Source organism: Bacillus manliponensis (genome assembly GCF_000712595.1).
In the GTDB taxonomy this organism is placed as follows: Bacteria; Bacillota; Bacilli; order Bacillales; family Bacillaceae_G; genus Bacillus_A; species Bacillus_A manliponensis.
Map to the genome: position 1 here is coordinate 1 of NZ_JOTN01000012.1, position 57,671 is coordinate 57,671.

A 57,671-nucleotide genomic window follows, 5' to 3' on the forward strand; every position below is an offset into this window, starting at 1 on the left:
GATGTTGACCCATAAGTATTCCTCCCTTACTCATATTCAATATGTAATAAGACTTACTTTAATATATATCATATACTATGAATGGAGAAATTTGGAGTCCGTATAGCAATGAAACCAAATCATGTATCCAATATTAGCGACCATTATTTATACATATAGGGGCCCTATCCAACGCTACCAACAAGGAATCCCGAACATTCGCGTTCAATATTTAGGTGGAGCGTCTGGCAATCAAGGACAAGGCGAGAAATGCTTCATCCCAAGTCATACGGCTTTTATGTTTCGTATGGACTGTTTCGTTTTCCTTGTCAGTCAGTCTATAGGCTTGCAAAAAAGCTTCGCATCCGTTAGACGATATAGTGAAAGAATCAAGCAAAATTAAAAACGCAAATGCCGATAATAAAATAAGAGAAGGGAAAAAATTGAGAACTGCTTAAAGTTGATTTTTACGTAAAGATGTTGAAGCTAGAAAACGTGAATTAGAAGTAAGAAAATAGGAAGTAGATAAGAAGAAATAACGGACTTATAGAAGTTCCGCTAACTAAATGACATAAAATCCATGTGATTCATCGAATAATTCAAAAGATAGCAGATACAAGTGTAAATGTAGAGTTGAAAAACTTAAAGGTTTAGTGGGTGCTATCCTAATAAGTTAATGGAATCCATCTTCTATAAATAAAAAAAGAAGCCTTGCTATGACTTTTCTAGAAAGAAATCGATATATTTTATTGAATTTATAAAAAATTCAAACTTTTTTATAAAAAATTCCTGGTTATTTCTCAAGTTATAAGGTAGATAATATTTTTGAAATATAAATTGGATATAACTTTTCTTCTTTTTAACTACATAAAGTAAAGAAGAATTTATTGTTTAGTTATTTTGGTATATAAATAACTTGAGAAAATAATTGTAAAGAGGATATTTAGGCGATTGAAGGCAATCTAACAGCTCTATTGACAACAAAAAATAACTCAAGTAGAATCCATTTTGTAAAAGTTTTTGCTGGTAAATAATAGTTTGATTAACTTAAATTTACCATTTTAGATAAAATAGCAAATTAATTCTAAATTGGAGGTGGATCTGAAAAGTAGTATATTTCCTTTTGTTGTTCATAAACTTAACTTTGGGCCTAAATTATTAATTTGAGAGGGGAATTTTTAAAATGGCAGATGATACTTTGTATAAATTATCTTACTTGAATAAGTTAGGAGAATTAAAAGAAAAGTCTCCACAAGTAGCACAAAAGTTTATGCAGTTTGAACACGAAGTGTTTAATAATGGTCAAATTCCAACTAAAACAAAAGAGTTAATTGCTATAGCTGTTGCTCATACTACAGGTTGTCCTTATTGTATTGAAGCTCACGTTGCTAAATATAAAAAGTTAGGTGGAACAATAGAGGAAGTTATAGAAGCAATTGCTGTTGCAGCTGCTCTTAAAGCCGGTGCTGCAATTAGCCATAGTGTAAATGCTATGAATGCATTTGAAAGAAATTAATAATATTTGAGGGGAATGAAGAAATGCTTCAAACCAGTTTAGATAAAACTCTTAAATACTACTCTTTAATAGATTTATTGAATAGTAATGCAGCAAAGAATCCAGATAAAGTAGCTTTTAATTATTTAATTGGAGATGAAGATGAAATTTCCATTTCGTTTGAGCAATTAGTTATGGATTCAAAAAGAATTGCAGCTTATTTGCAGAATGAAGGATTATCTGGGAAACAAGCTTTAATTATGTATCCTCCAGGTTTGGAATATATTAAAGCATTTCTGGGATGTCTTTACGCAGGTGTTATTGCAGTGCCAGTATATCCTCCTACGCTTAGTAGGAACATGGATAGAATTAGAAGTATTTTGATAGATGCTTCAACAAACATTATTTTTACTACTTCACAGTTACACTCAAAAATAGCAAAACATTTTTCTGAAGAAATATCCGCAATGGATATAAAATGGATTTGCATTGACGAGTCACTCCTTCCACAAGCAGATCAATGGACACAGCCAGACATTAATGGGGAATCCATTGCTTTTCTACAATATACATCCGGGTCTACATCAGCACCAAAAGGTGTAATGGTCTCACATCAGAACATTCTTTACAACGAAAAAATGATTCAAAAAGCATTTAATAATGATGAAAACACAATAGTATTTGGTTGGCTTCCTTTATACCATGATATGGGTTTAATTGGAAACGTCCTTCAACCACTGTTTTTAGGTGGAACGAGTATTCTTATGTCACCAATTGATTTCTTAAAAAAACCATTTAGATGGTTACAAGCAATATCAAAGTATAAAGCAACTGTAAGTGGAGCACCAAATTTTGCTTATGATTTATGTGTAAAAAAGGTAACCGAGGAACAGAAAACTTTAATTGATTTGAGTTCTTGGAAAGTAGCATATAATGGTGCCGAACCTGTAAGATATGAGACTTTAAAAAAGTTTTCTGCAGAATTTGAAAATTGTGGATTTAAAGAAGAAAGCTTTTATCCATGCTATGGAATGGCGGAGGCCACTCTGTTTATCTCAGGCGGAGTAACTAATAAAAAATCTATTATTAAATATTTTGACTCAAAAGCTTTAAGAGATAATAAAGTACAAGAGACTAGAGAATGCAATGAATCAATTGCACTAGTTAGTTGTGGAACGACTCATTTAGAACAGAAAATCAAGATTGTTAACCCAGATACATATAATACCTGTTCAAAAAATGAAATAGGGGAAATATGGGTCAATGGTGTAAATGTGGCAAATGGCTATTTTGGTACAGGAGATAATGCAAACTTTAGAGGACGAATATCTGGTGAGAATTCCGCAAAATATTTAAAAACTGGCGATTTAGGATTCATTAATGATGGACAGTTATATATTACAGGACGATTGAAAGATTTAATTATTTTAAGAGGAAAAAATTATTACCCACAAGATATTGAATTAACTACCGAAAAAGCTCATATAGGAATCAAAGATGGTTGCAGCGCTGCCTTTTCTATAACTGAAGAGAATGAAGAAAGACTAGTAATAGTTGCTGAAATTGAAAGAGCTTTTAGACCTAGAGAGTCCGGTTATCCAAATGATAAGTTAGATGCTAAAAATGTCTTAACTCATATTCGTCAAAAAGTGATGGAAGAACATGGGGCTCAACCATATTGTATTTGTTTAATAAAAACAGGTACCATTCCTAAAACTTCTAGTGGGAAAATTCAAAGAAATGCCTGTAAACAGGAATATTTAAATAACGAATTAGTCATTTGGCATATCGATAAAAAAGAATAGAAAAGATTTTTGAAAGGATATGTTTCTGTGATAAACCGATATAACACAATAATAGTTGGAGCAGGGCAAGCAGGTTTGGCTATGGGGTATTATCTCCGAGATATTACAAGTTCATTTCTACTAATTGAAAGTCATGCTAGATTAGGAGATTCTTGGCGACTCCGTTATGATTCTTTAATATTGTTCACGCCTCGATCACATAGTGCATTACCAGGTATGTCATTACCCGGCAATCAGAATGGTTATCCAACAAAAGATGAACTTGCGGATTACTTGGAAGAGTACTCGGAAAAATTCCATCTACCCGTAAAATTAAATACAAAAATTACAAAAGTCTTTAAAGAAAAAGGTAATTTTCATATTATCACAAACTCTGGTGAAGAATTTTCAACTAAGAACTTAATTATTGCTACAGGTCCATTTCAACAGCCGTATATACCGGATTTTAGTGATGAAATACCAAATGATATTTTTCAAATACACTCTGCATACTATAAAAATCCTTCTCAGCTAAAAGAAGGAACAACTTTAGTTGTTGGTGGAGGTAACTCAGGAATGCAAATTGCCACTGAGTTATCTTCTACAAGAGAAGTATATATATCATTAGGAAAAAAACCTAAATTTTTACCATATCAGGTTCTTAACAAAAGTATTTTTTGGTGGTTCGGTGTACTTGGACTATCTAGACTAACTGTAGATTCAAAGCTAGGACAAGCCCTTAAAAAGAATGATCCCATCATTGGGAAAGAAATAATACCTTTAGTCAAGGAAGGGAAAGTTAAGATGCTTCCTAGAACTACTGGTTTCATTGATCAAAAAGTTAAATTTGAAAATGGCAATCAAGTACAACCAGAAAATATTATTTGGGCTACAGGATTTAAACCTGATTATAATTGGTTAGATATATCAAATATTTTTGATAAGAAAGGTCTTCCAATTCATGAAAGAGGAGTAACAAAAGAGCCAGGATTGTTTTTTATAGGATTATCTTGGCAATATCGAAGAGGCTCTGCTTTATTATTAGGCGTTGGAGAAGATGCTGAATTCTTGGTAGGGAAATTGCAAACCGATTAATATTGGAGGATAAACATGGAGAAACAAGAAATGTTGAAAGTTATCCAGAGTTCTATAACTTCTTTTACTTCATTAAAAGCTGAAAAAATTAATTTTAATAGTGATATGTCAGGAGATCTTGCTCTTGATTCTACAGACCGTGTAGAACTGGTTTTGGATTTAGAAGAGAAATTTAAAATTTCTATACCTCAAGATGATTATAGCTGGTGCAAAACAATTGATGATGTGATTACTTTAATTGGTAAAATTCAAAATTCCCAGGAGGTAAGTCAATGAATATAGCTAAACAGTTACGAGATTTAGGACTAAATCCACTTAATACTTTAGTAGGCAGCTCACACGATTTATATAAACTACCTTTTGACCAAGTAAATGAGTATAAAGGAAGCGTGATTGCTGAGGCTTTTAAGCACCATTATGAGAATAATGAGTTTTATAGAGATGTATGTAATAAAAAACAGGTGACTCCAGAAAATATAAAAGGTTTTGAAGATTTAGTTAACATACCGCTAATACCAGTACAGACTTTTAAACAGTGTGATTCACATCTTTTAATGACATCAAAATTGAATGAAGTTGAATATGAAATGCGTAGTACGGGTACAAGTGGGATTCCTAGTGTCTCTAGACGTGATAAAATTACTGTTAATAATGCTTTTGAAAGTGTTGTATCAACTTACAGAGAATTCCTTCAAATTTCTCGTGGAATGGGATTGTTTCTTTTTCCTCCTACTGAAGAGATGCCGGAAATGGGTATGGTTAAAGCGTTAAATATATTAGCAGGCTTACTGGATGGCTCTCACAATGTTGTAAAACGAGTTACATTTAATCCAGAAAAAGCAGTAGAACTACTTAATTCATGGGAAGGAAAACATACTCGTCATTTAGTTGGACCTCCTTTTCTTATCTATAAGCTAATCAAATACTGTATGGAAAATAATATTAAGTTAAACTTGGAAAAGAAAAGCCATATTATCACACTAGGTGGTTGGAAAAGATTCACTGGTGAAGAGATTCCAAGAGAAGAATTTAACCGTCTTTGTAATGAATATCTAGGGATAGAAATGAATAATGTTCGCGATATGTATGGACTGGTAGAAGCAAATATGTTAGCAGTAGAATGTGAGTATCAAGAAAAGCATGTTCCACCATGGGTTCACTTATCACTAAGAAATCCTCGTAATGTTTTAGAAGAAGTAGAGTATGGCGAGCGTGGGGTCATTGCTATCTATGATCCAACTTGTACTTCCTATCCTGGTTTTGTACTGACAGAAGATGTTGGATATTTACGAAAAGATACAACATGTGAATGTGGACGAAATGGGCAAAAATTAGTTTATATTTCGCGTATGCCAGGTGTAGAAGTAGGTTGTTGTGCAATTAACTTAGAAAAGTTTATTGAAGAAAAAGAAAATCAAATGATGACGGTGCCGGGAGGCGAGTAAATGTTTAATGATACTATCTGCGAGCATTTTATGAATCCAAGAAATATTGGTGAATTGGAAAATCCCGATTATGTAGTTGAAATTGGGAATCCTATATGTGGCGACACGGTTCATATGTTTTTAAAAGTTCAGGAACGAAAAATTACTGATGTTTCTTATCGAGCATATGGATGTTCAACTTCTATTGCAACAGCAAGTATCGTTTCTGAAGTTATTAAAGGAAAAACATTTGATGATCTTAAATTAATTACTCGCGATGAGGTTACAGAATGGTTGGATGAACTTGAACCGGCTCAATATCATTGTATTGACATTGGTCTAAGTATATTAAAGCAATGTTCAAGTCCAACTCAGAAAAGCCTTAAGAAAAAAGATTTCTTAGTAGAAGGCGAAGGTGCATCCCAGTGATAAATAAGGAGACTATTTATCTTGATTACAATGCTACTACTCCACTAGATCAAGATGTATATCAGGCTATGATTCCTTATTTGAAAAATTCTTTTGGTAATCCTTCTAGTAAATATTTTCTTGGCAAAGAAGCTAAAGTTGCCATAGATGAATCAAGAAGAAATGTGGCCGACCTCATAAATGCTAATGAAAACGAGATTGTTTTTACGAGTGGTGCTTCCGAATCGAACTCCACCATATTGATGGGGATTGCGCTTAAGAACTTAAATAAAAAACATATCATTACTAGCTCTATTGAACATCCAGCAATTTTAGAAGCTTGCAGGCATCTTAAGGAGTACTATGGTTTTAGAATTACAGAGCTTCCTGTAGACTCTAATGGTGTTGTTGATACAAAAGAATTATTAAGTGCTATTAATCCTCAAACTTGTCTAGTAACAATAATGATGGTTAATAATGAAGTAGGTTCAGTTCAACCTATTGAGAAAATTAGTAAGATATGCAACGAAAAGGGGATCCATTTTCATTGCGATGCTGTACAAGGAATGGGAAAATTAAATATTGATGTGAAAGAAATGAGTATTGATAGTCTTTCAATTTCAGCGCATAAAATATATGGACCTAAAGGTGTTGGGTGCTTGTATTTAAGAGAAGGAATTAATATATCATCACTTATATTTGGTGGATCACAAGAAATGGGTATCCGTTCAGGGACTGAAAATGTGCCAGGAATCATTGGGTTTGGAGTTGCAGCAAAAATTGCAAAACAGAATGTAAGACTCAATTTTCAACAAATGCAAGAGTTAAGAGGAATGTTTTTAGAAGAATTAAAAAATCTAAATGACTGGTCCTTAAATGGAAGTTTGAATTCTTCTGTACCGTCTACATTAAATATACAGTTTTTAGGGATTAGAGGAGAGGCGTTAGCAGCTGCATTAAATCAATTCGGGGTATGTGTGTCAATTGCATCTGCATGTAGTTCGTCTTCTGCAAAGTTATCTTATGTTTTAAAAGCAATGGGAAAGTCTGATGATGAAATTAGAAGTTCGGTAAGAATTAGTTTTGGGAAATTTACAACTCAATTAGAAATTATTGAAAGTGTAAGGTTAATTTCAAAAGTAGTATCTCAGTTAAGAACAATCTCAAGTAAATATTCTCCTAAAATAGAGGAAAGTGTTCAAATAGGATAATATTCAAAAAGAAAAACTCTCGTGTATTTTTTGAAGTGAACTCTAAAAGTAGGACGCATATTAAAGCACCTAAACCACTTGTTCTCTATATTTTTAGGGGACAAGTGGTTTAATTTTTCTTACGACGTGAGAGAAGTGAAACGCCACCCTTTCCATAGTGCGTTCCGTCTGTGACGAAGGCTTCGTTTTCTTACAAATGATCTCGTCAAAGATAAGGAATTTTAGTTCATCCGTTTATTTAACCAAACATGTGACTTGATGGAGGGTCTGTCAGTATGCCAGAGAACTCTTTATGCATGATACCATCTATCATGTGTACGATAGGGTACATGTTTTTTATTTGAATTTATTAGAAGATTTTTTCTTGAGTATAGTCACAGATTTATTAATTGAAAATAATTAGTTAGAATTATTGAGTTCAATTTGTTGCTCTTTTTTACTTTGTTTTTTGAAAATAGAAAGCATCAGTAGAATTAAAGAACCTATTCCAATATAAGTCATTATATTCAATTGATAACTAACACCATTATTATCAAAGAAGAATATTCCTCTGAGACCTTCAACACTAAATTTCAATGGAATCCAAGAATATAACCAATCTTTAGTTATATCTGGTAAAAACTCGACTGGTAAGTTCAATACTGGGATAGAGAATAAAAACATTAATAAAATAAAAGGCGCTGCAATTATTCCAATCCAATTGAATAAAGCATTTTGTAACAAAAAGAATATAAAGCCACTGAAAAGTAGGAATAGGAAGGTGTTTTCTTTATTAGGGATATTTACATCTAAGACATAATTTGCAAATAGCATAATAGATGTAACAATAACTAAAAGAAATACAACACCGCCAATTAACTGACTTGCAATAGAAGCTAAACTTATTTGTGAATTTGTCGTTTTCTTTAAAGTAATGAAAAGTATTAGGGAACAAATAAAAACAGAGAGCCAAAGAATTTGTGTAAATAAAACTGGAGTATTTCCATTAGCAGTATGGCTATCTACATCATTAATTATCTGTTTTTCAATTTTTAAGGGGTTTATTGCCTGTTTCAATTTATCAGGCGGAAGTGATACAGATTGAGCTTCTAATTGACTAAAAATTAAATTTTGAACTTGAGTATTCATTTCCAAACTTATTTGGTTAGCAATTTGTCCTATTGTATTTGCAACAGTATAGTTCATTCCTTCATTTATTATTATTTCTACTTTAGGCTGCCCAGAGCTTGATTGGAGCATAGTAGCAATATTTTGGGAAGTATTTTCTGGAATGATAATTGCTGCGTAGTAGGATCTATCATTCATTTCGTTAATTGCCTCGTCTTTGTCTTTTAAGACACTCCATTTAAAAGGTATATCTTTATTAGTTGTTAAAGTCTTTTTAATTGTTTCCCCAAAATTTAATGTGTTATTAGGCATTTTAAAACCTTTATCTTCTACTACTAAGGCAACTGGTATATCTTTTGGTTTAGGGTTAACTATTGAGCCCATAACACCAATAATAAATATACTAACAACTAGAATAATTGCTAACAATCCACCCCAAAACAATTTTTGAGAAAAGAATTTCTTCATCATACACAAAATGATCAGCTCCTTAAATAATAATAAACAATTTGTTGTATAAGTAACTAAATATTTTATAATTTAATTATAGTTCTAAATTTTCGATAATCAATAATCAATATCTTTGGGTTTATTAGATATACGACAAATAAACATGAAATGTCTAGAAAGTCACAAATTTTTAAGATTGGTGGAATTTTATGACAACAAAAACTGATTTGCGAATTGTTCGAACCCGTAAACTAATTAAAGAAGCATTTCTAGATTTAATTCAAACTAAAGGATACGAATCTATAACTATTCAAAATATTGCCGATAGTGCATTGATAAATCGTGCTACTTTTTATTTGCATTATAAAGATAAACAGGATTTATTAGATACACTTCTTAATGAAATATTTAATGAATTAGCAGACGCAATTAAGCCATGTAGCTATGTTCAAAATAAAATGATTAAAATATCGAATTTTCAAATATTAATAGAAACAATTTTTAATAAAATTGCTGTCAATAAAAAGTTTTTTAAAGTGATGTTAATTGAAAACGGTGTTAATGGATTTCATACCAAGATGCAAGATGTTATTAAAGAAAAATTTAATGAAGAGTTTTTAACACATGGACTTGATGAGGAAATTCTGTCAATTCAACCTGAATTATTAACTACTTTCATTTCTTCTGCTTTAATTGGAACTGTATGTTGGTGGTTAAAGGGAAATTTACAGTATTCTCCTAGTCAATTAGCTAGGCAAACTGTAAAACTATATTCTTCAGGTCCTTTAAAAACAGCAGGATTTCAAATGATTGATTGAATACCGTTTATGTTAACTTCTTAGCGTACGGTAAAAGCAAGTTCTAACTTGAAAATTCTTTAAGCTAGAGAATATAAAGGAAACACTATATATTCACCAATCAAATCTAAACGGAGTTCGTAATAAATGTACCAAAGGTTTGTTTAATCTTATTCTAGATGATGAAAGAAGAATATTTAAAAAATTGACTGAAGTGTATCCTAATTTAAGAATCAAAGTATCGACTGTAATAGATCTCAATTAACTGTGATCATCGCTATTGAAAGAGAATCGTGGATGATACTCGTTAGCCTTGTTATAATTTCACCTAATGTTATCATAAAGTTAATATATGAATTTGGATAGATTATGTATGTAACTTTAATTTTACCTATTTCACAAGTTTCATTACTAATTAAATTCTTTAAAAAAGAACGTGGACTTGATAGATAAAACCCGAGCTATGATAGTAAATAGATTGCTTTGAGAAAGTCAGTTCTTTTGATAAATCAACATGAATAGAGGAAGGAGAAATGGATTGAAACTTGCTTATTTTCAACTTGCATTGGCGATGATTTTAGTCGGAATGAATGTTGCTGTTGGGAAAGTTATCGTTGAGAAAGTACCTATTTTTCTTTTTTCAGAGATTCGGTTTTTAATCGCGTTATTGTTTCTTATTCCGATGGCATTTTTTCATGAAAGATCAACTATAAAAATAGAAAAACAACAGTTTAAACTATTATTTTTACAATCTTTTTTTGGTGTGTTTTTGTTTAGTATATGTATGTTATACGGTGTTCGTTATACATCAGCAACAGCAGCTGGTATTATAACGAGTACAGTTCCAGCTGCAATTGCGTTATTATCCTTTTTCTTTCTTAAAGAAAGATTATCTACCTCGCAAGTTGTTTCTGTCTGCTTAGCAGTTCTTGGTATACTCATTATTACACTTCAAACTTCTACCATACATTCACAAAACCAGTCATTATTGTTTGGAAATATCCTCATTTTTGGCGCTGTTGTATCGGAAGCATTATTTACAATTTACGCTAAGAAGCTCGCTGGTGTACTATCTCCAATCCATATAGCCGCGGCTATTAATCTCATTGGCTTTCTACTATTTTTACCATTTGCGATTTATGAAGGGCTCTCCTTTCAACTTGCCAATATTACTATGTTTATATGGATTCTTATTATGTATTATGCAATTACAGCAAGTGTTCTTTCGTTTGTACTTTGGTATCAAGGGATTGCAAAAGTAAAGGCTAGCATTGCAGGTATTTTCACAGGGTTTATTCCTGTTACAGCAGCGGTGACAGGGATTTTTATACTAGATGAACCGTTTGGATGGAATCAATTTTTCGGTATCTTATTTGTATTAGCAGCGATTTTTGTTGGAACAAGAAAGATAGAAAAAGGTGTATCATCGAAATCGTTGTAAATCAGTTACATTATGATAAATACAGCTATTAATTGTCAGTTATGGCTGTATTTTTTTGTTTACATTTTCCTGTTACTCGGAGTAATATGTTTTTATCCCGCTATTTGCGGGCTATAAAACTCCCACTCAAAAACTTGAGAAAAACGAAGAAGTTTAGATGGGAGCTTAACGGCCTGTAAATGCCCGATTGGTTCAACTAACATTCAGTGGGGGGGATGGAGAACTTCCCACTGAGTGAAGTTTCACTTTATGTTAAAAATATTGAAGATAGCCGAAAGGAATGGCGACTAATGAGGAAATTGGATGTATTGTTAATGATACTTAGCTTCCTGTTCCCAATTGTAGGTATTTTAGGACAAATTTCGTTACAATTATCATTGTTTATAGGTGGCTTGTTGTTTTGTACAAGTTTAGGAAGTTATTACACAAAGAAAACAAATTCACGCATATTTAGCTGGATTACGTATACGATATTTATCACATTTTTACTTATGATTCGGGATCAATATGCAACAACTAGCTCTTTACTAGCACATGCGAAGATTGCGGCATGTGTGGCAATCATTCCACTTGTATTTCGTTTTCGCACGTATGCGATTACGGTTGGACTGCTTAGCTTATGGGGAATGTTACTATGGGATATAAAAGAAATTCAATCATTGACAGTTTTACAGCGAATGATGAATTTATTTTCAACAGAAAAGTTATATCTTCTGATCTTAGTAGGAGGCTTTTTACTAGGAGGCTTGCTTGGTAGTACACGAAATCGTGAAAATGGTAATGGGAAGCAAAAGAGCCCGAGTGGATTCGAGCAAAAAAAGAAACGAATGCGTCCTACGTTTAAGATTCGTTTACCACGTTTACCAAAACTCAAATTAAAAATGTTAAAGCGTAGGGGAAATTCTTCTGAAGTGAAAGAAACTCGTCCTTATGAACAAAGTCACAAAGAAATTGCATCGACATATGAAAATGAAAAACAAGAAGCAACATCTGGACAAGGTAAAACGAGAATAGAACGAAGAAGAAATCGTTATAAGAGATAAAAAATTTAAATTTTAGTATAGGTAGTTTGAAAGTTTCAAAGATTATGTTATGATAATAAAGTAATGGAAAAATTACCAACCAACTATTTATCTACTAGGGGAGCCTTTAGAAAGGCTGAGATTAAAGTGTAACTTTGAGACCCTTTGTACCTGATCTGGTTCGTACCAGCGTAGGAAAGTGGAATTTTATGACTGTCATATCAATTTAATGACTTCTAATCACTTTCTTTACGCATGTAAAGAAAGTTTTTTTATTTTTATAGGATAAAAAACTTTCTTTATTATATACATGGAGTCTTATAGAAATTCACATGGGGAGGAATTAGAATGTCATTTTCACAGTTCATACGTAAAGAAGCAGATGCAATTTGGGAGGCAAGTTTTCAACATCCATTTGTAACAAAACTAGGGGATGGAAGTTTAGATATAGAAAGTTTTCGTTATTATGTGTTGCAAGACTCCTATTATTTAAGTCATTTTGCAAGAGTACAAGCACTAGGCGCAGCAAAAGCAGCGGATCTTGGCGTAACAGCTCGCATGGCACATCATGCTCAAAATACATATCAAGCAGAATTATCGTTACATGAAAAGTTCATGGGAAAATTAGGGGTTACAAAAGAAGAGATTGCGGCATTTGTTCCAGCGCCAACAGCATATGCGTACACATCACATATGTACCGCGCAGCATATGAAGGTCATTTAGGAGATGTGATTGCTGCAATCTTACCTTGCTATTGGTTATATTATGAAATTGGTGAACGTCTAAAAAATTGTAAACCAGAAGAACCAATATATCAAGAATGGATTGGTGCATACGGATCTGACTGGTTCCGTACATTAGTAGAAGAACAAATTGCAAGATTAGATGAAATTACAGAAACAGTAACAGAAGCAGATCGTAAAAGAATGAAGCAACATTTCATCATCAGTAGTCAATATGAATATGCATTTTGGGATATGGCATATAAATTGGAAGAATGGCCAGTGACTGAAAAAGCAAACGTATGATATTAGAAAGAAAAACCGCGAATTTATTACTTAAATTCGCGGTTTTTATATAAGATGAATACTATTTATCATGAAAATAAATAGGTATAAACAGTATTTTTAATATATGATTTTTATATAATAAATCATCTGTATAGGTGGAGTTTAAACTATGTTAACGTATGAATTATCGTAAATTAAAAGTAACAATCTGTTAACATAATGTAGTTATGATAATCTTCGTTGGCGCTATGTCTTTTCATTTATAGCACAGAACGTATCTAAAAATAGAGATATGTTCCGTGCTATTTTTTGTTACATCATAGACAACCAACTTGCCATTTTTAAAAGAGGTTCTCTATTTAACTGATAATAAATATTTTTTCCTTCTCGTTTTTCTGAAATAATGCCAGCTGCTTTCATCTCTTTTAAGTGATAGGATAGTTTCGAATAAGAAACATGAATTCCTTCTTTTAAAATTAGACGCAAAATATCTTTTGGACAAATTGCTGCATGTAAATCAGGGGATTGTGGGATTAAACTTTCATGATCTCGTCCATTTTTCAATACATATAAAATTTGAATACGTATCGGGTCATTTAACGCTTTAATAACACTGAGGATTTCTAATTCATTTTTCGTTTTCATGTTTTCATTTTAAAATAAAGAGATTGACATTTCAAGAAAATTTGAAATATAATCATTTCAAGATATTTTGAAATGTTAAGGAGGACTAAGGGGAATGAATCGTTCAGTTCGGATACTATTGTTTGCTACATTTATGATGAATTTTGGTACGTTTGCAGTATATACGTTTTTAGCAATTTATTTATCAAGCACACTGCAGTTTTCAGCTCTGCAAGTAGGCAGTGTATTAACTGTTTTAATGATAACCGCCAGAGTACTTCCATTTTTCGGTGGCAGCTTTGCGGATAAAATTGGATATGCTCGTTGTATGATGTGCGGGATGATGATACGTGCCCTTGGATTTATTAGTTTTGCATACTCTCTTTCTTTTGAGTGGGCAATAGCATCTGCAGCACTCACTGGACTTGGAACGGCGCTATATGAACCAGCAGTGAGTGCCTTCTTTAGTAGGCAAGATGAAAAAGTGAAAAAAAGAATTTTTACATATTTTAATCAAGCATTAAATGCTGGTGCGATTGTAGGGCCTTTAGCGGGCGGTGTATTAATTACATTTGAGGCATCGTTACCTTTTTTACTTGGTAGTGCTTTGTATACCGTGATTGGGGTGTTAATCTTTACATATCGCGCGGATTTAACAATAAAAGTTACTGCAGAAGATTCTATGAAAACAAATATGATAAATACATTAAAAGATAAACCATTCCTACATTTTAACCTCACGATGGTTTTATTTTGGATTATGTATAGCCAGCTCACTGTTATGTTTCCATTAATGATGTACAAAATTACACAATCACAAGCAGACGTTTCTTTTTTGATTACCACAAACTCAATATGTGGATTACTCGTTATGTTTGTATTAAGACGCTTATTTGAAGTACATAATCCAATGACTTTAATTATTAGAGGCATGATGATTATGACAATAGGTCTTTTTAGTAGCTGGATCTTTCTGGATAAGTGGTGGATCCTATTATGTGTTATCGTATTTACACTTGGAGAAACATTGGTTCTCCCAGCTTCAGATATAAAAGTGTCACTTTATAGTGAGGGGAAAGCATCTGGAACTTACTTTGGATTATCGAAAATTTCATTTGGAATTGGGGCGTCAATTGGGAGTTTCTTTGGTCCAATACTTTTCAATTTAAATCAGTGGGAAGGACTACCATGGTTGCTTATTTCGTTCACGGGTACGATAGGAGCGGCATTAATGATGTACTTAAAGAAGAAAGAGCATAATTCTGCTTATTATTCTTCGGTGAAGCATAGTTGAATTCCTATGTTATGATAAAGTAAAAGTGTAAACGGTAATAATGTAAAAGAGTCAATATGGGGCGAAAAGCAGGTCATTACAGAACAGCCTGATGGAAGTATATTATTTCAAGCTGCAATGAATGGGAGCGAATCTATTAAAAAATGGATTCTTGGGATGGGGTCTCGTGTGAAGGTGCTTGGGCCACCTTCATTAAAGGAAGAAATTGAGGAAGAGATACATGAAATGATGAAAATGTATCTTGATTTTTAAAAAATATATGGAAATATAAGGTTTACAACTTTATATTATGATAAAATAATTGTTGTAATTTGGAAAATAGGTATTTTGGGGGAATCACAGGTGAATTTCAAGAAAATTATAACAACAACAGGAATAGTCGTAGCATTATTACATACAGGAACTGTACAAGCAGCAGGTGGTTCCTTTACTGATGTACCGAAAGGGCATTGGTCAGAAGCTTCTATTGAGTATTTGACAAATAAGGGATTTGTAAGTGGTTATGGGAACGGAAAATATGGATTTGGCGATTATGTGACGCGTGGTCAAGTAACCGCAATTCTTTCGCGTTATTTAAATTTAGAGGCGAATTTGGAAGAGACGACTGAGTTTACTGATATTCAAGGGCATATGTTTGAGAAAGATATTTTAGCGGTTACACAATCCTATATCATGAGAGGTGATGGAACAGCTAATTTTAGGCCAAATGATCCAGTGAGTCGTTATGAAATAGCAGTTATTTTGGATAAATTATTTTCATTCTCGCTAAAAGAGATTCATAAGTTTGATGATATACTAGAGGATCACTGGGCAAGATGGTCAGTTAACAGATTACATTCTAACGGTATCATAAGCGGAATTGGCAATAATCAATATGGCGGGGATCAATATGTAACACGAGAACAATTTGCGAAGTTTTTCCATAGCTCAATTTTGGGGAATTCATTAGAAGATATTACATTTGTACATCCGCAATTAGAGAGTTTGGCGAAAACATTACAAAATGATGGGTATCATGCACGAGTTACAGAAGGAGTCGTCGTTTTTAATTGGAAAGATTCCTATAATGTTTCTGTTTCTCGAACAGATGAGAAAGAAGTCTCAATACGAACTAACACGTATTACGAAGATGATTCTAGTTTTTCTGAACACTTCAATTATATCTTCAATCAATTACAAAGTCATGGGTTACAATTTCATGTTGAAGAAACAAAAAATGCAATTTTAGATGCTGAGATTATGTACGGTGTTATATATGAAGATGAATATGTAAAAGTGACTGAAGCGGGCGGAAGTGTGATTATTATCTTCAAAAAATAAAGGAAGCAAGCAGATTATGCTTGCTTTTTTGCGTTATCTGGATTGAAGAATACCATGCTTTAGTATTGAAGTATGATCCACTATGTTACAATAAAACTAATAAACTACAAAGAATTGAGGAGCAAAATGACAAAAGAACTTATCCGGATTATCAATGATATGCCAGAAGATGAAGCAAGATCACTTCTTCGTTTGTTGTTAATTCAACTGAATGAAATGGATTCAGATTTAAATGAAGATGTGATGAACGTTTTAACGCATATCCCAAAGCAATTGATTGAATCACAAAAACCGAGACTACGTATGGCGGAAAGCACACATGTACATATCGCATTTGGCGACTCACCAGCAGGTTCTGTTCGCTGTATGTTGAAAGAAGCAAATTATAATGATCATTATGTCATTTCCTTTTCAGACGCCTTCTCCATCGGGCCGATACAAAAATTAGAGACAGAAGATGGACAAAACCTGCGTCAACAATGGCTTGCGAGACATTTAAATGCTGAAGATCTGTATTTTGAAGAAGAGTATTTACCAGCATTTCAGCGTTCAATGAGAGAACTGCAATCTATTCCAGAAGAAATGCCAATTACGATTTGGAAAGCGGACAATGCTCATGAGCATATTGGGCTTTGCTTTGTGTTAGCGCAGCTAAAGGGACGAAAAAATGTGCAAGTAATTAATACTTCAAAAGCAAATAATAAGCTGTTTTCAAAAGAATATAATATTCTTGCAACAGGAGAATTGCCACCAGAGAAACTTGCAGTTATGTACGAAACATATAAGTCATCTTCATTGTTAGAAGAGACGGTAAGAATTGAATTAGAAAAAGAATGGCAAGAGCTTTCGCAGCATACCGAGATTTTAAAAATCTGGGAAGAAAATCAAGTTGTTGCTGTGAATGAGAATTATTTTGATGCTTTTATTATTGAATGTGCCGAGCAAGTTGATGCAAAAGATAATTTTTGCAAATCAGCAAGAATTATCGGCGAAGTACTTGGTCATCTAGAACAATACATAGGTGATGATTTCCTTGAATATCGTTTAAGGACGTTAATTGAGAAAGGTATATTTAAGTCAGAAGGTTCACTGAAAGCAATGCGCTATTATAGTGTGAAACTTAACGAAAGATAGGAGTTGTTTCTATGTCTATCGTTTATACGACAGAATCACCAAAAATGTTTGAACAGGTACACGCTTTGTACGAATCATTAGGATGGAACTCACTCCGTTTAACTACACGTGATCTAGAAAAGATGTGTAATCAAAGCTGGTATGCTTTGTATGCTTTTCATGACGGAGAACTTATTGGTATGGGGCGAGTCGTTTCTGATGGCGTAATTACAGGTATTATTTGCGGTCTTTGTGTATCACCGTGCTATCAGTCAAAAGGAATCGGTAAAGAATTGCTGCGCCGCATTACGGAGCATTGCGAGAAGCATCGTGTTATTCCGCAACTTATGTGTGCTAGCGAATTAGAATTTTATTATGAATCAGCTGGATTTCGAAAGTTTACGGTTGGGATGACGAAAGATATAACTAGATGATTGAAAGAAACTACAATAATAGCGTATAATAAAAATAGGAACGTACGTTCTTTTTAGTTTATAGAAGGAGTGAATAATGAAAATGCAAAAAATTACACCGTTTTTGTTGTTCGAGGGCAATGCTGAAGAAGCAATGAATTATTACACAAGCTTAATTGAGGATTCTAGCATCATCCATATCTCTCGTTATGGAGCAGATCAACCAGGAGCAGAAGGAAGTGTTATGCAAGCTACCTTTTCATTAAAAGGCCAAGAATTCATGTGCATTGATAGTAGTATAAAGCATGAATTTACATTCACACCTTCTTTTTCATTATTTCTTACATGTGATAGTGAAGAGGAAATTGATCACTTATATGACAAGTTAAAAGATGGTGAGGCATTAATGTCACTAGGCGATTATGGGTTTAGTAAAAAGTTCGGTTGGATTGTTGATAAGTTTGGTGTTTCGTGGCAATTAAATCTTCCACATTAATGTATTAAAAAGACTTATGAGTAATCGTAAGTCTTTTTTTATGAGAAAGGTAAGATTTTTAATGACTTTCTCAATTCTTTTTTTCACCAATCAGTTATAGTATAGCTGTGGAGAATTTTTTCCATAACGATATGAAAGAGAGGGATTGCATGTCTTTCAAAAGCAAGCTTCCAATACAGTTTGGTGATATTCAGTTAGCCTCGGCTCGTTTTAAGGAAGAAGCATATGAAATTTATAAAGAATCACGTACGAAGCAGCCTATTTTACCTGTTTATAAAGGTGAGTATGGAACAGAGTGGCTTCTTACGAGATATGAAGATGCAGTGGCTATGTTAAAAGACCCCCGCCTCAAGAAAAATCCAGACAATGTATTTACTTCAGAAACTGAATTTAAACCAATTCTTAATGTAGATGAAAGTGATAATTTAACAAGACATATGTTAAATGCTGACCCGCCGGATCACAATCGATTACGATCACTTATTCAAAAAGCATTTACGCCTCGTATGATTTCGCAGTTAGAAGGAAGAATTCAACATATTGCAGATGCTTTGCTAGATAAAGTAGAGTACAAACAAGAGATGAATCTTGTTGAAGACTACGCATTTCCGTTGCCGATTAACGTTATAAGTGAAATGCTTGGTATACCAATAGAAGATCAAGAAAAATTTAGAATATGGTCAGAAGCTGTTATTGATACACCAGAAACACCGGAGGAGACAGAAGCAGTTGGTAAGAAGTTATCAGAGTTTATTGTGTATCTTCAGCAGCTAGTTGTGAAAAAACGAAATAACCCGCAAGAGGATTTGATAAGTGGTTTAATTGCGGCAGAAAGTGAAGGTAAGAAATTAGATGCACAAGAATTATACTCGATGATTATGTTGCTTATTGTTGCAGGACATGAAACAACAGTGAACTATATTACAAATACGATGTTAGCGCTATTTGAAAATGAAGATCAACTAAAATTATTGAAAGGAAATGAAAACCTTATCGATTCAGCTATTGAAGAAGGTTTGCGTTACTATTCTCCAGTTGAAGTGACAACAGCAAGATGGGCAGCAGAATCGTTTATGATGCACGGACAACAGATTGGAAAAGGTGATATGGTAACAATTTCATTAGCATCAGCAAACCGAGATGAGTCTATTTTCGAAAATCCAGATGTTTTTAATATTACGAGAAAAGATAATCGACATATTTCGTTTGGACATGGAATTCACTTTTGTCTAGGAGCCCCATTGGCACGATTAGAAGCGAAAATTGCAATCACAACGTTATTAAGACGTATGCCACATATACGAATATGTGGGGAACGTAAAGATATTAAATGGAAAGGGAATTATTTAATGCGTTCGCTTGAAGAATTACCAGTAACTTTTTAAGAGTAGGTATTGTTGGTTGTAAATGCCTTGAGATAAAGACAGTCTGTTAGAAGGCTGTCTTTTTTGTATTGTACGCATCAAAAATAAGCTTATACATAATAAAAATTTGCAACGGAAAGAAAGGTATTAAACGATAGAAAAGTGCCCATGCTAAATAAAAAGGAGGTGCAGTTTTATGGCTCAAGATGTACTTTGTGAAGTAAACAACTGTAAGTTTTGGGGAAATGGAAACAAATGTAATGCAGAATCTATTTATGTTGTCAGTCATGCAGGGAAACAAGCAAATGACAGCAAAGAAACAGATTGCAAAACATTCGTTCCAGAAGTGTAATCTTTGGCGGGTAACCATATCGGTGGTTGCCCGTTCTTATTTCTATTATTGATAATAAAAATCATTTTCATTCATATTTTGGTTATTTTTTATGAAAGTATACATTTATGAGAGTTTTTTAGTCATAATATAATTCGTTAACTTAATACCTTTTCGGATAACTTTCTGTTTTTGAATTACTGTAAATCCTTTTCGCTCAAAAAATGGTTTAGCTGTAATACTTGCTTCGGTATGAATTTCTGTAATTCTTTTTTGCTTCGCTTCCATTTCAAGAGTTTGTACTAGGGCAGAAGCAATTCCATGTCCTTGGTAGTCTTTATGAACATATAACCGATCAAGATAACCAGCATGCGTTAAATCAGCAAATCCAACGATATTGTTGTTAATTTTAGCAACATATGTGATGTTTTGAGAGAGGGAGTCTTGCCAAGATTGAATTTTTTCAGCTTGTTCTTCCCAAGGTGCCCATGCGTGAAGTTCTTCGCTTGTATAGTCTTTTTCATTTACATGGTGAACTGTTTCATAAAATAATGTAACAATTTCCTTCGTATCAAATGGATGAAATTTTGTGATTTTCATAAATGGATTAAAGGCTCCTTTCGTAAAGCGCTCCATGATATTTAAAGCATTTCAACTTTCTTTCGAATAACAATTTTATCAATATCATCCTCGTCATCCCCAATATATAAACCGCGTTCTTTTAAGTACATTTCAAAGTATAAATCTGCCTCTGCACGCTCGTCATATGGCTTAATTGATAAAACAAACCCTAGTTTGTTTTGTTCTTCTAATTGTACTGCTGATATGTAAGCAGGAATATTATGACGTAAAAAGAGTTCTTTTATCGGAATAATCATATCTTTCATTAATTTCTCTAATACATTCATTTCAATATCAAATGTAAAACGATCGATACTTGATAAATCAGCAAAAACAACACCAATGAATCCCGTATTAAAGATGTCTTCTAACTGTTCGTTTTCAATATCACCATTATAGAAGTTTTTTTCAATTAAATAATTTTTAAAATAAGCAATTCCTTCAGTATCTTCAAATGGTTTTGTGGAAAGAACGAAACCAATTTTTTGTTGTTTATGTAAATATACACATGATAAATGAGCAGGAACCCCATGATCTGCAAATAAGGAGCTTGTTGCTCTTACAAGGCCATCGAGCACATGATGTGTAATTTGTAGTTTTTTACGAGCAAAGTAATATGATTTTTTTTGTAGGTCCAATGTATCCATAAACACAGAGCCGATAAAACCTGTATTTGAAATAGTCGGTATCTGTTTTTTTCTTCCTCTGCGTTTCTTTTGAATCATTGTAAAATCATCCTCTCGTGAATCAATTCTAAATATAAAAGAACGTTTGTTCGTATATTTATATTTTACTACGAAAACCCTTAGAAGTAAAGGGTTTTCAAGGTTAAAAACAACAAAAAAACACCTTATAACAAGGTGTTTTCATAGCATAGGGAGGAGGTTCCAACCCGTATTATATATTAAGAAACAGTACTCATTTCCTCTACATCTTCTACATCTAAATGACAATCCATTGTACGTACATCTTGATCTTCATGACTTCCAAAATAAATAGTAATCTTCATATGTATCGCTCCTTTGTTTTAGTTTTCCTAAAACAATGATTTGTTTTCTTATTATATACTACTTTGTGTATTCAGGCAATCTTATCCATAATCACTAAATAGTTTTACAAAAATTCTTAAAATTATTATAATAAATTTATCTATATATAAGGAGGAATTTGACATGCAAAGAAAAGCACAAACATTCTCAAATGACGGAAGAGGAGTGAATATCAGCTAAGAAGAGATAACACTCCTACTTCCAGTTCTAGCAAAAAATAATAGATACGGAAAGTAGGAGAACAAGTGAAGAAACATACGATTGCATCGCATAACATAGCGATTTTATTTTGGGTACAGTTTTTTGGAACAATTAGTTTTTTACAGCCTGTGATGACCCTTTTTTATATGGAACGAGGGTTAACAGCATCACATATTTTTATCGTGTTAATGTGTTGGAGCGGTGCAGTATTAATTGGCGAAGTGCCTGCAGGTGTTTTTGCCGATCGATTTGGTGCGAAAATTTCCTTTTTAACAGGTAGTTTTATAAAAATAGTTAGTATTTCGATATTATTGTTTGCTGATAATATATGGCTATTTTTTTTGTATAGCTTATTGAACGGTCTTTCAGTGACCTTTTTCTCAGGTGCAGATGAAGCGCTAATTTATGAATCATTAAAAATGACAGATGAACAAGATCGAATGGACGAAGCAATGGGGAAAATTCAATCAGCAAGTTTTATGTCGATGTTGCTTGCGGTTGTTTTTGGTTCTTACTTTGCAAAAGATTTGAAGGAAGAACAGTTTCTTTTCCTTATTGTATTTAGTATCTGCTTTCAATTTGTAGAGCTTTTACTCTTATTTTTCATTAAAACACCACATAAACTTTCTGAAACACATGAAAAATGGTCTATACAAGTAATGCAGGGGATACAAGTTATTAAAAAATCTCCTCAGTTGCTTGTGATGTTTTTAAATGTGTCACTCGTATTTATTGCTGCGGGAGTTGCATTTGAAAAATTTGATCAGCCGTTATTAAAACATGCTGGATTACCTGTTTTTATGATTGGGATCGTTTATGCAATAGCTGCCATTATCGGTTATTTTGCATCTCGCTCGATTGGTTGGATGACGAAACGATTTTCTCATGTTACGTTATTACATGTAACAGGTTATTTAGCTGTGCTAGGGTTAGTTGTTGCTACATTATTCGGGGAAGAACTATGGATTGTGTTAGGGTCATTTTTTACACTGCGCTTTGTTAGAGCGGTTCGTTATCCAATCTACTCACAAATCAGTAACGATATCATTCCTTCTCATGTACGTGCTACAACCATTTCGTTACTGTCTGTCGTTGATTCGGTACTTGATTTAATCATTTTCGGATCGCTATCATTATTAGCAGTGCATGGTTTATCAGTTGTATTTATTGGGTGTGCAATCATTGCTTTTATCGGAACACTTTTACCGATTCGAAGAGTAAAAGAAGGTGTAGTAAAAACAACTGATTAGTTTGGAGAATCCATATATTTGATATCACAAAAGCTAGTACCTGTATGTAAAGGTACTGGTTTTTGTTATGCTGGTATATTTTGCACTGGGTGTGCATACGTTATAAATTAGGTTTTGTAACGAGTTCCATCAAATTAACTTTATTTTAACAAAATATTCATATTCCCTTAAAAGTTACCAATTAAACTGTATATGAGTCTGAAAGTAAGAAGGGAGTACATATTTTGATTACAAAACGCTTTTTACAAGCTACAGTTGTATCAGCTGCACTAATCGGAGTTGGATATGGTGTCATGAACCAAATGGAGGTAAAACCAGCTCAATCCAATGTTGATTCAAGTGAGATTTTAAATGTTGCACATAGAGGAGCATCAGGACATGCGCCGGAGCATACGCTGCTTTCTTATGAATTAGGCGAAAACATGCAAGGAAGCTACATTGAAGTTGACTTGCAAATGACAAAAGATGGAGAACTTGTTGCACTTCATGATGAAACGTTAGATCGGACTACAAATGGAACAGGTCTTGTAAAAGACTATACATTAGAAGAAATAAAAAAACTTGATGCAGGTTCTTGGTTTAATGAAGAATATCCAGAACAAGCAAAAGAAGAATATGTAGGGCTTACGATCCCAACATTAGATGAAGTAATTAAAAAGTTCGGAACAGATGCCCGTTATTATATTGAAACGAAATCACCAGAAGTATATCCTGGTATGGAAGAAAAACTACTTGAAGTATTACATAAACATAAGTTAATTGTAAAAGACATGAAATCTAGCAAAGTGGTGGTTCAATCATTTAGTCCAGAAAGCTTAAAGAAAATAAGTGAACTAAATGAAAATGTTCCACTTGTACAATTGCTTTGGTATGAAGAGCCAGCAAAAATTACTGACAAAGAATTAAAAGGATATAAAGAATATAGCATTGGACTTGGAATGAATTTTGATTGTATTGACGAAGCATATGTACAAAAAGTACGTGAGCATGGTTTAGAAATTCACCCGTACACAGTAAATGAAAAGAAAGATATGAAAATGCTATTGGATTGGGGCGTAACAGGTATGTTTACAAACTATCCAGATGATTTAGAAGAAGTTGTGACAGACGTGTATAAAAGTTAATACGCACGCTTCTCGTTTAATAAGAAAAGAGTAAAATGACGATATTTCGGACATAATTTCTTTTAAATGATAATGAGGAGTTGATCATCATGAAAAAACGTCAAGAAGAAAAACGAAAAGTAGAAGAAAATGCTCGCATTGAACAAAATGCGATTTATAGTGATCCGAAAGATGCGAGTAATGTACAGCCAGTTCCGCAGCCGAAGGATTATGATGAGATTGAGTACTAATATATGAAACAAACGCCCTTTTTATAGAGAAGGGCGTTTGTTTATCCTTTTTCGACAGAACACTCAACGTACAAGTAATTTCTAACCGTAGGGACTACGGAGTTAGCCTGCTAATATAATTGATGGATACATCGGTGTTCGCAGGAATCCACTACTTCAAGCGTTAGCTAAGTGGGGGTAGTTCAAGACTTTAAGAAGGTTGAAAAGTATCTTTTTGAAGAAGATTCCCCATAATAACATACGCTGTTTCTCCAGGATAAATAGGCTCTTTTACATCGATCCAATTTAATTTATTATACATACGACGAGCTATATCGTTATCCACTTGTGTTGTTAAGATGCTCGTTTTATTTGGAGCATTTTCTAATAAAATGTTATGTAAAATTGTTCCTAGTCCTTTTCCTCTATAATCTGTATGAACAGAAAGCTCAACACATTCAAAACAATCTTCTAGCCAATGTTGGTTGTTTTCTTCGGATAATGCAATCTTAAGTAGATCGTGGTAAAACTGTCCTTTTAAAGAAGTGTATCCGTATGAAAAACCGATAAGTAATCCTTCTTCATTTAAAGCAGCTACACCTTTAAACCCTTCATATCCTATATGCCTTACAACTCTTTCTGCAAACTCTTGCTCATTCGTTTTGTTGAAAACCGTACAATACAGAGCAGCAATTTGATTAATCAATCGTTTGTCATTTGTAATCGCTATTATATTCATTGTTTGATGCCCTCCTTTTCCTATATATTGTAAACGGATAAATAGAATTAATAAATAAAATTTAGAATATTATGTTATAATGGGAAGGACATTATTTGAACGAGCTAGGAAATTATTATGAAGTCAAGAAGAAAAGGAGAAACGTCATGTACTATTTTATAGTGGACATATAGTAACCGTTATATAGATTGCCGGGGTCCTCCTATAAAATGAAGTGAAAAAGAATAACTTTATTTTATAGGAGGATGGAAAAAATGAAAGATGTTTATTTTGATTATCTAGTTAAACAAGCAGAGGCACTTTTTGAAGGATGGGATTTTTCATTTATAAGTGGTACTGGTAGAATGAACGGTGAAGCGTTACCTTGGAGTTATATGAGCAAAGTACTAAAAGCACGTACGAAAGAAATTCATAGTATGTTAGATATGGGAACAGGCGGTGGTGAATTTTTCTCAATGCTAATGCCATTTCCTCAAAATACAGCTGCAACAGAAGCATATCCGCCGAATATACCGATTGCAAAGAATAAGTTAGAGCCTTTAGGCGTAAAAGTTTGTGGAATAGAGCGCGATGAGGAATTACCGTTTATGGATCAGGAGTTTGATCTCATTTTAAATCAACACGAGTCATACTCTGAACGTGAAGTGAAGCGTATTTTGCATGATAACGGTACTTTCATCACGCAGCAAGTAGGCGGTGAAGACTGTAATGACTTAAATTGCCTTTTACAAGCTGAAATCAATCCGGAATTCCTTCATTGGAATTTAGATTATGCTGTTAAGAAATTAGAAAAAGAAGGTTTCACAATTACTGAAAAAGATGAAGCATTCCCGCTACTACGCTTTTATGATGTTGGTGCAATCATTTATTATTTAAAAGCAATTCCGTGGCAAGTTCTTGATTTCTCAGTGGAACGGTATGAGGAGAAGTTACGAGAGATTCATCATTACATTGAAGAAAATGGTTATGTAGAAATTAAGACACATCGGTTTTATATTGTTGCGAAGAAAAGATTGTAGTGTAAAGCTCCTTAAGATAAAGGGGCTTTTTCAATGGAGAAATTTATGTTGTTTATATGATAATATAATGATGAATGTATTTTCCAATAAAAGTAATGTTTGGGGTGTTCTTGTAATGAATAAATTATTTTATATAGAAGACGATGTAGAAATAGGTGACTTTGTATTTGACGCTCTTACTGAAAAAGGTTATGAAGTAGAGTGGCTAAAGTCCGGAAATAACTTTCAAGAACATTTAAAGCATGCGGATTTAATTATACTAGATGTTATGCTGCCGGGATTAGATGGATTTACGCTTGGGAAGCGAATAAAAGAGTTAACTCCAAATACTCCTATTATATACTTAACCGCTCTTAGTACAATAGAAGATAAACTATTGGGACTAGAAAATGCAGATGATTATATGACTAAGCCGTTTGATCCGAGAGAATTAATCATTAGGGTTGAAAATTTATTAAAAAGGTATGACAAAATCTCTAGACACGTCTATGATGTGAAGCATTTGAAAGTAGATTTACAAGCTAATCAAATTATAAACAGTGAGACAAATGAAGAGATTTTACTTACCGGTATACAATACGGTATATTGTCTTATTTATTAAAGAATCATAATCAGATTGTAACGAAAGAACAAATTTATAATTACGTTTGGAAAGATACATATATGGAAGGTGATAAAGTAGTCAATGTACATATGAAATATTTACGGGGAAAAATAGAGAAGAATTCAAAGAAACCTGTAATCATAGAAACGATTCGTGGTTTAGGATACAGGATTAAACTATGAAATTATCAACAAAGTATATAATTGTGATTTTGTTATCGATCTTATTTTTTCCCATTTCTTATTTTGGAGTTAATTTTTCTTATTATGTTTTCGTAAATGTGTTAGGAAGTTTTTCTGATGAAAAATTTATTAGTGAAGAGCAACTTAAGCAGCATTGGAACGAAACATTAACGAAGCTTGCCTCTAAAAATGATAAAGAAATTACATCTATATTAGAAAAAAGTACAATCATTCCAGGGCAACGGGTATATTGGATTAGTGATCAAGGTGAAATTATTTATACTACTGAACAACATGTAAGTTATAACTGGAATGCAGCAGATATCATGAGTTTTATGGAAAGTAATGAAACAGATTCTTTTTATCATCATACTTCTTATTTACAGGGTAGCAATAAGAGTGGATATATTATTTTACAAGTACCATATGAACAAATCGGAACAAAATGGCAAGTGTTAAAAGATCAATATTCATCGTTTTGGTATATGTTCTTGTTAACGATTTGGGGATTATTTGTTTATATAACATGGCTATTCTTTAAGAAAATCAGTAATAGATTAATAAAGATGCAAAAACATATGGAAAAAAATAAAGATACATTGATTCCTTCTAAAATGATAGTTGGTAAGAAAGATGAAATAGGAAATTTAGAAGAATCATTTAACCGTATGGTGGATGATTTAAATCGAAGCTACCAAAAAGAAGAAAAGGAAAAGTTAATACGAAAAAAACTCATTGCTAGTCTTTCACATGATTTGAAAACACCCTTATCAATTATAAGGGGACATGCTCATAAACTCCAAGGTTCACAACAAACGCATGCTGAGAAGAAATCGACAGAAACCATTATTACAAAAGTTGATTTTCTCGGTGAATTAATTGATAATCTTTCCTCGTATACTGTACTTAGTGAAGGACGTCTTCCATTACATAGTAAAAAACAAAATATAGTACCTATTATAAGAAAATCGTTAATTGATTGGTATCCGCTGTTTGAAGAATTACAATTTGAAGTTGATGTAGATCTATCAAAATCATTAAACTGGGATATTGATGAAACATGGGTGCTTAGAGTTTTAAATAATGTATTTCAAAATGTAAAACGGCATGCTTATGAAGGGAAATATTTAAAAGTAGCAACGGGTGAAACAGATGAAATGGAGTTCATTATCATTGTTGATCGCGGACCAGGGTTTGAAAAAGGTTCAAATAATAAAGGCGAAGGGATTGGATTGTCCATTGTTTATATGATGACAGAACAAATGGGGTTGCATGTTAAAGTAACAACTTTAAAAACTGGAACACAGATTTGTATTTGTAAATGGAAAGAGAATTTAATCTAATTTTAAACTGAAACACTCCTTAAAGTTAACTTTTCTTAAATAAAATAAAGGTAATGAAACGTTATCAAGGAGGAAAAATATATGGAAGCTGTTTTCTTTATATTAGCTTTACTATCATTCATCGTATCAGTTGCTATGTTAATAGGTAATGCTATCAATCGTGGTTTAGGGGTATTGTTAACGTGGGAAGGAACGAAACGACCTGTAATCTTTTTTGCATTTTATATCGTGTTTTATGTCATATTCCTTATTATTGAAAATGGATACATATAAAGAGAAAAGCCCCTTAAAAAGGGGCTTTTCTTATGCGGATTGAACATCTTCGTTCTCTACCGGTTCATCAATTTGCAAACCGTTCTTTTTATTTATGTGTTGTTTTTGTTATAATTTACTAAATAATGGGATAAGGGTGAGGTATATTGGAATCAATTGAACTAGTAGAGTTAGATGAGGCGAATGTACATAATGAGGGGTGTTATTGTCTTCGGAGTAATCCAAGTTCAACAGGTTATATGAATAAAAGCAAATGGCTTACGGAAAGATTCCATGAAGGGTTAAAGTATATAAAAATCATGGAAAATGGGAAACTAGCAGGGTTTATTGAATATACCTCGATTGAATCTTCCTCAAGAGTTGTTTATGGGGAAAATTATTTGGTGATTCATTGTTTATGGGTAAATAGAACGGGAAAAGGATATGCTTCAAAATTAATTCAGAAAAGTATTCAAGATGCTAAAGAACAAAAGAAAGATGGCGTAGTGGTCGTTACCAATCCAAACACCTCTTGGGCACCTAGTAAGGATATTTTTATAAAAAACCACTTTCAAGAAGTAGATCATGCTCCTTATGGATTTGAGTTGCTCGTTCACAAGTTTGGACATGCCCCTAATCCATATTTCCCGAACGATTGGGATGAGCGGCTTCATCTTTTTGAAGATTTAACAATCCTTCGTACGCAGCAATGTCCATTTGTTGATGTAGCAACTCATAATGTCGTTCAAGCGGCAAAGAAATTAAATATCCATGTACATATTATTGACATGAAAAGCCGAGAAGAATTGTTAAGGCTTTCTCCAACTCCTTATGGTATTTATGGAGTCGTCTACAAAAATCAATTTGTATCATTTCATAGACTGACAGTTCATTCTGCAATGAAGCATTTCGCCATAGTCGTTCTTCTACACTTGCTTCTAATTCAACGAAACAAACTTCGCCGCCATTTGATTCAAATATGTCACAAATCTTCTCAACAAAATATTTTAACATGATTATCTTATTATATAGATACAAGCAGGTTATTTCGTATAAAAAGAAGAACAGTATTTATAATCAGAAGGAGGAATAGTGATGGTTATTTTAAAAGAAATGACAGCTTTGCAATTTGAAAGTTATATAGAAGATGCGATTCAAAGTTATGCTAGGCAAAAAGTTGCTGCTGGTAATTGGACAAGTGAAGAGGCAATGAGTAAATCAAAAGAAGAATTTCAACGTCTGCTACCAGATGGTGAAAAAACAGAAAACAACTATTTATTTACGATTTTTGCTGAAGACGAAGAGGTTGGTATGATCTGGATTTCTCGTATATTTGATGAGGTCGGATTTATTTATAAAATTCAAATTGCTGAAGCATTTCAAGGAAAAGGATATGGGAAAGCAGCAATGAAAGAAATCGAAATCGTCGCGAAAGAATTAGGGATGAAAAAGATAGAATTGCATGTTTTTGGTCATAACAAAGTAGCAAAACATCTATATGAAAGTTTAGACTATGAAACAACAAATATAAGAATGGCAAAGACAATCGTTTAGAAAGGGGTATATGATGACATTTCCAATGTTAGAAACAAAAAGACTACACTTAGTCGAAATACAAGAAGAACATATTGATGCGATTTATGATACATTCTCACGTGAAGAAGTTACACAGTATTATGGGATGGCACCTTTTAGGAAGAAAGAGCAAGCTGCAAATATGATAAAGTCATTTACAAAGAATTATGAAGAGAAACGTGCAATCCGCTGGGGGATTATATTAAAAGAAACAGGCAAATTAATTGGAACAGTAGGTTTAAATAATTTACAAACATGGGCAAAGAAATCGGAAATCGGATATGATATTCATCCTTCTTTTTGGAGGAAAGGTTATGCGTACGAAGCTGCTAAAGAAGTGGTGAATTATAGCTTTCAATATTTACAATTATTTCGTCTGGCTGCTATTACATATCCAAATAACATTGCTTCATCTTCTTTATTAATAAAACTAGGATTTCAAAAAGAAGGTGTATTAAGAGGTTATATTTTTGATGGGAAGCAGTCAAATAATGGAGCCATTTATGCAATTGTAAAGACAGATTGGGAACGAATTTTCCTTTGTGAAAAACAAGCAGTAGAAAAATAATAGAAGATGTGAAAGGCGAGGTTTCTTCAATCGAGGAGACCTCTTTTTTATATAGTCATAGTCAAAATAGGCATATGAACAAGTTTCATCTATGTGAAATGAGTCATACTTTGTTGGTGGATATACGAATTGAGGATAGTTGTCTATTTTTGAGAGGAGATAATCAATATGAATCAATTTCAACAAGATTTACAATCCCTACATTTAAATGATTATCAATCTGGTAATGTTGTGTATTGGGATCAGCAAAATGTTCTACCGTATTACACTACTTATGATGATGCTGCACGCCGCTGTGGTGGTTGTGGAGGCTGCGGTGGTAGATGCGGAGGCTGTGGTGGTTGCGGAGGCTGCGGTGGTAGATGCGGAGGCTGTGCACGTTGCTTCGGTTGTTTTGGATGCTTCAGCTGTTTTGGTGCATGGTGGATTTAAATTTATGACAATACCCCCTTTCTCGTTATAGGGCAAGTTTCTCCCATCATATATTCATTATGATGAGGACATAGAAAAAACGAGGAAGGGGGATTTCTATGGAGTCGTTACATGTTTCTACACGATTAAAAATGAAGAGAGATACGTTTTTTCTTCCTGATTCAAATGGAAATGTATACTTTCGAAATAATGTAAGTTCGTTTCAGATGAAAGGCCAATCTATTAATCAGTGGATTGAAAAGCTGACTCCTATGTTTAATGGTGAACATACGTTGGGGGAGTTAACAGATGGATTGCCAGATTCATATAAAAGTCGTGTGTTTGAAATTGCGACAATCTTATATGAAAATGGTTTTGCAAAAGATGTGAGTGAAGATCATCCTCATCAGTTATCAGAATCTATCCTTAAAAAGTATGCTTCTCAAATTGAATTTTTGGATAACTTTCATCACTCTGGTGCTTATCGTTTTCAGCAGTACCGTCAAAGTAATATATTAGCAGTTGGATCCGGTTCTATTTTTCTGTCACTTATTTCATCGCTCCTGGAAAGTGGAATAAAGACATTGTATATGATGGGTACAAATACGGAAGGGACAAATATGGAAAGGCTACATGAACTTATCCAACATGGAAAAGAGAATGACCCGGAGTTACTTGTATATGAAGTTCCTTTTACAGAAAATCAGAACATGTTACAAAGGTTTGATTGTGTGTTATATGTATCAGAAAAAGAAAACGTAGACGAACTTCGCAAGTTCCATTGTATTTGTAAAGAGCAGAATAAAATGTTTTTTCCTGCTTTATGTATAAATGGAGTCGGGTTAGCAGGTCCTCTTGTGCATGAGGAAAACAAAACTTGCTGGGAATCGGCTTGGCATAGAATTCATGCATCTGTATTTCCGGAAGATCGAAAAAATCATGCACCATCTTCTACTGCAGAAGCGTTGCTTGCAAATGTGGCTGTGTTTGAATGTTTTAAGAAAATGACTGGTATAACAAAGTCTTCAGAGACAAACCGTTTTTTTCTTCTTAATTTAGAAACGTTAGAAGGGAATTGGCATTCTTTTGCAACTCATCCTTTTGTAACAGAAAGTATTCAAATACAACCATTTCAAGATTTTGAGGAATTAGCAGAGAAAAGTGAAAAATCCAATGAAGAAATTCTCCGTCTTCACCCTTTTATCTCAAAAGAAACGGGTGTATTTCACATTTGGGAAGAAGGGGATTTAATACAATTACCTTTAGCACAGTGCCGTGTTCAGGTGGCAGATTTGTTATCAGAGGGACCAGCTCACGTATTATCTGAAATCATTTGCAGTGGTTTTACACATACAGAGGCAAGATGCGAAGCTGGGCTATGCGGAATTGAAGCGTATGTTGCTCATATTATTGATACACCACAAATCATTGGAGTTGGTGTTGGCGTATCAAAAGTAGAGTGTGTATACCGTGGTTTGCAGCATTATCTAGATCAGGAGTTAAAAAGAAGTAAAGAAATATGTGCGTTACGAGTATGTTTAGAACCAATAGAAGACAAACGTTCTCGATTTTACTTTGAAGCATTAAAGACGATGTGCGGAGAACCACTCATTGCTTTTGGAGAACCATTACATGAGTTTCCCGTTGCACTCGTTCAAGTTCGCAATCAGTGGTATGCAAGTGTTGGCTTTAGTCACTCCATTGCTTTACAGCGTGTGTTAGAGCGAGCGCTTAAAGCAGTTCAAAATGGAACGGAGCAAGAAGTAGCACCATTTTATGTATTCTTGCAAGAAGATGAACCTACATCTGTAGTCATTCCTTCTTCCGCAGATGTAGAACAAAAAGATACTTTACAATCTGTGATGCAAACTTTACAACAGCAAAATAAACAACTTTCTGTATTTGATATTACGTTAGGTGAAGAGTGGGAACAACATATTGCAGGGATTGTCACCGTATCGTTACGAGAGGAGGATGCATAATGAGTGCTTCAATCGTAATTGTCGGAGAAGGTTTACTTGCAAACTATGCGTATGAGAAGTTGTCTGTTTATTATAATGTTAATCAGCAAAATGATTTTCAAATAGATATCAATAGGCAGACGGATTTACTTCTTGTATTACATGATATTTGGAATCCCAATATTCATAGACAGGCTGAATATATTGGGATTCCATGGCTAAGGGCTTTTATTTCATTTGGTGAAGGAATAATTGGACCATTTGTACAGCCACGTACATCAGGATGTTCACAGTGCGCAGATATGCGGCGTTTGTTAGCTAGTAATGATTCAAAGGAAATGTTAGGAGTACAACAAAAACTAACTGAAGAAGAAACAAAGAATCACGATGCATGGGCATCTCGTAGTGGAATTCTGCAAATGTTACACATTTTAATGGAAGAAGTGCATGAAATTATTTGTTATAAGCGCTCTCGGTTAACAGAGCACATTTGCACGATAAATCTTCAAACGTTTAAAAGTTCTTACCATTTTTTTCTCCCGCACCCGCTTTGTCCTATGTGTAGTCAAATACCTGATGATTCCCCTGATCTTGCAAAGGTTACATTGCAGCCAAGTCCAAAAATAAACGCTACTTCATACCGTAGCCGTTCTATGTCAGAATTACAACATGTGTTAGCGAAAGATTACTTAAGTAATAAAACAGGACTTTTAAATGATAAAGTGTACGATTTGACCCCTCCGTTTGCAGATGTCACTATTAATCTTCCGCTGCTATTTGGGAATGAAGGAACGGCTGGGCGAACACTATCTTATGAAGAAAGTGAATTAACTGCGATTTTAGAAGGGTTAGAGCGGTATAACGGGTTAGAAGCTCGTGGGAAACGAACTGTTGTATATGATACATTTCGCAACATAGCGTCTTATGCATTAAATCCAATAGCAGTTGGGCTTCATGCACCGGACCAATATAAGAAAGAAAACTTTCCGTTTCAACCATTTCATCCAGATCGAAAAATGAAATGGGTATGGGGATATTCTTTTTTACAAGAACACCCGCTTTTAGTTCCAGAATTACTTGCATATTATAGTTTAAGTCGTGATGGTTTCGTCTATGAAACTTCAAATGGTTGTGCAATGGGTGGTAGTTTAGAAGAAGCAATTTTGCACGGGATATTTGAAGTTATTGAACGGGATTCTTTTTTACTTACTTGGTATGGGGAGTTACCTCTTCCAAAGCTAGATTTATTGTCTGTAGATGATATAGAGTTACAACTCATGATGCAGCGTATAGAAGTTGTTGGTGGCTATGAGCTTCATGCTTTTCAATCGACGATGGAGCATGGAATTCCAAGTGTATGGATGATTGCAAAAAATAAGAAAGAAAAAGGGATGAATTTACTTTGTGCAGCTGGAGCGCATTTAGATCCAGTTCGCGCTGTAAAAGGAGCTCTTTATGAGTTAGCAGGGATGATGTTAACATTAGATGAAAAATTAGAGAATCATCGGAAAAAATATGAAAAGATGCTATCGAATCCGTTTCTTGTGAAAGAAATGGATCATCATGCCATGCTTTACGGTTTACATGAAGCAGAAGAACGACTTCACTTTTTATTACAAAATGCTAAGCCTAAGAGAACGTTTCAAGATGCTTTTGGTGAAACGAAGCGACATGCGTATATAACTGAAGATTTACAATGTGTTTTACAAACTTTAAAAGAAAAGAATCTAGAAGTCATTGTTGTAAATCAAACAACACCAGAAATAACGAGAAATGGGCTTCATTGTGTCAAGGTTATCATTCCAGGAATGTTGCCAATGACGTTTGGATACCACCTTACTCGTTTAGTCGGATTAGAAAGGGTACTAAAAATACCAGCGGAACTTGGATATAGAAAAGAACCTCTCACGTACGAGCAATTAAATCCACATCCGCATCCATTTCCGTAATGAGGAGGGATACGGATGAATATCGAGACGTTTTTAAATACGTTACATTTCTATCCAGATCAAGCAGCGCCGAAGGATTGGGAAGTGAATTGGCAAGATGCACCTCTTCCATATAAGTTGTATCGTCATTTACCATCGATTCCATTATCTGCAGAAATTCCTCTTTCGTTAAAGAATAAAGAAAAAACGCATATGAACCTTGATACAATTGGCCACTTTCTTTTATACACATATGGATTGACCCACCTTTGTCATACTGCTATGCCAGATACGGAAGAAGACCATGTTTTTATGCAATCTTATCGACGTTTTGTTCCATCTGGTGGTGGCTTGTATCCAAATGAATTATATGTATATTTGAACATAGAAGATGTACCTACTGGTATTTATCATTATGATGTCGCTCATCATCGTCTTGTTTTACTAAGAGGTGGGAATTTTGATTCATACGTTACTCGTTTAGCTGGGAATCAATATGATATCTCTTCGTGCTTTGCTACTATATTTGTTTCTGTGATGTTTTGGAAAAACTTTTTTAAATATCATAACTTTTCGTACCGATTGCAAGGGTTAGATACAGGCGTACTGATTGGGCAATTGTTAGAAGTTGCAAAGCGATATCAATTCGAAACAAGCGTACAATATCAATTTTTAGATCAAGCAGCAAATCATTTACTTGGTTTATCAGAACAAGAAGAAAGTATATATGCAATTATTCCATTGGGAGAAAAGTTACTTCAGTATGAGATAAATAGAAATATTTCGTCTGACTCTCTTTGTAATGAGATAGAGAGCATTCAGAATGCACATTATGTGCGATCAAAGCAGATGATAGAATATCCTTTGCTATTACAAACAAATAAAGCAGTTTTTTTACAATCTACAAATTCATTCCAAACATCAAAAAGAAAACGAAATAGAATTCAATACGGGAAAGGATGGTTGCTACCAAAAGCAAATCGTGTAACCGATGACTTTATAGCAGCGTGTAGAAGAAGATATTCTCCCGAAATGGATTTTACATTTAAAAAACTTAGTCAAGAAAAGCTCATTCAGTTACTTTATAACACAACAACTTCTTTTCCGTATCGAAATGATTCAGTAGGAAAGGATGTTTTATTATATCTTTCTATATTTGGTGTAGAAGGTATGGAACAAGGGGCCTATGTGTATAACGGTACAGACCATTCGTTACAGCTTGTTCATTCTGGAGATCACCGTTTATTATTACAAAATGCGATGACGATGCATAATGTCAATCTCTTTCAAGTTCCACTTTGTATGCATATAGTAGGAGATAAGAAGTATGAAAAAGAACAACTTGGTTATCGTGGATACCGCATGCAGCAAATGGAGGCGGGTATTTTGTTACAAAAACTATTACTAGCAGCATCCGGGATAGGAGTTGGTGGACACCCACTGCTTAGTTTTGATGTAAATACATGTGAGCACTTATACCGTTTACATGAACAAGAACAAACAACATTGATTCAAATTCCAATCGGATTTTATGAAGAGAGAGCGTGGCTGAGAGGGAGTTTGCGAAGTTAAAAACGAAGTAGACAGAGAAATTCGGATCTCTGTCTATTTTTGTTGTGATAAAAACTGTTTTATTTGAGCTAAATGATGCTGATCATGCTCTACAAATTCGCTCATTAAATAGAGTACAGTATATCGCTCATTTGTTTTTGGGCAATGTGTATTGTTATTAATCGTAATAGGTTCTAATATCGAATCTTTCATATTTAGCAAATCCGTAATTAGTTGCTTCCTTGTTACTATAGATGTATGTACTAATTGAGAAAAAGAAATTGTTGCAGCAAATTTTTGAGATGCAAAATTATATTCATCGTGAGACGGGAAATGAATAATTCGTTCGTGTAAAGCGCTAGGAATAGCTACTTCTAATAAAAATATATCCCATCTATAAATGTGAGCAATAATTTCTTTAATTGACCACCTTTTTTCTTGTATAGGTGTTTTGGCCAAATGTACATCAATATGTTTTAATTCTGTTAGAGAATCAATGAAGAGAAGATAATTTTTTAATGTGTAATTGTCCATGAATACATCTCCCTGTTGTTTAATCTTATATTTATTATATAAAAATAATCACACGTATATAAGGAGTATTTTCATAGAAACAATAACAATTGTAGTGATATGATAAAAGTAGATTCATTTTAAACATAAGGGGTTTTTGAATTGACGGCATATGAAAAATTAATTTCATGGGTAGAAGATATAAAAATAAGTAATCATAGTTCTGCAGCAGCACTTTTCATTATGAAAGATAATGAAGTTGTGTTAGAGCATTATAGTGGTACTCATTCAAATGAAGCAGGAAGTAAACCGGTAACAGCAACATCACAATTTAATGTTGCTTCTAGTAGAAAAAGTTACTTAGGGCTTGCTGTAGCGCATGCATTGTATGAAGGAAAGATTAAAAGTTTAGATGATTATGCAATAGATTACTTTACGGAATATGATAGAAAATTATTAGGGAAAACAACAATTAGACATTTAGTAACTCATTCACACGGCTTAAATGAAAGGGAAGACGGAACAGTATATAGAGAGTTTGAACCTGGAGAGAGCTGGGCTTATCGGGATATAAATGTACGTATGATCACTAGTCTTATTAACAGTTTATACGATAAAAGTTTTCCAAAGTTATTAAAAGAGAGAGTTTTCACCCCTGCTGGTTGGAATGAAACAGCTTGGCAAACAGAATATCATAAAGATTTAGTGAATGTCATTGTAGAAGCAAATGAGAAAGCAACATGCCCAATTGCCAAAACAGACGATGGAACAAAAAAGAATTTATTTGTATCTGCTAGAGAGTTTGCATATTGGGGCAATCTCCATCTAAATAAAGGTTATGTAAACGGAAAACAAATTGTACCAAAAGAAGTGATTGAACTTGCGACAACCATACAAAGCCCACCATACGAAAATGAAACTTTACCTCAAAACGGATTGTTTTGGTTCGTACAACATTCACCGGCGCAGCAAAGTGAACTAGGTGAGAGAGTTCCGAAAGGTTCGTATCAAATATTAGGTGTAACAGGACCAACAATTTTAGTTATTCCTGAATATAACGTTGTTGTTGCCAAAATGTACAACAAACGATATAACTACGGCGGAGATAATTACTTATATTATTTACGAGAGTTTAGTAATTTAGTTGCTGATACGTTTGCTGGTGAAAAATAATAGCCTTTATAAGGAGGGTATACATGAACATTCAATTAAAGGTTGTAACGAGAGAGAATTGGAAAGAAACATTACAGTTACAAGTATGCGAGGAACAAAAAAAGTTTGTACCAACAGTAGCAGTATCACTTGCAAAAGTATATATTAAACCAGATGGAGATCATGTAGAGTACATACCATTGGCTATATACAATCAAGATAAAATTATCGGGTTCATTATGCATGCTTTTGAAAAGAATACATCAGACATGTATTGGATTAATGGCTTTCTAATTGACAAAAAATATCAAGGAAATGGATACGGAAAAGCAACTTTGAAGGAAATAGTCAAGTGGATTACGGATCAATTTTCTCAGTGTGAAGAAATTCGTTTAACCGTACATAAAGAAAATGTGAAAGCAAAAAGATTATATGAAAACTTTGGGTTTGTATATTTAGGTTATACGTATAGTAACGAACAAGTCTATCGTCTACGTATTTGAAAATAATATAAAAAGGTGAGGGTATGCAATTTAACGAAGTGAAAATTGAAATATTTATTCCAGAACCGTTTATTGAACAATTACGAGATGAATTACATAAAGTTCATGCATGTAAACTAGGCGATTATGATCATTGCTTATCCTATAGTACAGTAAAAGGATATTGGAGACCGTTACAATCTGCATCGCCCTATGATGGAGAAATTGGTCAAATATGTGAAGGACAAGAGTGCAAAGTAGAAATACGATGTAACAAAAAATATGTAAAACACGCACTTACAGTAATCCGTCGTATTCATCCGTATGAAACGCCGATGATTTATGTAATTCCGTTACTTAATGATTATTTTGAAGATATGTAACAAAAAGAGGTTATCTATTTGCGATAACCTCTTTTTACTATAATGCGTTATTTAATTTTCTTATTTTAAAGAAATTAGATACAATCATGCTAATTACACCTAATACAACAATTGCTATACCTAAGTTTTTATGTTCACCTTGGAATAATGGAACATCTGAAATTACGTTTGCCATGCAAAGCCCTAAAAAAATTGCAACTAGACCGAAACCGACGAATAGTTTACCGAAAACTGTATGTTTTGGCATGTAACCCCTCATTTTGTATATATTTTACAATTTATATAAAGAAAACAAAAGACATTTTAACTGTTTTAAAAACTATAGATAAAAGGGAGGGATGGAGTATGAGTTTCAGAGAACGTTTTAGAGGAATAAATCTATCTTTGGTAGAATTCAATGTGTTAGCAATTTATTTATTAAGAGGTGAGAAAAGATGTCTAAAACAAAACAGCAAGTACTAGAGATTGCAAAGAAACATCATTTGCAGCTAAGAGAAGAAACGCTTGTATGGAATGAATCAGGTCTTGATTTTCAAGTTGCGTTTGCTATAGATGATAAAGGAACGGAATGGGTACTACGTCTACCAAGGCGTGAAGATGTTGTTTCTAGGACTGAAGAAGAGAAGCGCATATTAGATGTTGTGAATCCATATGTAGACTTTGAAGTTCCAAATTGGGCTATTTATACAGATGAACTCATTGCGTATAAGAAGTTGAGTGGTGTACCAGCAGGGACAATTGATCATGATATACAAAATTATGTGTGGGAATTTGATGAGAAAAATGCACCTATTTGTTATCATCAATCACTTGGGAAGATACTAGCTACTTTGCATCAAATTCCTTATGAGCAAGCAGCTAAGGCTGGATTAACAGTTCAAACTGCTGAGGAGCTAAGAGAATCTATGAAAAGTCGTATGGATGCTGTAAAGAAACAGTTTGGTGTAGGTGAAGCGCTATGGGAAAGGTGGCAAACGTGGGTTAACAATGAAGAAATGTGGCCAAAGCAAACAGGATTTATTCACGGAGATATTCATGCAGGTCATACATTAATTGATCAAGAGGGAAATGTAACTGGTTTAATTGATTGGACAGAAGCGAAAGTGACAGATATATCAAATGACTTTGTGTTTCAGTATAAAGCTTTTGGAGAAGCAGCTTTAGATGAACTTATTCACTCGTATGAACAAGCAGGAGGGTATCGTTGGCTACTTATGAAAGAACATATTATTGAACTAGATGCAGCATATCCTGTAGCAATTGCTGAGTTTGCGTTAAAGTCTAATCTTGATGAGTATAAGCAGATGGCGAAAGAGGTTCTACAAGTCACGGAATAACTTATTAATAAGAATCAAACAGCATATGCAATCACTGTGAAAATATCGAAATAAACGAAGCAGCTTATTGAGTAAAAGGGAGAGACAAAATTTTGTATAAATACACGTTATGCTTTATTAGACGAAACGATGAATTACTCATGTTAAATCGAAACTACGACCCTGTCAAAGGACTATGGAACGGCGTCGGAGGGAAGATTGAAAATGATGAAACGCCTTTACAAGCAGCTATTAGAGAAATAAAAGAAGAAACAAATATCAATGTAACTTCTTCACAAGTTCATTTTAAAGGAATCGTAACGTGGAATTTTGATAAAGTATTCATAGGAGGCATGTACGTATATGTAATTAACTTACAAAAAGACTACATATACGAAACTCCTATCAAAATAGACGAAGGCATACTAGACTGGAAAGAAATCTCATGGTTACTTAGTGAGTATAACTACGGAGTCGGAGAAATGATTCCTCACTTTTTACCTTACGTATTACATGATTCAGATGTCTATGAACATAAATGTGTCATTGAAAATAATAAGTTAGTAGATTATAAGTGTGTAACATTAAATTCGTTTGAAGACGTATACGAGTACGAAGCAGCAAAATCATTGTAATTATCATAAATTCCTATAGGAAGTAAATACGTATGATTTCATTAAAACACTCCTTCAAACGGGAGTGTTTTGCTAGTAAGGAGCAGCTATACAGGGGGAATTATATATGCAAGGAATTGTTGGTATTGATATAGGGGGAACGTTAACTAAAGTTGCTTATTTTGACTATAATTATGAGTTGCAACTTCACTATTTTTATTCAAATGAACTTTCCAAAGTAAGAGATTGGATAAAAGAAAACACCTTTATAAATGAAGTATGTATTACTGGTGGAAAGGCGGAGCAATTTAAGCAAGTTATTGCTTCAGATTCGCTACACACAAGCTATATTGTAGAATTCGATGCAACTTGTTTAGGGGTTCAGTATTTGTTGAATAAGGCGGATTATTCATTAGATAACTATATAATTACAAACATCGGCACCGGAACGTCTATACATATTGTGAATAATAGTGGGTATTTTCGAGCGGGAGGAACTGGAATAGGCGGCGGGACTTTAATGGGTTTATGTCAGTTATTAACTGGACTGAGTGATTTTAAAAAGATTATAGAGGTATCGAAACATGGTTCTAGATCACAATTAGATATAAAAGTAAGTGATATTTATAAAGGAATAGTTTCACCCGTAGATGGAGATTTAACAGCGAGTAACTTTGGTAAAGCTTTTTTAGGAGATGTTGTTCATAGTGAAATATCAGACGTTACGGCAACCGTGCAAGGTCTAGTTGGAGAAGTGGTCACAACTTTAAGTATTTACATTGCTGAGACACAAAATATAGATAATATTATTTATATAGGATCGACCTTATCTGATAACGAACCATTAAAAACAATTATAGGTAACTATACAGCAAAGAATAATAAAAATCCTATCTTCTTAAAAGATCATGGTTTCAGTGGCGCTGTTGGTGCGTTGATGAGGAAAAGGAATTTAGCTGAATAGTGTCATGTCTAAATAAGTATGAAGTTTTCCAACACTGATTCTTAAATGGATCAGTGTTGTGTTTTCATGAGAGGGGATATATAGTGAACTTTAACTGATTTTAAGTAAGTTTATTATTTTTTAATTAGTTAACATAATATTTATTATAGGTAGTTATAGAAGAAAACGTTTTTTCATCTCTAAAATTAAGTAAACTATACTTTTTGAGATGAGACAGGAATTTTAAGAGATACGTAAACATATTGTACAGTTTAAGTTGATTATTATTTTTGTTATATAAAGCACGCTTCATTAAAATCACAGCAAATCCAGCGAATAATTACACCGATTAAATTTTATATACATACAGTTTGTAAATGATCTATAAACAAAAATGTATTCGTTATTTATATTCTGTTTGTATTTTGTGTTTGCTATATGTTTTGATAACTATTCATATTTATATACCATACCTCTCATATGTTAGCTTTTTTTACTTGTAGTTAACATAATGTGTTTATAAAATAAAAAGTTCTCCCTTATATATCATTCAGGAAGAACTTTTTATAATTGATTAGCATTGAATGCTTTTTATCAAATTATGAAAGAAATTCTTTTGTTTTGTTACGATAAATTGCTATTAATCCTTCAACAAACTGTTCACGTCACCATATTTCGTCATGACCGCCTTGAAACTCATAATAAGTAGTTTTATATTCTTTTTCTCTTAAAGCTCTATATAGGCTTCTATTTGCTTCTAACAATGGTTCATTTTCTAATGTACCCGCTGTCATGTAGATGTTTAATGGGAGTTTGCTGCTTCTTTGAATTTGCTGCTCTATCCAATGAGATGTTTCTTCATGGTTTTCTTTCTTCCAATGAACAGATCCTGATAGTGATAATACGTTTCCGAATGTATATGGATATTGAATAGCTGCATACATTGCTGTCAGTCCACCAAGACTTAGCCCAGCAATTGTAATATGATTTGATTTTTGCTCTACACGATAGTTCTCTGCAATCCAAGGAAGTAGTTCTTCTATTAAAAATGCATTCATTTGATCGTTATAAGTCAGTTCAGCAAACCGATCAACATGATGAATACCTACAATAATGCATGAAGGTATTTCTTTTTTATAAATAAGGTGATCTAGTGTATTTGCTGCTTCAAGATTTTGCATAAATGAGTGCACTTTAAATTCGTTTATAGTATAAAACTGTCGTGTGTAATTCACCATTTGCTGAACGAGCATAGTCAGGGATTTTTCCGCACTCAATAAAACCGAGTGATACATAAAGTTTGTTTGAAAGATCGCCTTCTCTTGTATCTAATGTTAAAAGTAAGCGATTTTCTAATTTCGCCCTCTCTTCTGCTTTTTGCATGAGTACACGACCTATTCCATTTCGTCTAAAATTAGGATGTGTCATTAATTTTCCGATTTCCGCACGGTGAGTTCCGTTTTGTTTGCTACTTACATGTAGTTGAACGCTACCTACGATTTTGTTATGTATTTTTACAACGAATACAATTATGTTAGGCTGTAAAAGGTTTTCCCAGTATGAAACCGCATCTTCTTTATTCATAGGTGGTAAAAAGCCAATCGACGCTCCTTCGTCTACTACTTGTATTAAAAGCTCTGCTAGTTCCTCAATATTTTCGTCTATAGTCGTTAATTCTTCTAATTTTAATGTATGAATCAATTGTCTCCCTCCTCTTTTCTATAAGAATTTCTATTTGTAAACGTCTATTTCCTTTATACAAATAGTGTTTATGCTTGTCTATTATGTGAACAAATAAACGCCACATAGCTGCTTCCTAAGTGGCGTTTTGTTTCTTTATAAAAGATAATACAGCAATAGTTTACGAGTTCTCTCGTAAGCTGCATAATCTCTATAAAAGGTTGGATATTTTTCTATGTGATTCTCTATAATATGATACTGCTGAAATCTTTCAAAGAACGAATAATGAAGTAATTTTATTTGCTTATATGGTATTTTTGAGCTTTTATTTAATAAAACATAAGATAAAGTACCCGAAATATTCATCCAATATGTATTTAAATCACCATTAAAGCAATCATCTTCTGAAAATATGTGATTTCGCTGCATCTTTTCTGTATCACGATACGGAAAAGGTTCTCGTAAGGAACTATGTAATTTTTGTAACTGTTGAAATATCGTCTTTTTCCCTAAAACTTACTAGTTTCTCCCTTCTGTCCATGATAGTAAGTTTTCATATTTTGCTTTTGCATCCCTATATCCAAGTTCATATAAAGCAATAAGTTTGTCTTTATTTCGTTCAATTCTACTTACGTCTAATTGTTCACTTGGTTGAATAATAAATAAGTTATCCTTTTGTTCTTTAGTGTTCATATAAGATAGTGTTTCATTATACGTATAATAATGTGCTATTAAACTATCTGCCATTTTTGGATAACGTCGATATAAAAATTTCGCGGCTTTTGCATATTTGCTAGGTTGCTTTTGAAACCCTGGCGTTTTCGTCATAATTACAACGTTCTTTAAAAAACCATCCTTTTGCGCCTTACGAACAGGAATTGGATCTGATATCCCTCCGTCAAGTAGTTTCTTTCCACTATACTCCACAACTGGTGCAATAAACGGAAGTGAACTTGATGCTCGAATAATTTGTAAGATGTCCTTTCCGTGTTCTTGTTTATTATAATAAGCCGCTTGTCCTGTTTCACAATCTGTCGTTCCTACAACAAACTGCTCTTGCTCGTTTAAAAATGTTTGAAAATCAAATGGCACAATTTTATTTGGAATTTCATCAAATAAAAAGTCCATCCCAAAAAGTTCTCGCTTTTGTAAAAAGTTACGAAATGATATGTAACGATGATCATGAACTAATTCTGTATTTACTTTTTTGTTACGTCCTTGTTGACGAGATGCATAAGAAGCACCCATACATGCTCCGGCAGAAACGCCGATTACATATGGAAAGAATAACTCTTTTTCCATAAAAAACTCGAGTACCCCTGCTGTATATAAACCTTTCATGCCTCCGCCTTCTAATACTAATCCGATATCTTTCATGCTATACGCCCTCTTCTTTTTATTTAGAAATACGAAATAATTTTATTTTAGCACAAGATACTAAGATTACGTTATTATAAAGCTTCCATATCGTTCCATCTGAATTTTTATACAAAAATAAAAGTATAACACCCGAATATTTTGGAACAACATGCAATATTTTCTTTTAAATATACAATTTACCTTTTTATGATTTTGTCATATAAAGCTGTAAAGCATCTGTAAGTAGCTGTTTTTGATAGCTTGTTTTACGGTGTATTCTATTGGCCCAATCTTCTATTGTTAATAAATCTTCATCACGAAATAATCCTTCACTTGTACTAAGGAAACTTTCCCAATTGCAAAATTCCCAATGAGCATCATGTTCTGTTGATTTCACCTGTACTTTAGCTGCTGGAAAAAATCCACTTAAAATTTCATCTGTATAATCTTCAGAGTTACTATCGATTAAAATTGGATCTAGCCATTGATCACCTAAATCACATAAATACCTCCTCCCTTTTTCATCTAACGTAATAACAGCAACATGAGCTCGCTCTGTATGTAAATGACGACCAATTGGATATGCTGTAATCCCATCGTTCTTAAATTCGTCTAATAACCATATCGCAAGATCAAAACAATTTCCTGTTATTCCATATTCTTCCCTATGTTCTTTCATAAGAGAAACGCTTCTTTGCTTTTTTGTTGTTCCTTTTTGGTAAAACCATGCTTTCGTTAATGTTTCCATCGGGAAGCTATCAAACTTCCGCCACGTTGTCACAATATAATTTGGAGCTAACATTTAAATCACCTGCTTTTAAAAATATCAAACTATTTAATTGCTAAATTACCATCCTAATCGATTAGCAAGAGTAGCAATATGCGCAGTATGATGTTTTCCATGCCATGCATACAAACCAATTGCAACTTTTAACTTAGTTGCTCCTGTATCAGGGTGATAAAAAGCTTTTTCTAAATCAGCAGCAGATAGTGAACGAAGTAAATGTGTCCATCTTGTATGTAACGACTCTAATAGAGTAAGTGACACTTCGATTGGCAGCTGAGAATCAGATAGCTCAGCCCACTTTTCCTCCATATACGGCTTAATTGTTGGGTTTTCTTCAGTAAGAGCTAGTTTAAAGCGCGTATAACTATTGATATGACTATCCGCGACATGATGAACAACTTGACGAACAGTCCATCCACCTGGACGATATGGTGTATTTAGCTGCTCTTCGTTTAAATTTTCCGTAGCGACCTTTAATTTTGTTGGTAATTCCTCAATTTCCTGAATCCATTTTTCAATAGAATCTATTTCTTCTTTATATGTAAACAAACCGATTGGATAACGTAAATCCATGCTTAATCCCCCTTGTTATTGTTGCCACGTATAATAAACAAAGCTTACTTTTTGTCCACTTATTTCAAACTCTTCTTTATCTGTATCTATATACCGAAATCCATTGTTTTCAAGCACTTTTTGAGACGCTATATTATGAGTTGTTGTTTGAGCTTTGATTTGCTGAATCCCTTTTTGTGCTACCTGATCTAATAATGATCGTAATGCTTTACCCGCAATTCCATTTCCAGTATAATTCGCTCCAATTCTATATCCGAGATACCCGAGGTTTTCCGAAATATCAATATCTGTTAAGTTAATTCTTCCAACGATAGCGTTTTGCTTATTTCGTATTAAATAAAAGTAAGAACTTCCTTGAGTTTGTTCGTCTAATAAACTTTTTAATTGAGCTTTGAAATTTTCAAAATGGTAGTAACCGTCTCCACGAGGTGGTACAGTTTCTTCAAAAAACTCTTTATTTACAAGTTCAAACTGAAATAGTTGCTCTGCATCAGACATTTGCAGTGGATGAAGTGAGATATTCAAGTGTATCACGTCCTTTATTTAATTATTGTAATAGATACATTATTTGGTAACAATGATAAAAAACACTTAACTAGATAATGATTCAAATATTCCAATATGGTTCCCCCAAGGGTCAGTAAATGTACCCCATTTAACGGGAACTCCTTCACGAGAATGTAATTCGAAATTTTCAACATGTAGTTCCCCTAGTATTCTTTCTTTTTCATATTCTATATTTGTGACACCAAAACGTATAGGTCCATTTCCTTCGCTTGGGATTCCTACTGAAACTTGTAACCAACATTTCGGGAGTAGTTCCCACTCAGCAAAACCCTTATGTGGGATAAAATCAGGATCCTTCTTTAATAATGTTTTATACCACTCGACACCTTTTGAAAAATCACTAACACGTACTTGTACTGTCATTTCATTTATCACTCTTTTACACACCCTTTTTATATTTTTTAATATTGTTCATATATTCTGTTGTTACTAAATTATTTCCTTTAAACAAAAATAAAACCCCTTGCCATCACAAAGAGTTTTAAAACACACCGGTAAACTGCAAAGTTAAAATTAAAAAGCCAAGTGCCCATACATAATAAGCAAATACTTTTAAAGAGTGATGTTTTAAATATTGAATCATCCATGATACTGCGATATATCCAAAAAATGCAGCGGAGATTGTTCCAATAATTAAAGGAAGTGTAGAAATTTGCTCTGCTTTTCCTTGAGCGACGTCAGCAAATTGTAATACGATAGCTCCAACAATAGCAGGTGTCGATAGTAAGAAAGAAAAATATGCAGCTGTCTCGCGGTCTAGTTTTCTCCATAAAGCAGCAACGATAGTCATTCCGGAGCGAGAGATCGCTGGGAAAATAGCAAATGCTTGAAAAGAACCGATAATAAATGCATCTTTATATGTAATGTCATCCATTTTCTTGTGACCTTTCTTTCGTTTATCGGCCATGTATAAAAAGAAGCCGGTCACTAAAAACTCCCATCCGATGGTGACACCTGTTTTAGAGATATCTTCAAAGAAATCTTTAAATAGTAGTCCGATAATAACCGCAGGGATTGTTCCAACAATTAATAAGAAAGTAAGCTTGGAAAACGGATTTTTCAATAAGTATACAAATTCTTTTTTATAGTAAATAAACACAGCAACTAACGTTCCAATATGAAGCATTGTATCTAAAAAAAGACCAGCTTCGTCTAAACCGAAAAGGTGTCTTCCTACATATAAATGACCTGTACTACTAATTGGTAAAAATTCTGTTAATCCTTGAATAATCCCTAAAATAAACGCTTCTAACCAGCTCATGAATGTCTCCTTTCATGTTTGCTTGTACCAGTATATGCGTTGTTTTTGTTGTTATGAAAAGAATGTATGGCTCTATGCTATAATGATAAAAACTTATGGGGAGAGATGAATATGGGAGAATTATTTCTTTCTGGCGGCGGAAATGCAAAACAAACATATGTTATAGATACACATTTTGTAAGAAACATCCGTAAAGATAAACCATTACTCTATATTCCAATTGCAATGGATGCTTCACGATTTGATGATTGTTTGACATGGATACAAAATGTTTTTAATCCGTTAGGCATACAGGAAATTGTAATGTGGAAGGATGTGAAAAATAAAAATATAAAAGATTTACAGCAGTTTTCCGCAATATATATTGGGGGCGGAAATACATTTCGATTATTAAAAGAGTTTATGGATACAAAATTTACCGAAGTTATAAAAGAATACGTAGCAGCTGGGGGTATTGTATATGGCGGTAGTGCTGGTGCGATTATTTTGGGAGAACATATTATGACATGTGGCCACATGGATGAGAATGATGTGAATTTACATACATATACAGGGTTACAACTTGTAAATGGCTATGCAATTTGGTGTCATTACAATGAAGGAAATGATTTGTTGATCCAAAACTATATGAAAAAATATGAAACGCCTGTTATATGCTTGCCGGAAGAAACAGCGGTTATAGTAAACGATTCTGTAATAAAAGTAATTGGAGACAAATATGCGTATACGTTTCGGGATGGTGGTAAAACTATATTTCATCCAGGTAACGTCATTACATAAGGAACGAAAAGTTCCTTATGTAAAAAGCTGATCGACCTCTTCTTTCAATATCGTTTATCTAATTTTTAATTTATATATAGATTGCTGATAACTATTTTCTGCGTTTTGACTAATAAATCCCGTCTTTTTATATAAAGCGATCGCTTGTTCATTCTCTTTTTCTACTGTTAAAGATATAACCTTACATTTATGATGTGTTTCCTTTATAAATTCAATTATTTTATTTAGAGCCTGTTTTCCATATCCCTTACCTTGTAATTCCTTGTCAATTTGAAATCCACCAATCCAATAGTTATTCTCACTGTTTGGTGTATAAGAAATATAAAACGCCCCAATTATTTTATTGTTTTCATATAAAACATAAGGGTCTAAAGCCTCATCCCAAGGTTTTAAATAAGCAAACGCTAGTGATTCTGCAATATTTGGTACAAATGATTTTTGACCTTCGTGTACGGATAGTCCAAAAGCTTCTTCCCAATTGTCTTTTGTAATTTCTTTTATACAAATATCGTACATTATGTTTCTCCTGTTCATTTAATTTATTTTTTCATAATCTATAAATGTATTTCAACATGAAATTCCGAGTTTCCTTTCAAAAAAAGAGAAGCTAATTCTTTTATGAATAGCTTCTCTACATTCTCACCAAAAGTGGTTACCAGTTTCTAATGCCTCGACATTAGAATATTTTAATGTTCTTGTAAAGCATTACTAAACTTTTAGTGTTTTAAATCAGAATCATCTGTCGAAGTATCCGTCTCTTCCATTCGTTGTTCTTTTAAATTAAAGTATGAGTCTAAGATTTCTTTTCCAATTAATGAATTGATACCACCTTTATCGTTATAAACCCACGGAACCACTACAGAAAATGCTACTTCTGGATTATCTTGTGGCGCATACCCGACTAATGTTAAATTGTAACATTCAACACGTGCACCTTTTTCATTTCTTCCAATTTTATCATCCCCTCCATATACAGTCTCAGCTGTTCCAGTTTTACCGGCTGGATTATGTGGAGAATTTTGAAAGTATTTAACGCCAGTTCCATCACCTTCCTGGAAAACCCATCCAAATCCTTCTTTTACTCGATTAATATATTCTGATTTTACATCAACTCGATTTAATAGCACGGGTTCCGTAGATTGCATAACCTTTCCAATCTCCCCTTTCTTCATTGTTGACTCTCGAATCTCTTTTACAATTTGAGGTTTCATTCGATACCCACCATTAGCAATAGTTGAAATATATTGCGCCAGTTGCATCGGTGTATAAGTATCATATTGTCCAATAGAAAAGTCTAGTAAAAAACCAGGTTGGCTATCTACTTGTCTCGTTTGTCCGGTTATTTCATTTGGTAAATCAATTTCAGTTGGAACCCCTAAACCAAATTGTTTAAAATAATGACGCATTGTGTCGAATGCGGATTGTTTAATATTTAATGTACTATTTGGTACATAATTAACTCCAGCTATCTGTAATGCTGTATGGAACATATATACATTAGAAGATACTTGTAAGGCTCTTAAATCATTAATATTTCCAAACCCTGATACATTCCATGATTTTTTAGCCGGTGTACCTTTAAATTTCATTGGTACATCATAAAATTGTTCCCCTATTGTTCCCCTATTAGTATGGCTCCTGTTTCATACCCAGTTAATAAAGTAGCTCCTTTTACAGCTGATCCCATCTCATAAGAAGTTATTATGTTACCTAATGCAAAATCTTCTACTTCTGTTTTACCATTTTCCTTCACAAGTTTTTTACCAGCCATAGATAATAACTGTCCACTTTTTGGATTCATCATGACAACAAAGGCACGATCCATTAATGGTTCTGAACTTTCGAAAGCTCTTAAATTTTTTTCTATAATTTCTTCTACTTTCTTTTGTAATTCTATATCAATTGTTAATGTTAAATTATTACCACTTTGTCCTTTAGAAACTGTTTCTGTTTGAATAATATTTCCTGATTTATCCGTATTAATTTTCATTTCTTCCTTTTCCCCTTGCAATACACCTTCATATTTTTGTTCAATATAACTTTTCCCAACCCGATCATTACGATCATAACCGCGAACTAAATAAGAATCTAAATGTTCTTGAGGTAATCCTTCCTCGCTAGTTGTTACCCTACCTAATACTGAACGAAATAAAGTGCCGTTTTCATAATTACGTTCCCAGCTAACTGTTGCATCTACACCTGGAAACCTCTCTAAACTTTCACTTACTATCGCATATTCTTGCTCTGTCGCATCTTCTTTAATAATTTGTGGCGTCATTTGATAACCAAAGTTCATTTTATTTTTAATTGTTAACACTTTTAAATGCTGTGGTGTTAATTCTTCCAACTCTTCTGCTGTAATACGATCTCGCCTTAAATTTTCAACTTTTTTGTCTAATTCTTTTCCTACTATGTTCTGTTTTTTCAACTTTTCTATATCATGCTTACTAATTTTTGCTTCAGTGCGGTCCTTATTTAATTCCATCCAAAAATCTTTTTTATCTATCTCGGTTACTTTATTTATATCTTTTTCTGGAATTTCGAGTACATTTGCAAGGTCTTTCGCAATTTTTAAAACCTCTTCTGAATTGACTCCCTTTGATTTTGTATAAGTAATGGTACGAAGGGATTTATTATCCACAACTATTTTACCTTCTCGATCATATATTTTTCCCCGGGGGACTGGAATACTTACTATGTCATTCTTTTGTAATTCATTCGCGTAAGTCTCTCCATTAATAATTTGTACTCTTCCTAACTGCACAACAATAAATGAAAATAGTAAAAATACACAAAGGAAAAGTATGTTTAATCGAGGGGAAATTTGAGTCTTCTGTTTGTTTCTTATTTGTTTTTTCATATATCCTCCATCTCCATTTTTAGTGAATTTTATGTGGGTTATGATTTGGTATACAAATACAAGGTTGTCCTCTATATGTTTTCTTGAGTTAGAAAGATTAGATTGATAAGCTGAATTCCTCTTAATAAACATACATAGAGACCTGTTTTTAACATCTTTTTTCATTATGACCGTATATTACGCACCACTTTACTTTCCTGAAGAATCCCATTACATTTAATAGACAATCTAAACGATATAGTTGTTCCATATTTGCAAAAAAAAATAATAAATCTTTTGATAGAATAAAGTTTGAATGAAGGAGGACCGTTATGTTACATATAGAAGAAAAAAAATGGAGGGTTTTAGCGGGACTCTCTTTCTTAGGAATCATTTTTGTAATTTTATTTAAAACAAATTTTATTGCGTTTAATATTACAACTACTCCAGCTGAAAGAGGTAAAATTATTGATCAAAACGGAGTAATCTTAGCTACAAATAAAAAAGTAAAATCTGTATATTATGTCTTTAATGATGAGTGTCCCTCTAATCAAGAAATGGAAAATCTACTTAGTTTTTTTAATGAATTTTCATTTATCTTTCAACATGATCTTGATGTGGATGGTATTAAACTACAATTACAGAACTTTTGTAAACAGCCTTACAAAGGTGAAATGCTGTTATACTCAGACATCAGTGATGATGAATTTTCATTGTTAAACAAAAAGCAACCGCAAAATGTAATAATTAAAAATGAATTAATACGTATATACCCACAGCATGAAATAGCTTCACAAGTAATTGGATATGTAGATTCTATGAAAAGTCACTCTAATTCTAATGATTCTCCTGTTGGTATAAATGGAGTTGAACTTCAGTATGAAAATGACTTGAAAGGAACACCAGGAAAAACCTTCACGTTTAAAATTCAAAATAAAAAGTTCATATGGAATATGCAAAGTCCTAAAAGAGGAAAGGATATTCAACTAGCACTAGATTATAAGCTTCAGCAAAAAACAGAAGAAGCACTAAGGTCTCAAATTAAAAATACCCCTGATGCGAATGAGGGTTATGCTGTAGTAATGGATGTAAAAACAGGGGAAGTATTAACTATGGCTAATGCACCAACCTTGGATTTAAATATAGTAAAGACATATTTATTACCACCGGAAAAAGAAAATATAAATTTGTTTTCTCAAAATAAAACAATCCAAACATTAAAGTATGGTGAATCCTTTGTAAATATGGGATCAACAATAAAACCTCTTACGATTTTAATTGGGTTAAATGAAAAATTATTTCAACCTACAGATACGTACTTAGATAAAGGGACTTTTCAATATAATGAACAAAATAACATCACTAATAATGCAGGGACTCCTATTGGTGCAATTACACCTAGTCAAGCTATTATCAATTCATCCAATACATTTATGACAGCACAAGTGGCAATTCCCTTGTTCAATCAAAATAATGGTGATTTAGACAAAGTAGCAACCATTTGGACAAGTTATTTAAAGCAGTTCGGTCTTCGCTCCAAAACTGGGGTTGACTTACCATTTGAAGAAAAGGGACAATATGGATTACATAAATCCAGTAATTTTGAAAATGGAGTTTCAGCTTTATTAAATGCATCATGGGGAGGAAACGAGGCACATACTCCACTCCAACTCGCTCAATACGCAGCAACTCTTGCAAATAAAGGGGACAAATATAAACCTCAAATTGTTCATGCAATCATTGATAAAGATGACAAAAAAATGAAAGAATTTAAACCTATTTTAAAAAGTTCGGCTCATTATCCTTCAAGTTTCTGGAGCGTTTTACAAGACGGAATGAGTCATAATATACAAGAGATTCAAAATTTACCCTTTGACGTAGCTGGTAAAACAGGAATAACAACTTTCACAGACAAGCAAGGGAAAATCATACAACATTCTCTTTTTATCGCATATGCTCCTGTGAACAATCCCCAAATCGCTATTTCTGTTGTTCTGCCCGGCGGCGCTTCCGGAACAAAAGGCGCCTCTTCCGTTGCAGCTGAAATCTTAAGTGCTTGGGATACCCAAATAAAATAAAAAGCAGGTTCATTTTCTTGAACCTACTTTTTTTACCATAAAAAGTCTATATTTTTTATTTTCCACGTACCATTACTGTTTTTTTCAAAAGTGAAAGAATATTTGACATCAGTTGAAATTTTATTTTTTTCTACATAACCTGTATAACCATCAATAGTAGTTATTTTTACATATCCTTCATTCTTTGCTTTTTCTGGAATCCAAGCTTTCACTATTTCATTAGACACCTGATATAATACGTGGGAATTCAATTTTGGTTCAGCTAAAATTTTTGTTTCTTCTCCAGTAACTGTTGCATATATATAACGTTCTTGTTTTGTTTGATTACTTTCTGCCAATCCACTTGGTATTTTATATAATGTTTTGGCATCATTTACAAATTCGCCCCCCATTGCAAGAGCTACTTGTAAATAATTAAACATACTTTCATCCAATTCCCACTCATTTTTATTATACTTTGCCCCTTCAAAAATAAACTCATCATCCAGCGCTTTATATAAATCGTTCTCATTTTTCAAATTTGTACTTTCATATAACTCACTTATAAACTGTCTTAGTGATTGATCTTCATAAGATTCGTCTTTTATCTTAACTTCAATTTGGGTACTGCTTTGGACAGGTGGTTTATTTTCATCAAACCAAAATTGTTGAAAATTCAACAGTACAACAGTAAAAACAAGGACCGCTGCAATGAAGAATCTCTTTTTACGAAATGGTTGCCTATGCCTAGAGGGGGTACTCTCTCCATTTTTGTGTATAGATTGTTTTATCTTATAAATAAATTCCTCTTCATCTTGCCGTTTCGTCATTGGACCATTCTTTAATTCTTTATACCAATTCGGCTTTCTATTATTGTTCATGATTCGATGCATCCTCCCCTAGCATTTTTGAAACTCGTGCCCGAGCCCGATGTAACCTAGATTTGACAGTTCCAATAGATACTCCCAATGTTTCAGCTATTTCCTCATAGGATAATTCATATTTTGCATCTAATATTAATACCTCACGATGTTTCTTTGGAAGTTTTAATATAGCATTCCAAATTTCCCCCATGTCTTCTTTGCGAAAAAATTGTTGTTCTGCTGAAGGAGTTTCCTTATCATCTCTAAAGAAACTTACTAAAGAAACCCTTTTAAAATAGGAAGATTTCAAATAATTTAATGCTGTATTCCTTGTGATTTTTAATAACCATGTTTTTACAGATGATTGATTTCGAAACGAATTCCAATTCTTAAATGCTTTTATAAATACATCTTGCGTTATATCATCAGATAGATGTGTATCCTTTGTAATAATAAACGAATAATTCCAAACATCTTGCCAATGTTCTTTTATAACATGATCAAATTCATCATGAGTATAATTTTCAATAACCTGATATTCCATTTCAACACCTCAACCCTAGCTGAATACGCATAAAGACTGTCCTCTCTTTTTATAATTGACTCATCATATAGACAAGTTAAGTGCTTCTTTTGTTCCATTTTTCTTAAAAATAATATTGATAAGGTTTTGATGTGAAAATTCAAAGTACTTGCGACTCACTTAAAAAAAGAGTATATCGATTATATTTTAAAAACTTCACCCTTCTCTATAATTCTCCAGAAGGATAACATCTATTAGAAATGTTATAAATTATTCTTAAGTAAGTGCTCTATATCTAGACAATAAGTTAAACTTTCTTAATTTCTTTATGGAACAATCTTGTTACTTAGGTTGTCTATTAAGTGTGATTAAAAAAACTAATGTTCAATATGAAAGGAATGATGATTTTGAAAAGTTCAAGGATGATAAAAATAGGTATTTGTGTTGGTGTACTAAGCCTAAGCCTTGCGAGTGTAAAATCCTTTGCAAGTAAACCATTACAAGTAGAAGCAAAAGAAGAAACAAATAAAACTCAACATATAGATTTTGCGATTCATCAAGGGTTTGTTCAACTTGAGAGGAAATTTGACGCTAGACTAGGTGTCTACGCTATCGACACTGGTACAAATCAAACAGTAACTTACCGACCTAATGAGCGGTTTGCTTACGCATCTACTTACAAAGCTCTAGCGGCTGGAGCCATACTACAGCAAAACTCAATTGAAAAATTAAACGAGGTCATTACCTATACCGAAGAGGATTTAGTTACGTATTCACCAGTTACAGAGAAACATGTGGATACTGGGATGACACTTGGAGAAATTTGTGAGGCTGCTATTCGTTACAGTGATAACACCGCTGGAAACATTTTATTTGAGGAATTAGACGGACCTAAAGGATTTGAAAGGACACTTAGACAGATTGGTGATAAAGTTACCATAGCTGATCGCTTTGAGACAGAGTTGAACGAAGCTATTCCAGGAGACATTCGTGATACAAGTACACCAAAAACACTTGCTACTAATCTTAAGGCTTTCACGGTCGGGAGTGCGCTTTCAGCTGACAAACGGAAAATTCTTATCGATTGGATGAGCGGAAACGCTACCGGAGACAAGCTTATCCGTGCTGGCGTACCAGAAAATTGGGAAGTTGCTGATAAGTCAGGGGCTGGAAGCTATGGGACAAGAAATGATATTGCAATCATTTGGCCACCAAATAGGGCACCTATTATCATTGCAATTCTGTCCAGCCGAGATAAGAAAGATGCTACTTATGATAATGAATTGATTGCTCAGGCTACCAAGGTCACAGTTAATGTACTCAAGTAATCATATTCCAATTTCCGCATTCCTTTATTCTGTATTATCTAGAAGATAAAACAAAAAAGCGATTCTTTTTGCTGTGAAGAGAATCGCTTTTTTATACACTTATCATTTCCACTATAAAAATAATAACTTAGTTATCTTCGAAATACTGGTGCTATTCCGCTTATAAGTTACACCCACCACATCTGTGAAGGCTTTTCTTCAATTAAAATAGATTGAAGATTTGTTGTTGCACGTTTAAATCCTTCTTGAATAGACATGAGTGGATCTTCGTGTTCGATACTTACAACATAATCATAGCCATATGTACGCAGTGCACTCATCATTTGCGACCATTCTTCTAAACTATGACCACAACCAACAGAACGGAACGTCCAAGCTCTCGTTTTTACTTCACCGTATGGCTGCATGTCTGTTAAACCATACATATTTACATTATCTTGATCAATGTAAGTATCTTTTGCATGGAAATGATAAATTGCATTTTCTTTCATTAATAACTTAATAGCAGCTACAGGGTCAATTCCTTGCCACCATAAATGGCTAGGGTCTAAGTTAGCACCTATCGCATCACATGTTTCTTCACGTAGTTTTAACAATGTATATGGTGTATGTACTAAAAAACCACCGTGAAGTTCTAAACCGATTTTCACGTTATGTTCTTTTGCGAATTCACCAACTTGTTTCCAATATGGAATGAGCTTTTCTTCCCATTGCCACTTTAAAATATCATTGTATTCATTTGGCCATGGTGCAACAGGCCAATTCGGATATTTTGCGTTTTCATGATCGCCTGCTACGCCTGAAAAACAATTTACAACAGGTACGTCTAGTAGTGAAGCTAGTTGAATGGTTTTTAACAACGTTTCATGAGATTCTGTTGCAAA

General features: G+C 33.4%; 62 protein-coding genes, 1 pseudogene and 1 riboswitch (1 of these 64 running past the window's edge). Of the genes and pseudogenes, 42 read left to right on the top strand and 21 right to left on the bottom strand.

All coding sequences use genetic code 11. From position 1 onward, the window contains the following. Positions 1–1,162: 1,162 nt before the first annotated feature. Genes BAMA_RS14205 through BAMA_RS14235 form a run of 7 tightly spaced genes read left to right on the top strand, consistent with a single transcriptional unit; the run spans position 1,163 to position 7,396 of the window. Positions 1,163–1,495, top strand: coding sequence for a carboxymuconolactone decarboxylase family protein (locus tag BAMA_RS14205; RefSeq protein ID WP_034640126.1), 333 nt, complete (start codon positions 1,163–1,165; stop codon positions 1,493–1,495). A 23-nt stretch (positions 1,496–1,518) separates the two neighbouring features. Next, positions 1,519–3,279, top strand: a complete 1,761-nt coding sequence (locus BAMA_RS14210; RefSeq protein ID WP_034640129.1) for a fatty acyl-AMP ligase — start codon at positions 1,519–1,521, stop codon at positions 3,277–3,279. A 27-nt stretch (positions 3,280–3,306) separates the two neighbouring features. Further along, the gene (locus BAMA_RS14215; protein ID WP_034640131.1) at positions 3,307–4,353 is read left to right on the top strand and encodes a flavin-containing monooxygenase; all 1,047 of its coding nucleotides are present in this window, start codon (positions 3,307–3,309) and stop codon (positions 4,351–4,353) included. A 15-nt stretch (positions 4,354–4,368) separates the two neighbouring features. Further along, positions 4,369–4,629: a phosphopantetheine-binding protein gene (locus BAMA_RS14220; RefSeq protein WP_034640134.1), complete on the top strand. Its 261-nt coding sequence runs from the start codon at positions 4,369–4,371 to the stop codon at positions 4,627–4,629. After that, a complete protein-coding gene (locus BAMA_RS14225; RefSeq protein WP_034640137.1) occupies positions 4,626–5,798 on the top strand; it encodes a LuxE/PaaK family acyltransferase in 1,173 nt (390 codons plus the stop codon). The genes BAMA_RS14220 and BAMA_RS14225 overlap by 4 nt, the downstream gene beginning before the upstream one ends. Continuing rightward, on the top strand, positions 5,799–6,206 hold the full coding sequence (locus tag BAMA_RS14230; RefSeq protein ID WP_034640140.1) for an iron-sulfur cluster assembly scaffold protein: 408 nt from the start codon (positions 5,799–5,801) through the stop codon (positions 6,204–6,206). Next, positions 6,203–7,396: a cysteine desulfurase family protein gene (locus BAMA_RS14235; protein WP_235184457.1), complete on the top strand. Its 1,194-nt coding sequence runs from the start codon at positions 6,203–6,205 to the stop codon at positions 7,394–7,396. Before BAMA_RS14230 ends, BAMA_RS14235 begins: the two co-directional genes overlap by 4 nt. Before the next feature lie 399 nt (positions 7,397–7,795). Here the strand turns inward: BAMA_RS14235 and BAMA_RS14240 are convergent, their stop codons facing one another. Next, on the bottom strand, positions 7,796–8,974 hold the full coding sequence (locus tag BAMA_RS14240; protein ID WP_034640456.1) for a YhgE/Pip domain-containing protein: 1,179 nt from the start codon (positions 8,972–8,974) through the stop codon (positions 7,796–7,798). Positions 8,975–9,162: 188 nt separating this feature from the next. Between BAMA_RS14240 and BAMA_RS14245 the strand changes: the two genes are divergently transcribed. The 4 genes from BAMA_RS14245 to tenA all read left to right on the top strand — a co-directional run bounded on the left by BAMA_RS14245 (position 9,163) and on the right by tenA (position 13,242). Then, on the top strand, positions 9,163–9,771 hold the full coding sequence (locus BAMA_RS14245; RefSeq protein ID WP_034640143.1) for a TetR/AcrR family transcriptional regulator: 609 nt from the start codon (positions 9,163–9,165) through the stop codon (positions 9,769–9,771). Positions 9,772–10,288: 517 nt separating this feature from the next. Continuing rightward, the gene (locus tag BAMA_RS14250) at positions 10,289–11,191 is read left to right on the top strand and encodes a DMT family transporter (RefSeq protein WP_157406007.1); all 903 of its coding nucleotides are present in this window, start codon (positions 10,289–10,291) and stop codon (positions 11,189–11,191) included. 290 nt (positions 11,192–11,481) lie between these two features. Then, positions 11,482–12,234 (top strand): DUF3959 family protein, encoded by a 753-nt coding sequence (locus BAMA_RS14255; RefSeq protein WP_034640459.1) that lies wholly within the window; start codon positions 11,482–11,484, stop codon positions 12,232–12,234. A gap of 86 nt (positions 12,235–12,320) precedes the next feature. Continuing rightward, a riboswitch (TPP riboswitch) is annotated at positions 12,321–12,428 on the top strand. Positions 12,429–12,561: 133 nt separating this feature from the next. Next, positions 12,562–13,242, top strand: coding sequence for a thiaminase II (tenA, locus tag BAMA_RS14260; protein ID WP_034640148.1), 681 nt, complete (start codon positions 12,562–12,564; stop codon positions 13,240–13,242). A gap of 294 nt (positions 13,243–13,536) precedes the next feature. Here tenA and BAMA_RS14265 read toward each other — a convergent pair whose 3' ends face one another. Beyond that, positions 13,537–13,869 (bottom strand): ArsR/SmtB family transcription factor, encoded by a 333-nt coding sequence (locus BAMA_RS14265; RefSeq protein ID WP_034640149.1) that lies wholly within the window; start codon positions 13,867–13,869, stop codon positions 13,537–13,539. A gap of 94 nt (positions 13,870–13,963) precedes the next feature. Here BAMA_RS14265 and BAMA_RS14270 point away from each other — a divergent pair, with 94 nt between their 5' ends. The 8 genes from BAMA_RS14270 (at position 13,964) to BAMA_RS24080 (ending at position 20,200) form a co-directional block, all read left to right on the top strand. Next, positions 13,964–15,142, top strand: coding sequence for an MFS transporter (locus BAMA_RS14270; protein WP_034640152.1), 1,179 nt, complete (start codon positions 13,964–13,966; stop codon positions 15,140–15,142). Between the two features lie 54 nt (positions 15,143–15,196). Next, entirely contained in the window at positions 15,197–15,394 is a 198-nt protein-coding gene (locus tag BAMA_RS24075) for a WCX domain-containing protein (protein WP_084158003.1), read from the top strand. 90 nt (positions 15,395–15,484) lie between these two features. Beyond that, the gene (locus BAMA_RS23540; RefSeq protein ID WP_051758960.1) at positions 15,485–16,462 is read left to right on the top strand and encodes an S-layer homology domain-containing protein; all 978 of its coding nucleotides are present in this window, start codon (positions 15,485–15,487) and stop codon (positions 16,460–16,462) included. A gap of 126 nt (positions 16,463–16,588) precedes the next feature. Beyond that, on the top strand, positions 16,589–17,596 hold the full coding sequence (locus BAMA_RS14280; RefSeq protein WP_034640154.1) for a DUF1835 domain-containing protein: 1,008 nt from the start codon (positions 16,589–16,591) through the stop codon (positions 17,594–17,596). Positions 17,597–17,607: 11 nt separating this feature from the next. Continuing rightward, on the top strand, positions 17,608–18,009 hold the full coding sequence (locus BAMA_RS14285; protein ID WP_034640157.1) for a GNAT family N-acetyltransferase: 402 nt from the start codon (positions 17,608–17,610) through the stop codon (positions 18,007–18,009). A gap of 82 nt (positions 18,010–18,091) precedes the next feature. Continuing rightward, the gene (locus BAMA_RS14290; RefSeq protein WP_034640465.1) at positions 18,092–18,484 is read left to right on the top strand and encodes a VOC family protein; all 393 of its coding nucleotides are present in this window, start codon (positions 18,092–18,094) and stop codon (positions 18,482–18,484) included. Between the two features lie 149 nt (positions 18,485–18,633). Continuing rightward, entirely contained in the window at positions 18,634–19,869 is a 1,236-nt protein-coding gene (locus BAMA_RS14295; protein WP_034640159.1) for a cytochrome P450 family protein, read from the top strand. A gap of 175 nt (positions 19,870–20,044) precedes the next feature. Continuing rightward, complete coding sequence (locus BAMA_RS24080; RefSeq protein WP_084158004.1) at positions 20,045–20,200, top strand: DUF1540 domain-containing protein; 156 nt, start codon at positions 20,045–20,047, stop codon at positions 20,198–20,200. 105 nt (positions 20,201–20,305) lie between these two features. On the opposite strand, the gene BAMA_RS14300 is transcribed toward BAMA_RS24080, so the two are convergent. Both BAMA_RS14300 and BAMA_RS14305 read right to left on the bottom strand, forming a co-directional pair. Next, the gene (locus tag BAMA_RS14300; RefSeq protein ID WP_034640161.1) at positions 20,306–20,779 is read right to left on the bottom strand and encodes a GNAT family N-acetyltransferase; all 474 of its coding nucleotides are present in this window, start codon (positions 20,777–20,779) and stop codon (positions 20,306–20,308) included. Between the two features lie 41 nt (positions 20,780–20,820). Beyond that, positions 20,821–21,525: a hypothetical protein gene (locus BAMA_RS14305; RefSeq protein ID WP_034640164.1), complete on the bottom strand. Its 705-nt coding sequence runs from the start codon at positions 21,523–21,525 to the stop codon at positions 20,821–20,823. A gap of 569 nt (positions 21,526–22,094) precedes the next feature. On the opposite strand from BAMA_RS14305, the gene BAMA_RS14310 reads away from it, so the two are divergent. The 3 genes from BAMA_RS14310 (at position 22,095) to BAMA_RS24955 (ending at position 24,654) form a co-directional block, all read left to right on the top strand. Next, positions 22,095–23,300 carry an MFS transporter gene (locus BAMA_RS14310; protein WP_034640166.1) on the top strand — a complete coding sequence of 402 codons (1,206 nt, stop codon included), beginning with the start codon at positions 22,095–22,097 and terminating at the stop codon, positions 23,298–23,300. A gap of 293 nt (positions 23,301–23,593) precedes the next feature. Further along, complete coding sequence (locus tag BAMA_RS14315) at positions 23,594–24,424, top strand: glycerophosphodiester phosphodiesterase (protein ID WP_084158010.1); 831 nt, start codon at positions 23,594–23,596, stop codon at positions 24,422–24,424. Between the two features lie 89 nt (positions 24,425–24,513). After that, positions 24,514–24,654: a hypothetical protein gene (locus tag BAMA_RS24955; RefSeq protein WP_034640168.1), complete on the top strand. Its 141-nt coding sequence runs from the start codon at positions 24,514–24,516 to the stop codon at positions 24,652–24,654. 190 nt (positions 24,655–24,844) lie between these two features. Here BAMA_RS24955 and BAMA_RS14325 read toward each other — a convergent pair whose 3' ends face one another. Further along, on the bottom strand, positions 24,845–25,372 hold the full coding sequence (locus tag BAMA_RS14325; protein ID WP_034640170.1) for a GNAT family N-acetyltransferase: 528 nt from the start codon (positions 25,370–25,372) through the stop codon (positions 24,845–24,847). Positions 25,373–25,626: 254 nt separating this feature from the next. Here BAMA_RS14325 and BAMA_RS14330 point away from each other — a divergent pair, with 254 nt between their 5' ends. From BAMA_RS14330 to BAMA_RS14380, 11 genes are all read left to right on the top strand, one after another. Further along, positions 25,627–26,391 carry a methyltransferase domain-containing protein gene (locus tag BAMA_RS14330; RefSeq protein ID WP_034640172.1) on the top strand — a complete coding sequence of 255 codons (765 nt, stop codon included), beginning with the start codon at positions 25,627–25,629 and terminating at the stop codon, positions 26,389–26,391. 115 nt (positions 26,392–26,506) lie between these two features. Next, positions 26,507–27,178 (top strand): response regulator transcription factor, encoded by a 672-nt coding sequence (locus tag BAMA_RS14335; protein WP_034640471.1) that lies wholly within the window; start codon positions 26,507–26,509, stop codon positions 27,176–27,178. Beyond that, positions 27,175–28,521, top strand: a complete 1,347-nt coding sequence (locus BAMA_RS14340; RefSeq protein WP_034640175.1) for a HAMP domain-containing sensor histidine kinase — start codon at positions 27,175–27,177, stop codon at positions 28,519–28,521. The genes BAMA_RS14335 and BAMA_RS14340 overlap by 4 nt, the downstream gene beginning before the upstream one ends. 81 nt (positions 28,522–28,602) lie before the next feature. Beyond that, positions 28,603–28,794: a hypothetical protein gene (locus BAMA_RS14345; protein ID WP_034640177.1), complete on the top strand. Its 192-nt coding sequence runs from the start codon at positions 28,603–28,605 to the stop codon at positions 28,792–28,794. A 146-nt stretch (positions 28,795–28,940) separates the two neighbouring features. After that, a complete protein-coding gene (locus BAMA_RS14350) occupies positions 28,941–29,789 on the top strand; it encodes a GNAT family N-acetyltransferase (protein ID WP_084158005.1) in 849 nt (282 codons plus the stop codon). Positions 29,790–29,868: 79 nt separating this feature from the next. Then, a complete protein-coding gene (locus BAMA_RS14355; protein WP_034640179.1) occupies positions 29,869–30,327 on the top strand; it encodes a GNAT family N-acetyltransferase in 459 nt (152 codons plus the stop codon). Between the two features lie 13 nt (positions 30,328–30,340). Next, a complete protein-coding gene (locus BAMA_RS14360) occupies positions 30,341–30,916 on the top strand; it encodes a GNAT family N-acetyltransferase (RefSeq protein ID WP_034640181.1) in 576 nt (191 codons plus the stop codon). 168 nt (positions 30,917–31,084) lie between these two features. Next, on the top strand, positions 31,085–31,348 hold the full coding sequence (locus BAMA_RS14365) for a heterocycloanthracin/sonorensin family bacteriocin (protein ID WP_084158006.1): 264 nt from the start codon (positions 31,085–31,087) through the stop codon (positions 31,346–31,348). Between the two features lie 98 nt (positions 31,349–31,446). After that, positions 31,447–33,309: a putative thiazole-containing bacteriocin maturation protein gene (locus BAMA_RS14370; protein ID WP_034640186.1), complete on the top strand. Its 1,863-nt coding sequence runs from the start codon at positions 31,447–31,449 to the stop codon at positions 33,307–33,309. Continuing rightward, on the top strand, positions 33,309–35,237 hold the full coding sequence (locus BAMA_RS14375; protein ID WP_034640188.1) for a TOMM precursor leader peptide-binding protein: 1,929 nt from the start codon (positions 33,309–33,311) through the stop codon (positions 35,235–35,237). The genes BAMA_RS14370 and BAMA_RS14375 overlap by 1 nt, the downstream gene beginning before the upstream one ends. Positions 35,238–35,252: 15 nt before the next feature. Further along, positions 35,253–36,788, top strand: a complete 1,536-nt coding sequence (locus tag BAMA_RS14380) for a SagB family peptide dehydrogenase (RefSeq protein ID WP_034640191.1) — start codon at positions 35,253–35,255, stop codon at positions 36,786–36,788. A 33-nt stretch (positions 36,789–36,821) separates the two neighbouring features. On the opposite strand, the gene BAMA_RS14385 is transcribed toward BAMA_RS14380, so the two are convergent. Next, positions 36,822–37,301, bottom strand: coding sequence for a DinB family protein (locus tag BAMA_RS14385; protein WP_034640194.1), 480 nt, complete (start codon positions 37,299–37,301; stop codon positions 36,822–36,824). Between the two features lie 141 nt (positions 37,302–37,442). Between BAMA_RS14385 and BAMA_RS14390 the strand changes: the two genes are divergently transcribed. From BAMA_RS14390 to cutA, 3 genes are read left to right on the top strand one after another with little or no spacing between them, the layout of a single operon-like run. Continuing rightward, on the top strand, positions 37,443–38,453 hold the full coding sequence (locus tag BAMA_RS14390; protein ID WP_034640198.1) for a serine hydrolase domain-containing protein: 1,011 nt from the start codon (positions 37,443–37,445) through the stop codon (positions 38,451–38,453). Between the two features lie 23 nt (positions 38,454–38,476). Next, positions 38,477–38,935 (top strand): GNAT family N-acetyltransferase, encoded by a 459-nt coding sequence (locus BAMA_RS14395; RefSeq protein ID WP_034640201.1) that lies wholly within the window; start codon positions 38,477–38,479, stop codon positions 38,933–38,935. A gap of 23 nt (positions 38,936–38,958) precedes the next feature. Continuing rightward, positions 38,959–39,297, top strand: coding sequence for a divalent cation tolerance protein CutA (gene cutA / locus BAMA_RS14400; protein WP_034640204.1), 339 nt, complete (start codon positions 38,959–38,961; stop codon positions 39,295–39,297). A 37-nt stretch (positions 39,298–39,334) separates the two neighbouring features. Here cutA and BAMA_RS14405 read toward each other — a convergent pair whose 3' ends face one another. Then, on the bottom strand, positions 39,335–39,544 hold the full coding sequence (locus tag BAMA_RS14405; RefSeq protein WP_034640207.1) for a hypothetical protein: 210 nt from the start codon (positions 39,542–39,544) through the stop codon (positions 39,335–39,337). Between the two features lie 187 nt (positions 39,545–39,731). On the opposite strand from BAMA_RS14405, the gene BAMA_RS14410 reads away from it, so the two are divergent. The 3 genes from BAMA_RS14410 (at position 39,732) to coaW (ending at position 42,191) form a co-directional block, all read left to right on the top strand. After that, positions 39,732–40,634 carry a macrolide 2'-phosphotransferase gene (locus BAMA_RS14410; RefSeq protein WP_034640210.1) on the top strand — a complete coding sequence of 301 codons (903 nt, stop codon included), beginning with the start codon at positions 39,732–39,734 and terminating at the stop codon, positions 40,632–40,634. Between the two features lie 92 nt (positions 40,635–40,726). Further along, positions 40,727–41,248 (top strand): NUDIX hydrolase, encoded by a 522-nt coding sequence (locus BAMA_RS14415; RefSeq protein ID WP_034640213.1) that lies wholly within the window; start codon positions 40,727–40,729, stop codon positions 41,246–41,248. Between the two features lie 106 nt (positions 41,249–41,354). After that, positions 41,355–42,191, top strand: a complete 837-nt coding sequence (coaW, locus tag BAMA_RS14420) for a type II pantothenate kinase (RefSeq protein ID WP_034640217.1) — start codon at positions 41,355–41,357, stop codon at positions 42,189–42,191. A 644-nt stretch (positions 42,192–42,835) separates the two neighbouring features. Here the strand turns inward: coaW and BAMA_RS14425 are convergent. The 9 genes from BAMA_RS14425 to BAMA_RS14460 all read right to left on the bottom strand — a co-directional run bounded on the left by BAMA_RS14425 (position 42,836) and on the right by BAMA_RS14460 (position 48,397). Further along, a complete protein-coding gene (locus tag BAMA_RS14425) occupies positions 42,836–43,351 on the bottom strand; it encodes an alpha/beta hydrolase (protein ID WP_051758961.1) in 516 nt (171 codons plus the stop codon). A gap of 13 nt (positions 43,352–43,364) precedes the next feature. Next, on the bottom strand, positions 43,365–43,868 hold the full coding sequence (locus tag BAMA_RS14430; RefSeq protein WP_034640477.1) for a GNAT family N-acetyltransferase: 504 nt from the start codon (positions 43,866–43,868) through the stop codon (positions 43,365–43,367). A gap of 138 nt (positions 43,869–44,006) precedes the next feature. Continuing rightward, on the bottom strand, positions 44,007–44,348 hold the full coding sequence (locus tag BAMA_RS24085) for a YxiJ family protein (RefSeq protein ID WP_084158008.1): 342 nt from the start codon (positions 44,346–44,348) through the stop codon (positions 44,007–44,009). A 21-nt stretch (positions 44,349–44,369) separates the two neighbouring features. Then, the gene (locus BAMA_RS14435; protein WP_034640220.1) at positions 44,370–45,227 is read right to left on the bottom strand and encodes a patatin-like phospholipase family protein; all 858 of its coding nucleotides are present in this window, start codon (positions 45,225–45,227) and stop codon (positions 44,370–44,372) included. A gap of 187 nt (positions 45,228–45,414) precedes the next feature. Then, on the bottom strand, positions 45,415–46,011 hold the full coding sequence (locus BAMA_RS14440) for a hypothetical protein (protein WP_034640223.1): 597 nt from the start codon (positions 46,009–46,011) through the stop codon (positions 45,415–45,417). A gap of 45 nt (positions 46,012–46,056) precedes the next feature. Next, positions 46,057–46,569: a YfiT family bacillithiol transferase gene (locus tag BAMA_RS14445; protein ID WP_034640226.1), complete on the bottom strand. Its 513-nt coding sequence runs from the start codon at positions 46,567–46,569 to the stop codon at positions 46,057–46,059. Positions 46,570–46,584: 15 nt separating this feature from the next. Further along, positions 46,585–47,094, bottom strand: coding sequence for a GNAT family N-acetyltransferase (locus tag BAMA_RS14450; protein ID WP_034640229.1), 510 nt, complete (start codon positions 47,092–47,094; stop codon positions 46,585–46,587). A gap of 66 nt (positions 47,095–47,160) precedes the next feature. Beyond that, complete coding sequence (locus tag BAMA_RS14455) at positions 47,161–47,511, bottom strand: VOC family protein (RefSeq protein WP_034640232.1); 351 nt, start codon at positions 47,509–47,511, stop codon at positions 47,161–47,163. A gap of 106 nt (positions 47,512–47,617) precedes the next feature. After that, positions 47,618–48,397 (bottom strand): undecaprenyl-diphosphate phosphatase, encoded by a 780-nt coding sequence (locus BAMA_RS14460; protein ID WP_034640235.1) that lies wholly within the window; start codon positions 48,395–48,397, stop codon positions 47,618–47,620. Between the two features lie 111 nt (positions 48,398–48,508). Here BAMA_RS14460 and BAMA_RS14465 point away from each other — a divergent pair, with 111 nt between their 5' ends. Further along, positions 48,509–49,177: a Type 1 glutamine amidotransferase-like domain-containing protein gene (locus BAMA_RS14465; RefSeq protein ID WP_034640237.1), complete on the top strand. Its 669-nt coding sequence runs from the start codon at positions 48,509–48,511 to the stop codon at positions 49,175–49,177. Between the two features lie 54 nt (positions 49,178–49,231). Here BAMA_RS14465 and BAMA_RS14470 read toward each other — a convergent pair whose 3' ends face one another. Both BAMA_RS14470 and BAMA_RS14475 read right to left on the bottom strand, forming a co-directional pair. Beyond that, positions 49,232–49,693 (bottom strand): GNAT family N-acetyltransferase, encoded by a 462-nt coding sequence (locus tag BAMA_RS14470; protein WP_034640240.1) that lies wholly within the window; start codon positions 49,691–49,693, stop codon positions 49,232–49,234. 200 nt (positions 49,694–49,893) lie between these two features. Continuing rightward, positions 49,894–52,037, bottom strand: a pseudogene (locus BAMA_RS14475) (peptidoglycan D,D-transpeptidase FtsI family protein). Positions 52,038–52,348: 311 nt separating this feature from the next. Between BAMA_RS14475 and BAMA_RS14480 the strand changes: the two are divergent. After that, entirely contained in the window at positions 52,349–54,094 is a 1,746-nt protein-coding gene (locus tag BAMA_RS14480) for a peptidoglycan D,D-transpeptidase FtsI family protein (RefSeq protein WP_034640243.1), read from the top strand. Between the two features lie 32 nt (positions 54,095–54,126). Here BAMA_RS14480 and BAMA_RS14485 read toward each other — a convergent pair whose 3' ends face one another. Then, complete coding sequence (locus BAMA_RS14485) at positions 54,127–54,954, bottom strand: SH3 domain-containing protein (protein ID WP_034640246.1); 828 nt, start codon at positions 54,952–54,954, stop codon at positions 54,127–54,129. Then, a complete protein-coding gene (locus tag BAMA_RS14490; RefSeq protein WP_034640248.1) occupies positions 54,944–55,480 on the bottom strand; it encodes an RNA polymerase sigma factor in 537 nt (178 codons plus the stop codon). Before BAMA_RS14490 ends, BAMA_RS14485 begins: the two co-directional genes overlap by 11 nt. A gap of 380 nt (positions 55,481–55,860) precedes the next feature. Here BAMA_RS14490 and bla point away from each other — a divergent pair, with 380 nt between their 5' ends. Beyond that, positions 55,861–56,787: a class A beta-lactamase gene (gene bla / locus BAMA_RS14495; protein ID WP_462934468.1), complete on the top strand. Its 927-nt coding sequence runs from the start codon at positions 55,861–55,863 to the stop codon at positions 56,785–56,787. Positions 56,788–56,954: 167 nt separating this feature from the next. Here bla and BAMA_RS14500 read toward each other — a convergent pair whose 3' ends face one another. Next, on the bottom strand, positions 56,955–57,671 hold the 3' portion of the coding sequence (locus tag BAMA_RS14500; protein WP_034640256.1) for a sugar phosphate isomerase/epimerase family protein. Its footprint extends 252 nt past the window's final position; 717 of the gene's 969 nt are visible here — the last part of the coding sequence; the start codon falls outside the window, past its right edge — the gene reads right to left on this strand; it ends in the stop codon at positions 56,955–56,957.

What these genes read in the sequence shown, in the direction of transcription:
- BAMA_RS14460 (WP_034640235.1), bottom strand. Translation starts at nt 48,397, where the DNA reads ATGAGCTGGTTAGAAGCGTTTATTTTAGGGATTATTCAAGGATTAACA.
- BAMA_RS14220 (WP_034640134.1), top strand. Translation starts at nt 4,369, where the DNA reads ATGGAGAAACAAGAAATGTTGAAAGTTATCCAGAGTTCTATAACTTCT.
- BAMA_RS14230 (WP_034640140.1), top strand. Translation starts at nt 5,799, where the DNA reads ATGTTTAATGATACTATCTGCGAGCATTTTATGAATCCAAGAAATATT.
- BAMA_RS14365 (WP_084158006.1), top strand. Translation starts at nt 31,085, where the DNA reads ATGAATCAATTTCAACAAGATTTACAATCCCTACATTTAAATGATTAT.
- BAMA_RS14385 (WP_034640194.1), bottom strand. Translation starts at nt 37,301, where the DNA reads ATGGACAATTACACATTAAAAAATTATCTTCTCTTCATTGATTCTCTA.
- BAMA_RS24080 (WP_084158004.1), top strand. Translation starts at nt 20,045, where the DNA reads ATGGCTCAAGATGTACTTTGTGAAGTAAACAACTGTAAGTTTTGGGGA.
- BAMA_RS14425 (WP_051758961.1), bottom strand. Translation starts at nt 43,351, where the DNA reads ATGCAAAATCTTGAAGCAGCAAATACACTAGATCACCTTATTTATAAA.
- BAMA_RS14435 (WP_034640220.1), bottom strand. Translation starts at nt 45,227, where the DNA reads ATGAAAGATATCGGATTAGTATTAGAAGGCGGAGGCATGAAAGGTTTA.
- BAMA_RS14480 (WP_034640243.1), top strand. Translation starts at nt 52,349, where the DNA reads ATGTTACATATAGAAGAAAAAAAATGGAGGGTTTTAGCGGGACTCTCT.
- BAMA_RS14290 (WP_034640465.1), top strand. Translation starts at nt 18,092, where the DNA reads ATGCAAAAAATTACACCGTTTTTGTTGTTCGAGGGCAATGCTGAAGAA.
- BAMA_RS14345 (WP_034640177.1), top strand. Translation starts at nt 28,603, where the DNA reads ATGGAAGCTGTTTTCTTTATATTAGCTTTACTATCATTCATCGTATCA.
- BAMA_RS14240 (WP_034640456.1), bottom strand. Translation starts at nt 8,974, where the DNA reads ATGATGAAGAAATTCTTTTCTCAAAAATTGTTTTGGGGTGGATTGTTA.
- BAMA_RS14490 (WP_034640248.1), bottom strand. Translation starts at nt 55,480, where the DNA reads ATGGAATATCAGGTTATTGAAAATTATACTCATGATGAATTTGATCAT.
- BAMA_RS14405 (WP_034640207.1), bottom strand. Translation starts at nt 39,544, where the DNA reads ATGCCAAAACATACAGTTTTCGGTAAACTATTCGTCGGTTTCGGTCTA.
- tenA (WP_034640148.1), top strand. Translation starts at nt 12,562, where the DNA reads ATGTCATTTTCACAGTTCATACGTAAAGAAGCAGATGCAATTTGGGAG.
- BAMA_RS14245 (WP_034640143.1), top strand. Translation starts at nt 9,163, where the DNA reads ATGACAACAAAAACTGATTTGCGAATTGTTCGAACCCGTAAACTAATT.
- BAMA_RS14255 (WP_034640459.1), top strand. Translation starts at nt 11,482, where the DNA reads ATGAGGAAATTGGATGTATTGTTAATGATACTTAGCTTCCTGTTCCCA.
- BAMA_RS14330 (WP_034640172.1), top strand. Translation starts at nt 25,627, where the DNA reads ATGAAAGATGTTTATTTTGATTATCTAGTTAAACAAGCAGAGGCACTT.
- BAMA_RS14225 (WP_034640137.1), top strand. Translation starts at nt 4,626, where the DNA reads ATGAATATAGCTAAACAGTTACGAGATTTAGGACTAAATCCACTTAAT.
- BAMA_RS14370 (WP_034640186.1), top strand. Translation starts at nt 31,447, where the DNA reads ATGGAGTCGTTACATGTTTCTACACGATTAAAAATGAAGAGAGATACG.
- BAMA_RS14315 (WP_084158010.1), top strand. Translation starts at nt 23,594, where the DNA reads ATGAACCAAATGGAGGTAAAACCAGCTCAATCCAATGTTGATTCAAGT.
- BAMA_RS14265 (WP_034640149.1), bottom strand. Translation starts at nt 13,869, where the DNA reads ATGAAAACGAAAAATGAATTAGAAATCCTCAGTGTTATTAAAGCGTTA.
- BAMA_RS14300 (WP_034640161.1), bottom strand. Translation starts at nt 20,779, where the DNA reads ATGAAAATCACAAAATTTCATCCATTTGATACGAAGGAAATTGTTACA.
- BAMA_RS14295 (WP_034640159.1), top strand. Translation starts at nt 18,634, where the DNA reads ATGTCTTTCAAAAGCAAGCTTCCAATACAGTTTGGTGATATTCAGTTA.
- BAMA_RS14205 (WP_034640126.1), top strand. Translation starts at nt 1,163, where the DNA reads ATGGCAGATGATACTTTGTATAAATTATCTTACTTGAATAAGTTAGGA.
- BAMA_RS14280 (WP_034640154.1), top strand. Translation starts at nt 16,589, where the DNA reads ATGACAAAAGAACTTATCCGGATTATCAATGATATGCCAGAAGATGAA.
- BAMA_RS14485 (WP_034640246.1), bottom strand. Translation starts at nt 54,954, where the DNA reads ATGAACAATAATAGAAAGCCGAATTGGTATAAAGAATTAAAGAATGGT.
- BAMA_RS14375 (WP_034640188.1), top strand. Translation starts at nt 33,309, where the DNA reads ATGAGTGCTTCAATCGTAATTGTCGGAGAAGGTTTACTTGCAAACTAT.
- BAMA_RS14325 (WP_034640170.1), bottom strand. Translation starts at nt 25,372, where the DNA reads ATGAATATAATAGCGATTACAAATGACAAACGATTGATTAATCAAATT.
- BAMA_RS14470 (WP_034640240.1), bottom strand. Translation starts at nt 49,693, where the DNA reads ATGTACGATATTTGTATAAAAGAAATTACAAAAGACAATTGGGAAGAA.
- BAMA_RS14410 (WP_034640210.1), top strand. Translation starts at nt 39,732, where the DNA reads ATGTCTAAAACAAAACAGCAAGTACTAGAGATTGCAAAGAAACATCAT.
- BAMA_RS14355 (WP_034640179.1), top strand. Translation starts at nt 29,869, where the DNA reads ATGGTTATTTTAAAAGAAATGACAGCTTTGCAATTTGAAAGTTATATA.
- BAMA_RS14440 (WP_034640223.1), bottom strand. Translation starts at nt 46,011, where the DNA reads ATGTTAGCTCCAAATTATATTGTGACAACGTGGCGGAAGTTTGATAGC.
- bla (WP_462934468.1), top strand. Translation starts at nt 55,861, where the DNA reads ATGATTTTGAAAAGTTCAAGGATGATAAAAATAGGTATTTGTGTTGGT.
- BAMA_RS14210 (WP_034640129.1), top strand. Translation starts at nt 1,519, where the DNA reads ATGCTTCAAACCAGTTTAGATAAAACTCTTAAATACTACTCTTTAATA.
- BAMA_RS14380 (WP_034640191.1), top strand. Translation starts at nt 35,253, where the DNA reads ATGAATATCGAGACGTTTTTAAATACGTTACATTTCTATCCAGATCAA.
- BAMA_RS14340 (WP_034640175.1), top strand. Translation starts at nt 27,175, where the DNA reads ATGAAATTATCAACAAAGTATATAATTGTGATTTTGTTATCGATCTTA.
- BAMA_RS14335 (WP_034640471.1), top strand. Translation starts at nt 26,507, where the DNA reads ATGAATAAATTATTTTATATAGAAGACGATGTAGAAATAGGTGACTTT.
- BAMA_RS14395 (WP_034640201.1), top strand. Translation starts at nt 38,477, where the DNA reads ATGAACATTCAATTAAAGGTTGTAACGAGAGAGAATTGGAAAGAAACA.
- BAMA_RS14305 (WP_034640164.1), bottom strand. Translation starts at nt 21,525, where the DNA reads ATGATTCAAAAGAAACGCAGAGGAAGAAAAAAACAGATACCGACTATT.
- BAMA_RS14360 (WP_034640181.1), top strand. Translation starts at nt 30,341, where the DNA reads ATGACATTTCCAATGTTAGAAACAAAAAGACTACACTTAGTCGAAATA.
- cutA (WP_034640204.1), top strand. Translation starts at nt 38,959, where the DNA reads ATGCAATTTAACGAAGTGAAAATTGAAATATTTATTCCAGAACCGTTT.
- BAMA_RS24955 (WP_034640168.1), top strand. Translation starts at nt 24,514, where the DNA reads ATGAAAAAACGTCAAGAAGAAAAACGAAAAGTAGAAGAAAATGCTCGC.
- BAMA_RS14270 (WP_034640152.1), top strand. Translation starts at nt 13,964, where the DNA reads ATGAATCGTTCAGTTCGGATACTATTGTTTGCTACATTTATGATGAAT.
- coaW (WP_034640217.1), top strand. Translation starts at nt 41,355, where the DNA reads ATGCAAGGAATTGTTGGTATTGATATAGGGGGAACGTTAACTAAAGTT.
- BAMA_RS14445 (WP_034640226.1), bottom strand. Translation starts at nt 46,569, where the DNA reads ATGGATTTACGTTATCCAATCGGTTTGTTTACATATAAAGAAGAAATA.
- BAMA_RS14465 (WP_034640237.1), top strand. Translation starts at nt 48,509, where the DNA reads ATGGGAGAATTATTTCTTTCTGGCGGCGGAAATGCAAAACAAACATAT.
- BAMA_RS14285 (WP_034640157.1), top strand. Translation starts at nt 17,608, where the DNA reads ATGTCTATCGTTTATACGACAGAATCACCAAAAATGTTTGAACAGGTA.